57 protein-coding genes (2 of these 57 only partly in view) are annotated in these 56,953 nt (G+C 62.6%); 38 read left to right on the top strand and 19 right to left on the bottom strand.

The features are described from left to right. The 3 genes from fliT to OH764_RS16705 all read right to left on the bottom strand — a co-directional run. Positions 1–81: the 5' portion of a flagellar protein FliT gene (gene fliT, locus OH764_RS16715; protein WP_498847505.1), read on the bottom strand. 219 nt of this gene lie to the left of the window's left edge; the window shows 81 of its 300 coding nt (coding positions 1–81); it begins with the start codon at positions 79–81; its stop codon lies off the left edge, out of view. An 18-nt stretch (positions 82–99) separates the two neighbouring features. After that, a complete protein-coding gene (fliD, locus tag OH764_RS16710) occupies positions 100–1,626 on the bottom strand; it encodes a flagellar filament capping protein FliD (RefSeq protein ID WP_498847504.1) in 1,527 nt (508 codons plus the stop codon). Positions 1,627–1,762: 136 nt separating this feature from the next. Further along, the gene (locus OH764_RS16705) at positions 1,763–2,935 is read right to left on the bottom strand and encodes a flagellin (RefSeq protein ID WP_027776943.1); all 1,173 of its coding nucleotides are present in this window, start codon (positions 2,933–2,935) and stop codon (positions 1,763–1,765) included. A gap of 267 nt (positions 2,936–3,202) precedes the next feature. On the opposite strand from OH764_RS16705, the gene OH764_RS16700 reads away from it, so the two are divergent. Both OH764_RS16700 and rpsU read left to right on the top strand, forming a co-directional pair. Next, a complete protein-coding gene (locus tag OH764_RS16700; protein WP_498847503.1) occupies positions 3,203–4,144 on the top strand; it encodes an aldo/keto reductase in 942 nt (313 codons plus the stop codon). Between the two features lie 358 nt (positions 4,145–4,502). Next, positions 4,503–4,715, top strand: coding sequence for a 30S ribosomal protein S21 (rpsU, locus tag OH764_RS16695; protein ID WP_006050883.1), 213 nt, complete (start codon positions 4,503–4,505; stop codon positions 4,713–4,715). A 155-nt stretch (positions 4,716–4,870) separates the two neighbouring features. On the opposite strand, the gene OH764_RS16690 is transcribed toward rpsU, so the two are convergent. Further along, positions 4,871–5,296: a hypothetical protein gene (locus OH764_RS16690; RefSeq protein ID WP_498847502.1), complete on the bottom strand. Its 426-nt coding sequence runs from the start codon at positions 5,294–5,296 to the stop codon at positions 4,871–4,873. A gap of 365 nt (positions 5,297–5,661) precedes the next feature. Continuing rightward, positions 5,662–6,258 carry a DNA-3-methyladenine glycosylase I gene (locus OH764_RS16685; RefSeq protein WP_498847501.1) on the bottom strand — a complete coding sequence of 199 codons (597 nt, stop codon included), beginning with the start codon at positions 6,256–6,258 and terminating at the stop codon, positions 5,662–5,664. Positions 6,259–6,394: 136 nt separating this feature from the next. On the opposite strand from OH764_RS16685, the gene OH764_RS16680 reads away from it, so the two are divergent. Both OH764_RS16680 and OH764_RS16675 read left to right on the top strand, forming a co-directional pair. Then, a complete protein-coding gene (locus tag OH764_RS16680) occupies positions 6,395–7,285 on the top strand; it encodes a glucosamine kinase nucleotide-binding domain-containing protein (protein ID WP_498847500.1) in 891 nt (296 codons plus the stop codon). Positions 7,286–7,411: 126 nt separating this feature from the next. After that, positions 7,412–8,233 carry a Cof-type HAD-IIB family hydrolase gene (locus OH764_RS16675; RefSeq protein WP_498847499.1) on the top strand — a complete coding sequence of 274 codons (822 nt, stop codon included), beginning with the start codon at positions 7,412–7,414 and terminating at the stop codon, positions 8,231–8,233. 116 nt (positions 8,234–8,349) lie between these two features. On the opposite strand, the gene OH764_RS16670 is transcribed toward OH764_RS16675, so the two are convergent. Continuing rightward, positions 8,350–8,661 (bottom strand): PXPV repeat protein, encoded by a 312-nt coding sequence (locus OH764_RS16670; RefSeq protein ID WP_498847498.1) that lies wholly within the window; start codon positions 8,659–8,661, stop codon positions 8,350–8,352. A 463-nt stretch (positions 8,662–9,124) separates the two neighbouring features. Further along, positions 9,125–9,865, bottom strand: a complete 741-nt coding sequence (gene aqpZ, locus OH764_RS16665; RefSeq protein ID WP_498847497.1) for an aquaporin Z — start codon at positions 9,863–9,865, stop codon at positions 9,125–9,127. A 294-nt stretch (positions 9,866–10,159) separates the two neighbouring features. Between aqpZ and OH764_RS16660 the strand changes: the two genes are divergently transcribed. Beyond that, entirely contained in the window at positions 10,160–10,462 is a 303-nt protein-coding gene (locus tag OH764_RS16660; protein WP_006050891.1) for an H-NS histone family protein, read from the top strand. A 313-nt stretch (positions 10,463–10,775) separates the two neighbouring features. On the opposite strand, the gene OH764_RS16655 is transcribed toward OH764_RS16660, so the two are convergent. After that, positions 10,776–11,840: a glycosyltransferase family 4 protein gene (locus OH764_RS16655; protein WP_020070722.1), complete on the bottom strand. Its 1,065-nt coding sequence runs from the start codon at positions 11,838–11,840 to the stop codon at positions 10,776–10,778. Positions 11,841–12,542: 702 nt separating this feature from the next. Here OH764_RS16655 and flhD point away from each other — a divergent pair. From flhD to OH764_RS16555, 20 genes are all read left to right on the top strand, one after another. Further along, the gene (flhD, locus tag OH764_RS16650) at positions 12,543–12,863 is read left to right on the top strand and encodes a flagellar transcriptional regulator FlhD (RefSeq protein WP_006050893.1); all 321 of its coding nucleotides are present in this window, start codon (positions 12,543–12,545) and stop codon (positions 12,861–12,863) included. A 46-nt stretch (positions 12,864–12,909) separates the two neighbouring features. Beyond that, a complete protein-coding gene (gene flhC / locus OH764_RS16645) occupies positions 12,910–13,470 on the top strand; it encodes a flagellar transcriptional regulator FlhC (protein WP_020070723.1) in 561 nt (186 codons plus the stop codon). Positions 13,471–13,696: 226 nt separating this feature from the next. Then, the gene (gene motA / locus OH764_RS16640; protein ID WP_006050895.1) at positions 13,697–14,557 is read left to right on the top strand and encodes a flagellar motor stator protein MotA; all 861 of its coding nucleotides are present in this window, start codon (positions 13,697–13,699) and stop codon (positions 14,555–14,557) included. Between the two features lie 19 nt (positions 14,558–14,576). Continuing rightward, on the top strand, positions 14,577–15,584 hold the full coding sequence (gene motB, locus OH764_RS16635; RefSeq protein ID WP_498847496.1) for a flagellar motor protein MotB: 1,008 nt from the start codon (positions 14,577–14,579) through the stop codon (positions 15,582–15,584). A gap of 84 nt (positions 15,585–15,668) precedes the next feature. Beyond that, a complete protein-coding gene (locus OH764_RS16630) occupies positions 15,669–16,046 on the top strand; it encodes a response regulator (protein ID WP_498847495.1) in 378 nt (125 codons plus the stop codon). An 87-nt stretch (positions 16,047–16,133) separates the two neighbouring features. Next, positions 16,134–18,416: a chemotaxis protein CheA gene (gene cheA / locus OH764_RS16625; RefSeq protein ID WP_498847494.1), complete on the top strand. Its 2,283-nt coding sequence runs from the start codon at positions 16,134–16,136 to the stop codon at positions 18,414–18,416. A 63-nt stretch (positions 18,417–18,479) separates the two neighbouring features. Continuing rightward, a complete protein-coding gene (locus OH764_RS16620; protein ID WP_020070727.1) occupies positions 18,480–19,010 on the top strand; it encodes a chemotaxis protein CheW in 531 nt (176 codons plus the stop codon). A gap of 42 nt (positions 19,011–19,052) precedes the next feature. Further along, on the top strand, positions 19,053–20,939 hold the full coding sequence (locus OH764_RS16615) for a methyl-accepting chemotaxis protein (RefSeq protein ID WP_498847493.1): 1,887 nt from the start codon (positions 19,053–19,055) through the stop codon (positions 20,937–20,939). 201 nt (positions 20,940–21,140) lie between these two features. Next, a complete protein-coding gene (locus OH764_RS16610; RefSeq protein WP_020070729.1) occupies positions 21,141–22,073 on the top strand; it encodes a CheR family methyltransferase in 933 nt (310 codons plus the stop codon). After that, on the top strand, positions 22,070–22,867 hold the full coding sequence (cheD, locus tag OH764_RS16605) for a chemoreceptor glutamine deamidase CheD (RefSeq protein WP_020070730.1): 798 nt from the start codon (positions 22,070–22,072) through the stop codon (positions 22,865–22,867). Before OH764_RS16610 ends, cheD begins: the two co-directional genes overlap by 4 nt. A 5-nt stretch (positions 22,868–22,872) precedes the next feature. Continuing rightward, positions 22,873–23,961 carry a protein-glutamate methylesterase/protein-glutamine glutaminase gene (locus OH764_RS16600; RefSeq protein WP_027776958.1) on the top strand — a complete coding sequence of 363 codons (1,089 nt, stop codon included), beginning with the start codon at positions 22,873–22,875 and terminating at the stop codon, positions 23,959–23,961. Positions 23,962–24,020: 59 nt separating this feature from the next. Then, a complete protein-coding gene (gene cheY, locus OH764_RS16595) occupies positions 24,021–24,416 on the top strand; it encodes a chemotaxis response regulator CheY (protein WP_498847492.1) in 396 nt (131 codons plus the stop codon). Between the two features lies 1 nt (position 24,417). Further along, positions 24,418–25,128: a protein phosphatase CheZ gene (gene cheZ / locus OH764_RS16590; protein ID WP_020070733.1), complete on the top strand. Its 711-nt coding sequence runs from the start codon at positions 24,418–24,420 to the stop codon at positions 25,126–25,128. A gap of 261 nt (positions 25,129–25,389) precedes the next feature. Beyond that, positions 25,390–25,926 (top strand): DUF2844 domain-containing protein, encoded by a 537-nt coding sequence (locus OH764_RS16585; RefSeq protein ID WP_498847491.1) that lies wholly within the window; start codon positions 25,390–25,392, stop codon positions 25,924–25,926. A 15-nt stretch (positions 25,927–25,941) separates the two neighbouring features. Next, a complete protein-coding gene (locus OH764_RS16580; RefSeq protein ID WP_498847490.1) occupies positions 25,942–27,258 on the top strand; it encodes a DUF3443 domain-containing protein in 1,317 nt (438 codons plus the stop codon). A 217-nt stretch (positions 27,259–27,475) separates the two neighbouring features. Beyond that, a complete protein-coding gene (gene flhB, locus OH764_RS16575; protein ID WP_498847489.1) occupies positions 27,476–28,681 on the top strand; it encodes a flagellar type III secretion system protein FlhB in 1,206 nt (401 codons plus the stop codon). After that, positions 28,678–30,780 (top strand): flagellar biosynthesis protein FlhA, encoded by a 2,103-nt coding sequence (gene flhA, locus OH764_RS16570; RefSeq protein ID WP_498847488.1) that lies wholly within the window; start codon positions 28,678–28,680, stop codon positions 30,778–30,780. The genes flhB and flhA overlap by 4 nt, the downstream gene beginning before the upstream one ends. 361 nt (positions 30,781–31,141) lie before the next feature. After that, positions 31,142–33,133, top strand: a complete 1,992-nt coding sequence (gene flhF, locus OH764_RS16565; protein ID WP_498847487.1) for a flagellar biosynthesis protein FlhF — start codon at positions 31,142–31,144, stop codon at positions 33,131–33,133. After that, positions 33,126–33,995, top strand: coding sequence for a MinD/ParA family ATP-binding protein (locus OH764_RS16560; protein WP_498847486.1), 870 nt, complete (start codon positions 33,126–33,128; stop codon positions 33,993–33,995). The genes flhF and OH764_RS16560 overlap by 8 nt, the downstream gene beginning before the upstream one ends. 28 nt (positions 33,996–34,023) lie before the next feature. Further along, positions 34,024–34,758, top strand: a complete 735-nt coding sequence (locus OH764_RS16555) for an RNA polymerase sigma factor FliA (protein ID WP_498847485.1) — start codon at positions 34,024–34,026, stop codon at positions 34,756–34,758. Positions 34,759–34,830: 72 nt separating this feature from the next. Here OH764_RS16555 and OH764_RS16550 read toward each other — a convergent pair whose 3' ends face one another. From OH764_RS16550 to flgA, 5 genes are all read right to left on the bottom strand, one after another. Beyond that, positions 34,831–35,241 carry a type II toxin-antitoxin system HicB family antitoxin gene (locus tag OH764_RS16550; RefSeq protein ID WP_498847484.1) on the bottom strand — a complete coding sequence of 137 codons (411 nt, stop codon included), beginning with the start codon at positions 35,239–35,241 and terminating at the stop codon, positions 34,831–34,833. Next, a complete protein-coding gene (locus OH764_RS16545; protein WP_498847483.1) occupies positions 35,238–35,420 on the bottom strand; it encodes a type II toxin-antitoxin system HicA family toxin in 183 nt (60 codons plus the stop codon). Before OH764_RS16545 ends, OH764_RS16550 begins: the two co-directional genes overlap by 4 nt. Positions 35,421–35,838: 418 nt before the next feature. Continuing rightward, positions 35,839–36,285, bottom strand: a complete 447-nt coding sequence (locus tag OH764_RS16540; RefSeq protein ID WP_027776969.1) for a flagella synthesis protein FlgN — start codon at positions 36,283–36,285, stop codon at positions 35,839–35,841. Positions 36,286–36,378: 93 nt separating this feature from the next. After that, positions 36,379–36,732, bottom strand: a complete 354-nt coding sequence (gene flgM / locus OH764_RS16535; RefSeq protein ID WP_498847482.1) for a flagellar biosynthesis anti-sigma factor FlgM — start codon at positions 36,730–36,732, stop codon at positions 36,379–36,381. Between the two features lie 153 nt (positions 36,733–36,885). Then, a complete protein-coding gene (gene flgA / locus OH764_RS16530; protein ID WP_498847481.1) occupies positions 36,886–38,457 on the bottom strand; it encodes a flagella basal body P-ring formation protein FlgA in 1,572 nt (523 codons plus the stop codon). Positions 38,458–38,673: 216 nt separating this feature from the next. Here flgA and flgB point away from each other — a divergent pair, with 216 nt between their 5' ends. The 13 genes from flgB to ltrA all read left to right on the top strand — a co-directional run bounded on the left by flgB (position 38,674) and on the right by ltrA (position 53,364). Next, positions 38,674–39,165, top strand: a complete 492-nt coding sequence (gene flgB / locus OH764_RS16525; protein WP_214877965.1) for a flagellar basal body rod protein FlgB — start codon at positions 38,674–38,676, stop codon at positions 39,163–39,165. A gap of 102 nt (positions 39,166–39,267) precedes the next feature. Further along, on the top strand, positions 39,268–39,693 hold the full coding sequence (gene flgC, locus OH764_RS16520; RefSeq protein WP_498847480.1) for a flagellar basal body rod protein FlgC: 426 nt from the start codon (positions 39,268–39,270) through the stop codon (positions 39,691–39,693). A 10-nt stretch (positions 39,694–39,703) separates the two neighbouring features. Beyond that, positions 39,704–40,435: a flagellar hook assembly protein FlgD gene (gene flgD, locus OH764_RS16515; RefSeq protein ID WP_027776974.1), complete on the top strand. Its 732-nt coding sequence runs from the start codon at positions 39,704–39,706 to the stop codon at positions 40,433–40,435. Between the two features lie 41 nt (positions 40,436–40,476). Then, positions 40,477–41,985, top strand: coding sequence for a flagellar hook protein FlgE (locus OH764_RS16510; protein ID WP_498847479.1), 1,509 nt, complete (start codon positions 40,477–40,479; stop codon positions 41,983–41,985). Positions 41,986–42,005: 20 nt separating this feature from the next. Further along, on the top strand, positions 42,006–42,764 hold the full coding sequence (gene flgF / locus OH764_RS16505) for a flagellar basal body rod protein FlgF (RefSeq protein WP_498847478.1): 759 nt from the start codon (positions 42,006–42,008) through the stop codon (positions 42,762–42,764). A gap of 141 nt (positions 42,765–42,905) precedes the next feature. Continuing rightward, complete coding sequence (gene flgG, locus OH764_RS16500; protein ID WP_020070751.1) at positions 42,906–43,694, top strand: flagellar basal-body rod protein FlgG; 789 nt, start codon at positions 42,906–42,908, stop codon at positions 43,692–43,694. A gap of 49 nt (positions 43,695–43,743) precedes the next feature. Further along, positions 43,744–44,442, top strand: a complete 699-nt coding sequence (gene flgH / locus OH764_RS16495) for a flagellar basal body L-ring protein FlgH (protein WP_498847477.1) — start codon at positions 43,744–43,746, stop codon at positions 44,440–44,442. A gap of 2 nt (positions 44,443–44,444) precedes the next feature. After that, positions 44,445–45,626, top strand: a complete 1,182-nt coding sequence (locus OH764_RS16490) for a flagellar basal body P-ring protein FlgI (RefSeq protein WP_498847476.1) — start codon at positions 44,445–44,447, stop codon at positions 45,624–45,626. 12 nt (positions 45,627–45,638) lie between these two features. Beyond that, a complete protein-coding gene (flgJ, locus tag OH764_RS16485; protein ID WP_020070754.1) occupies positions 45,639–46,643 on the top strand; it encodes a flagellar assembly peptidoglycan hydrolase FlgJ in 1,005 nt (334 codons plus the stop codon). 351 nt (positions 46,644–46,994) lie between these two features. Then, positions 46,995–47,765 (top strand): flagellar brake protein, encoded by a 771-nt coding sequence (locus OH764_RS16480; protein ID WP_498847475.1) that lies wholly within the window; start codon positions 46,995–46,997, stop codon positions 47,763–47,765. Between the two features lie 175 nt (positions 47,766–47,940). Beyond that, positions 47,941–49,914 (top strand): flagellar hook-associated protein FlgK, encoded by a 1,974-nt coding sequence (gene flgK, locus OH764_RS16475; RefSeq protein ID WP_498847474.1) that lies wholly within the window; start codon positions 47,941–47,943, stop codon positions 49,912–49,914. Positions 49,915–49,924: 10 nt separating this feature from the next. Further along, positions 49,925–51,148, top strand: a complete 1,224-nt coding sequence (flgL, locus tag OH764_RS16470; protein WP_498847473.1) for a flagellar hook-associated protein FlgL — start codon at positions 49,925–49,927, stop codon at positions 51,146–51,148. A gap of 446 nt (positions 51,149–51,594) precedes the next feature. Then, the gene (gene ltrA / locus OH764_RS16465) at positions 51,595–53,364 is read left to right on the top strand and encodes a group II intron reverse transcriptase/maturase (RefSeq protein WP_498847472.1); all 1,770 of its coding nucleotides are present in this window, start codon (positions 51,595–51,597) and stop codon (positions 53,362–53,364) included. Between the two features lie 209 nt (positions 53,365–53,573). Here ltrA and fliR read toward each other — a convergent pair whose 3' ends face one another. The 6 genes in view from fliR to fliM are tightly spaced (at most 58 nt apart) and all read right to left on the bottom strand, a layout consistent with a single transcriptional unit that may run on beyond the window. Beyond that, positions 53,574–54,356, bottom strand: coding sequence for a flagellar biosynthetic protein FliR (gene fliR / locus OH764_RS16460; protein WP_020070758.1), 783 nt, complete (start codon positions 54,354–54,356; stop codon positions 53,574–53,576). Positions 54,357–54,396: 40 nt separating this feature from the next. Continuing rightward, entirely contained in the window at positions 54,397–54,666 is a 270-nt protein-coding gene (gene fliQ, locus OH764_RS16455; protein ID WP_011490196.1) for a flagellar biosynthesis protein FliQ, read from the bottom strand. Positions 54,667–54,724: 58 nt separating this feature from the next. Continuing rightward, positions 54,725–55,558 carry a flagellar type III secretion system pore protein FliP gene (fliP, locus tag OH764_RS16450; protein ID WP_408162143.1) on the bottom strand — a complete coding sequence of 278 codons (834 nt, stop codon included), beginning with the start codon at positions 55,556–55,558 and terminating at the stop codon, positions 54,725–54,727. Continuing rightward, entirely contained in the window at positions 55,558–56,169 is a 612-nt protein-coding gene (gene fliO, locus OH764_RS16445) for a FliO/MopB family protein (RefSeq protein WP_498847471.1), read from the bottom strand. The genes fliP and fliO overlap by 1 nt, the downstream gene beginning before the upstream one ends. Then, entirely contained in the window at positions 56,166–56,633 is a 468-nt protein-coding gene (fliN, locus tag OH764_RS16440) for a flagellar motor switch protein FliN (protein WP_087752476.1), read from the bottom strand. Before fliN ends, fliO begins: the two co-directional genes overlap by 4 nt. Next, positions 56,626–56,953, bottom strand: partial view of a flagellar motor switch protein FliM gene (fliM, locus tag OH764_RS16435; protein ID WP_006050937.1) — the final stretch only. Its footprint extends 671 nt past the window's final position; the window shows 328 of its 999 coding nt (coding positions 672–999); its start codon lies off the right edge, out of view; it ends in the stop codon at positions 56,626–56,628. The genes fliN and fliM overlap by 8 nt, the downstream gene beginning before the upstream one ends.

Genomic DNA, 56,953 nt, shown 5'->3' with positions numbered 1-56,953 from the left:
GGGCCAGTCGGCCAGCGCGGCCGCATGCTCGATTTCGCCGGTCAGTGCCAGCACTTTCTCGATCAGGGCAGATTGCTCCATTCGCGGTTCTCCGTACTGTTACTTGTTGGTCGCGAGCGCGCCGGCGCTGTTCGTGCCGCCGAAGAGCTGCGTCAGGTAAGCCGAGTTGTTGCTCGTCGTGGCCATCAGCGTGTTGAGCGCCGTGAACTGCGCCGAGTACTGGCTCGTCAATTGCGCGATGTAATCGTTCAGGCTCGACTGCTGCGTCGTGAGACTTTTCAGGTCGGAGTTCAGCGCGCTGGTTCGCGCGTCAATCATGCCGCCCGTCTGCGTGAAGTTCGTGATGCTGCTGCTGAGCTTCGCGCCGATACCGTTGGTCGAGTTGAAAATCGACGCTACGGTTGTCGAGTTGTTCGTCAACGCGTTGTTGAGCGCCGTGCTATCGACCTGCAGCGTGCCGTCGGCCTGCAGCGAGATGCCGATCGAGCCGAGGCTGTTGGTCGTGCTGCCGTCTTTCACACCGCCTGCAATGATCGAAGCCAGCGTGTTCTTGATCGTGTTGAGCGTAGAGTCGCCGAGCAACGGGCCTTGCGTGGTCGCGCCAGACGTGTACTGCGCGAGGGTGCCCATCGTCGTCACGACGGTGTTGTAGAGCGACACGAAGTTGTTGATCGTGCTGGCCTGCGTCGCGGTGTCGGTTGCCACGGTCAGCGTCTGCGTGGTCGCCGGAGTCGTAACCGCTGCGGAAGTCAGGTTCAGTGTGACACCCGCGATCGCGCTGGTCACCGCGTTCGTCGAACTGGATGCCGCCACGCTGTTGATGGTGAATTCAGCGTCCTGCGCGGCAGAGCTTTGCGTCCACGCGTTCGAGCTGTTCGCCGACACAATAGACGACTGGCCGCCCGTCGTGCTGGCAGTGGACGTCACGCCGAGGCTCGACAGACCGTTATCGCCGGTCACGTTGTTGACTGCGACGCTGATCGTACTCGCGGCACCGGTCCCGGAAGACGCTAGCACGAGGTGGGCGCCGTCGGTGCCGTTGACGACCGTCGCGGTAACGCCAGGATTGTCGGTCGCGCCGTTGATCGCTGCGGCGATGCCGGCCACGGTGTTATTGCTGCTGTCGATCGATACATTGAACGACTTGCTGCCAAGTGAAATGGCGAGCGTTCCGGAGCCAAGTGTCTGGCTCGCGGTGAATTTGGAAGACGTCAGCGCCTGCGCCGTTGCGATTTGCGAGACGGCGACGCTATAGCTGCCCGCGACCGCGCCTGTTTTGGCCGTCGCGGTGATGCCGTTGCCACCGGTCATGGTGGCGGTGAAAGTGGATGCAAGCCCGCCGTTGGACAGCGAGCTGAGGCCGGTCTCCAGCGCGCCAAGCGCGGCCGAGAGCGTGCCGAATGCGGAAATCTGGGTGTTGTCGCTGCTTTGCTTGGCTGCCAATGCTGCAACCTGGCCAGCAGTTTTGGAATTCACGAGCGCCGTGACGAGCGAGTTGACATCCAGCGAGCTGTTGCCGGTCGCGCCGCTGATGACCGACTGCATGGCCTGCTGCAGGGCTGCGTTGTCGGCTGCGACTGTCGCCGAGGCTGCGCTTGCCGCCGATGAACTCGTAATCGTTGACATGGAAATGCTCCGTGCGTCCGTTTTGATGCGTGATTGACGTGACAGAAATGCAGGATGGAAGGCGAACCTTCCATCGGATAGCTAAAAACCGGACAACGCGCTTTACGCGCGAAGCCCGGTCAAACTTCAGAAGCTATTACTGGAGCAGCTTCAGAACTTGCTGCGGCTGCGAGTTGGCTTGCGCCAGAACCGAGATACCGGCTTGTTGCAGCACTTGAGCCTTCGAGAGGTTAGCAGTTTCCTGCGCGAAGTTTGCGTCGGTGATCTGCGATTGTGCCGACGACAGGTCGGTTGCTTCTGCTTGCTGCGACGTTGCAATCGCAGTGAAGCGGTTCTGAGCCGCACCGAGACTTGCCTGCAGGTTGCTCACAGCGGTCAGTGCGTTGTCAATTGCGACCATTGCCACGTTCGCGCCGCTAACGGTGCTGATGTTGAGGCTCGAAACCGTGGTGTTGGATGCGTTGACTGCACCGATTTGCGCCGTTGCGGCGAGGACCGACGAGTCCAGAGCAGCGTTCGTCTGGTCGTAGGCAGCCGTGTTCATCGTCAGCGTCGTGACCGGCGCACCCGTCGTGGCGTTCGTCTGGGCACCTGCCGAGAAGATCGTGCCAGCAACCGTCGAGCTGATCGCCGAGCCGTTCTGATCGGTGAAGCTGAAGCCACCGTGACCATCCGACAACACGTTGATCGACGTGATGATGTTTGCGCTCGGCGTGGTGGTTGCTGCTGCGCCGGTTGCCTTGTCGATGTCGAGACCGCTGATCGTGCCAGCCAGTTGGCCGGTTGCCAGGGAACCGCTACCCAGGCTAGCTGCCGACATGCTCTTCGACAGGTCGAGGTTGATCGTCTGACCGACGTTCGCGCCAACCTGGAAGCCCACGATACCAGCCGAGCCGTCCAGAATGTTCGTGCCGTTGTACGTCGTTTGCGACGCGATACGGTTCACTTCCTGGATTTGCTGCGCAACTTCTTTCTGCAGTGCTGCCTGGTCCGACGAGGACATCGTGCCCGTCGAAGCTTGCACAGCCAGCGTACGGATACGCTGCAGGCTGGACGTCAGCGAGGACAGCGCGCTCGACGCCGTCTGAATCAGCGAAACGCCGTCGTTCGCGTTCGACACGCCTTGGCCCAGACCGTTGATCTGGGTTTGCATACGCGTCGAGATCGCCAGACCTGCTGCATCGTCAGCCGCGCTGTTGATGCGCTTGCCCGACGACAGGCGGGTGATAGCTTGCGACAGGGCGCTTTGCGAGCCGTTGAGGTTTTGCTGTGCAACCAGCGAGTTGATATTGCTATTGATTCCGAGCATGGAAAATCTCCTAAATAAGCCTGAGCCCAATACGCCACGTTGGCATCGGCGGAAGCACTCGTTCATTGCTGGCCGCCTCAGTGAAGGTTGACGGCCCCCCTAAAAAAAACTTGAGGGACTTTCTTTTACCGCGCTCCAATCGCTATCGCGGATGAGGCTTGCGCGCCCCGCCCGACAAGGGTTTGCGGTGCGACGCATGGGTGCGCTGCACGATTTGAAAAGGCGGCGTATTCTCTTTTTCTCTTGTGAATAAAGCTGGAAGAAATCATGCAAAGACGCCGCATTGGACGCTCGGAATTGCAAGTGGCACCGCTTATGTTCGGTGGCAATGTATTCGGCTGGACCGCCGATGAAGCGACGTCGTTTTCGATTCTGGATGCCTTCGTCGACGCTGGCCTGGACTTTATCGATACGGCCGACGTCTATTCCGCCTGGGCGCCCGGCAATCAGGGCGGCGAGTCGGAAACCGTCATCGGAAAGTGGTTCCGGCAGAGCGGCAAGCGCGACAGGATCGTGCTGGCGACGAAAGTGGCGAAGCATCCCCAGCGTAAGGGACTGTCGGCGGCGAACATTCAGGCGGCGGTCGAAGACTCGCTGCGCCGCTTGCAGACCGATTACATCGACGTGTACTTTTCCCACGAAGACGATACCGAAACGCCGCTTGCCGAGACGCTCGGCGCGTACCAGCGGCTGATCGAAGCCGGCAAGGTGCGAGTGATTGGCGCATCAAACTACAGCGGTGCGCGCGTCGAGGAGGCGCTCGCCGTGTCCCGCCAGCACGGGCTGCCCGAGTATCAGGTGTTGCAACCGGAATACAATCTGTACGACCGGGCCGAATATGAGACCGACATCGAGCCGGTCGCGGTGGCCCATCAGTTGGGGGTGGTCGTGTATTGGAGCCTCGCGAGCGGATTCCTCTCGGGAAAGTACCGTTCGCAGGAGGATCTCGCCAATAAGGCGCGAGGTAGCCGCGTCGAAAAGTATCTGAACCCACGTGGTTTGCAGATTCTTGCGGCGCTCGACCGTGTTGCGGCGCGGCACGGTAGCACGCCGGCCAGCGTCGCGCTGGCATGGTTGATCGCGCGCCCGAGCGTGACGGCGCCGATTGCGAGCGCGACGTCGCTGCAGCAGCTGGAAAGCCTTGTCGCCGCGGTTCATCTGACGCTCACGAGTACCGACATCCGCGAACTGGACGATGCGAGCGCATGAATCGCCCGGATGGCCTGGCGTAATCCCTAAACCCCTGGTAGCATGGAGAGTTTCCTGATATCATCGGGAGTGAATTGAGATCTTTGCCTGTTTCGTCATCGGTTTTCCGTTGGTGAAAGGTTGGCGAAACGGCAGCAGACGCGGCTTTGCAGTACGTCTGTCCGCGTTCCGCGGTGAGCTCCGCACCTCTCTTTTCCGGCCTCCGTGGCCGCTTTGCCTCTCGTTTCATTCGTGGTTTGGCCGGGTTCTTCCCGCGTTTGCCTGTTACTGGCCATGAATCGAAACGACCGGAGGGCCGGCGCGTGAGCGGTCTCCGCCACGCAATCAACCCATATCAAGTGATTGAGTTAGGAATTACATGACGACGATTCTTCTGAAGGAAAACGAGCCGTTCGAAGTGGCGATTCGCCGCTTTCGTCGCGCAATCGAAAAGAACGGCCTGATCGCAGAACTGCGTGAGCGCCAATCGTACGAAAAGCCGACCACGGCACGTAAGCGCAAGAAGGCTGCTGCTGTGAAGCGCCTGCACAAGCGCCTGCGCAGCCAGATGCTGCCGAAGAAGCTGCACTAAGCAAGCTTCTCAGCTCGTCAGAACGGCGGTGTGAGCTTCGGAAGAAGCCACACCGCCGTTTTGCTTTGTGGCCGCGGTTGACGCGGCTTTACCGTGTCGGAGCAGTCAAGCACGGCGCCGTGCTTAGGCGTCGCCCAATGACGCCTCGCGCGTGGTTACGCCGCGCTCTGCAACTTGTGCACGGAGAGCCCGAATTGACGCGCGATCGAGTTCAGGCGCTCGTCCCATTCCCACGTGCCAAACACGTCGTGCACGTTTTGCAGGCAACTGAGCAGATCGACGGTGGCCTGATCGTACACATTGATGCGCGATCGCAGCAGCGCCTTCCTCAGTGCCGCCACGCCGACGTCCATATACGCGGGCGCCGCGGCGGGCGTCTTGCCGATATAGCGCACGGGCACGCCTTCCATAGCCGTCATATAGTCGCGCAGCTTGATGAAGTTGCCGACAGGGCAGCCGCCACAATAGCCACGATAGGCGCCACCTCCGCGTGGCAGCAGTGCTGCCCGCTTCTGGCCGAAAAGGTGGCTCACGGCCCGGTCGAAAATGTCCTGATGGGTGAGGAAGGTTACGGTTTTCATGGTTGGTCTCGCGATGCTGCGCGGTGGTTACTCGTTGATGAGCGTCTGATATCAGTATCCAGCCTGCGTTCGTTGGCCAAGCCCCGACTAGCATGGCGAAAAGCCTTCAATTCCGGGCTTTGCCCCGCGACTTTGCCGCGTGCCTCAGGCGGCGCCCAAGCACAGCACGAGCAGCCTTAAGCAGGCTCCAATCGCGACTGGCTGCGGCAAACGCAGCGGCGCTCATAACCGTATAACGACCGGGATCCGTGATAAGCGCAGCAGGGCTTTACCGGATAGCGGTTTCGACCGATGCGTAAGGACCGTGTAGGCAGGCGAGCGCTGACTCTCACGCGCCCGGCACCGTCACCGTATAGTCCCTGCGGCTAACCGGCCTTGCGAGCCCGTCCCTTCTTGCCGAGGGCGGCGCAGCGCGCGCGGCACATGCAAGTCACCTCGTGATCGTTCACCATGCCGACTGCCTGCATGAACGCATAACAGATGGTCGATCCGACGAACTTGCAGCCGTAGCGCTTCAGCGCTTTGCTAAGTGCATCGGAAACCTCCGTCGATGCCGGCGCGTGCTTGTACGACGCCCACTCGTTCTGAATCGGCGTGTTGTCGACGAAAGACCAGATGAAGTCGGCGAGCGATCCGTGTTCCGCCCGGATCTGCTGCACGACGCGCGCATTGGTGATGGCGGACTCGATTTTGCCGCGATGGCGCACGATGCCTTCGTCCGCCACGAGCGTGTCGACGTACTGCGGCGTGAAGCGCGCGACCTTGTCGATATCGAAGTCGGCAAACGCGCGCCGGTAGCCCGCTCGCTTGTTGAGAATCGTCGACCACGATAGTCCGGCTTGCGCGCCTTCCAGCACGAGCATTTCGAAGAGATGCTGATCCTCGCGCGACGGCACGCCCCATTCGGTGTCGTGATACTGTGCGAGCGCTTCGCTCGATACCCAATTGCATCGTTGTGTCATGTGGCGCTCCCGGTAGTCATGTCGCTCGCCAGCATAGCGGAACGCCTGGGCGTCGCAAGCTAGCCGTTCGGCCAATTGCCGGATTGAAACAGACCTGCCACGCTATGCACATTTCCCACGAAACGCACCTCTCCCAATGAACGAAGACCTATTTCTGATCGGCGTTGACGGCGGCGGCACCGGCACACGTATCGTGCTGGCCGACGCGCACGGGCGCGAGTTGGCGCAGGCGGCAAGTGGGCCGTCGGGTCTTGGCTTGGGCGTCGAACGTGCGTGGCAAGCAATCGCGGCCGCCTGTGTCGATGCATTCGCGCGGGCGGGCGCCGCGCTCGACTGGTCACGCTGCGTACTGGGTTGCGGTCTCGCGGGCGTAAACAATCGCGACTGGCTGGCGGCATTTCTCGCGCAGGCGCCAGCTTTGGCCGGGCTCGCCGTAGAAAGCGACGCCTACACAACATTGCTCGGCGCGCACGGCGGCGCGTATGGCGTGATTGTCGCGCTCGGCACGGGCAGCGTTGCGGCGGCGGCCGACCGGGACGACGGCGAATACCGGACCGTCAGCGGTTATGGTTTTCCGTCGGGTGATGAAGCGAGTGGCGCCTGGCTCGGAGTGCGAGCCATTGTTCACGCACAGCACGCGCTCGACGGACGCGGCCCGAACGACGACCTCGCGCAGGCGCTCCTCGCCCATGTCGGTGCGCGTGATCGCGACGAACTCGTCGTGTGGCTTTGCGAGGCCAATCAGACCGCGTATGCGAGCCTCGCGCGAATCGTGATCGCGCACCGCGCGCATCCATTCGCCGCGCGGCTGCTGGGCGAAGCGGGTGTTCAGATCGGCAAGATGATTGCCGCGCTCGATCCATCTGGGGCATTGCCCATAGCCTTGTGCGGCGGCCTCGGGGCGCCGCTGCGCGAGTATGTGCCGCAGATCTATCAGGCACGGCTGCGCGAACCGTTGTCTGACTCCGCACATGGCGGTTTGCAGTTGGCGCAACGTCAAGCCGCGCGGCTTGTGGGCGACGCGTGAGCCAGTGTCTGACCCGCGTCCGATATGGGCGCGGGCGCCGCACGTTCAATGCCGGCGGGAAGCGTTCGGGGCCCCTCTCGTCATCGACGGTAAAATAGCGCCTTCCACGCTGCTCGCCTGCTTACTATGTATAAAGTCATCGCCACGGATCTCGACGGCACGCTGCTCAATGCCGACCATCAGGTCGACCCGTTCACGGTCGCCACCGTGCGCAAGCTGGAAAGCGACGGCGTGCAATTCGTGATCGCAACGGGCCGCCATTTCTGCGACGTCGCGGGTATTCGCGACATTCTCGGCATCAAGCCCTACCTGATCACGTCGAACGGCGCGCGCATCCATGCGCCCGACAACACTGTGATCCACGCCGACGACCTGCAACCCGCCATCGTGCAACGTCTCGTGCAGCCCGGAATTGTCGGCGAGCACGGTCGCGTCATTGTGAACCTGTTCGCCGACCAGGCATGGCTGATCGACCGGGACGCGCCGGAACTGCTGAAGTTTCATCAGGATTCTGGCTTCACCTACGAAGTCGCCGAACTGCTCGCGCACGACGGCGTCGATATCGCCAAGGTTCTTTATATCGGCGATCCGGCAGATTTGGCCAGAGTGGCCGACAATCTCGCACGCGAGTTCGGCGACGCCCTCTATGTGACGTATTCGCTGCCGGACTGCCTGGAGGTGATGACGTCGAATGTCTCGAAGGGACGCGCGTTGCAAATCGTGCTCGAGCGCGTAGGCGTGGACGCCGCGCATTGCGTGGCTTTCGGCGACAACATGAACGATATCGACCTGCTCGAAACGGCCGGCCATCCTTTCATGATGAACAACGCGAATCCCGATCTGATCACACGGCTACCGAACGTGCCGCGTATAGGCAACAATTTCGAGGCGGGCGTCGCGCATCACTTGCGCAAGCTGTTTTCACTCGACGACGAACTGACGGCCTGACGACCGAAGTCCTGAATGCGACCGGCCCGCAGCGCACGGTGGCAGATGCGGGCCGGTTGACTACATGCCGGAGTCTCTCCGGCTCTCGTTGCCGACTTAACTACTAGTCGTAACCATTAGTCGCGCCATCCGCCACGGCGGTCGCCGTGATCGCGCCGGTCGTCGTGGCCCCAACGGCGGTCGTCCCGATTCCAACCGTGCTCGTAACGGTGGTCGCCGCGATAATAGTCGCCGCGATCGTAGCGACGGCCCCAGCCGCTATTGCCGTAGTACACCGGTTGCGGTGCTGCGTAGACCGGCGCGGGGCGAGTGTAGACCGGGGCGCCGAGCGACAGTCCGACGTTCAGATCCGTGTGTGCCTGGGCCACACCGCATGCGCCCGCTGCAAGACCTGCGGCAACCAGCAATTGAGTGACGATGCGTTTCATGTTGTTCTCCATGCAAGAGCCTGCTTTGAAGCGACGAGTGTTTGTCGCACAGGTTCAATCTACGCATTGCGCCTCATGAGTACTGCGACCAGATGTTACGGACTGCAAGCATCGTCGCAGGGCTCGAAAGCATCCAGTCGCGCCTGCTGTGGGTCGGATCGGCGCCACTCATTGAACGGAAAGCCTGTCGCAGCGGGGCGTTGGGGCAGGCGAGCGGCGCGCGCATCGAATTAGCGGCAACTGAGACAGGCGTTTGCCGGCATGGCGCGTAATGGCGGCTTACATCTGTATAACGGATTAATCTGGTCCTTTCGAATCCGCTGAGATGGCCGGGCGTGAAACGGCCGCGAAGACCCACTCTATAAATACTGCGAAAGCTGCTACTCGACCTCTCCGGCACGCGGCCTTCATAAAAAAACGGGCGCCGTAGCGCCCGTTCGAACCGGCAGCCAACCTGTTCCGGCTAGTCCAGTGCCAGCTTCCCCGCTTTACCGCCGCGGCTTTCCGCGACCAGCGGATACAGCACGCCGGCAATGACGGCGCCCATGATCGGCGCGATCCAGAACAGCCACAACTGATCCACCGCAGCCCCGCCGACGAAAAGCGCCGGCCCGGTCGAGCGCGCCGGGTTCACCGAGGTGTTGGTCACCGGAATCGAGACAAGGTGAATCAGCGTCAGACACAAGCCGATGGCAATAGGCGCAAAACCGGCCGGCGCGCGTTTGTCAGTCGCTCCGAGGATGACGAAAAGGAAGAAGCCTGTCATTACCGCCTCGCAGACGAATGCCGCGGCGAGCGAATAATGGCCGGGCGAGCGCTCGCCATATCCGTTGCTCGCGAAACCGCTCGCGACGAGTTCGAAACCAGGCTTTCCCGAGGCGATCAATGCCAGCACCGCCGCACCCAGCACGGCGCCGATCACCTGCGCGACGATGTACGGAAGCAGGTCGCGAGCCGGGAAGCGGCCGGCCACCGCCAGGCCGACGCTGACTGCCGGGTTTAGATGGCAGCCGGAAATGTGGCCGATGGCATACGCCATGGTCAGCACCGTCAGCCCGAACGCGAGCGATACGCCGACGAAGCCGATGCCGAGGCCATGCACTGGACCGGCGAAGTTGGCGGCGAGGACAGCGCTGCCGCAGCCTCCCAGCACGAGCCAGAAGGTGCCGAACACTTCGGCAGCAAGGCGCTTTGACAACTGCATGATTGGTAATCCTAAAATAGTTGATGCTCTGAAAGCACGGAGTCTTCTCGCACGCTCCGCGCGGGCGCGTGCCTTTGAGCGCCCAATTCTAGGGAAAGACTCGCCAATCGGGTGTCAAGAATTGTCAATGCCGGGCGGCATTACCGATTATTCCGGGATAAAGCCGTTTTGCAATTCATCAACCTTAATAATTATCAGAAGATACCGTCCTAAATCAGTAATGTTATCCATTGCGAATTTTTATAATTACAGTTAGTCTGCGAAGCGAATGAGATCTAAAAGGGGAGAACCGGAATGTCTCAATATGCAGACCTCAAGGCGCAGATCGCCAAATTGCAGGCACAAGCAGAAGAAGCCCGCCGCACGGAAATCGACAATGTGATAGCCGACATCCGCCAAAAAATCGCCGAATACGGCCTGACTGCACAGGACCTCGGCTTTGCAGTAGCCGCCAAGCGGGGACGCCCGCCCAAGAAGGCGCCGCTGCCGGCTAAATATCAAGATCCGAAAACGGGAAATACCTGGAGCGGCCGCGGAAAGCCGCCCAAGTGGATCGTCGGCAAGAACCGTGAACGCTTTTTGATTGGTGCAAGCTGAGTCGTTCGCGAGTGAACGAAAGCGGATTGAAGGATCGGCGCGAGTCCGGGTTTAGTGGGCTGTTCTAATCGGACATGGAAGCGTATCCACGTCGCCATTAAAAAAGCCGCCTTTGAGAGGCGGCTTTTCTGTAAATGAAGCGGGATAAGTCCGAGTTACCGTTTGCGCAAACGATTCACCTGGAAAAAATACCTGCATTCCGTGCGTCAATCGAAAAGCGCTTGAGGCATGTGAGCGTGGATGGCGACAGAGTACTGGCCCGTTTAAAGCACCAGTATCCCGCTGGCGCCGCCATCTGCAGGCTCGCCACGCTTTAGCCCACCGCAACCTGGCGCAGCATCGGCCGACGCGAAGCCTCGATCAGCGCCGAATACGCGTCAACGTAGTTGCGTGCCATCGTCTTCGAACTGAAACGGCGTTCGAACTGTGCGCGGATTTCGCTGCGTGACAACTCGTCGAGACGTTGAAGCGCCGCTACCGCGCCCTGCACGTCTTCTACGATATAGCCGGTCACGCCATGGTCGATCACTTCCGGCACCGAACCGCGGTTAAACGCGATCACCGGAGTGCCGCACGCCATCGACTCGATCATGACGAGCCCGAACGGCTCGGACCAGTCGATCGGAAACAGCAGCGCCTTGGCACCCGACAGGAACTCGGGCTTTTGCGCCTCGTTGATCTCGCCGACGAACTCCACATGCGCCTGCGACAACAGCGGCTCGATCTCGCGCTTGAAGTAGTCCTGATCGGCCTTGTCGACCTTGGCGGCGATCTTCAGCGGCAAACCGCTTTGCGCCGCGATCTTGATGGCTGTGTCGACACGCTTTTCCGGACAGATCCGGCCCAGGAACGCGAGATATTCCGGCTTCTTGTGCGCCTGCGGCGTGAGCAACTGCTCGGGCAGGCCGTGGTAAATCGTGCTCAACCAGTTTGCTTGCGGCAGCGGCAGGCGCTGCGAATCGGAAATAGAAACGACCGGCGCGCCCGAGAACGCGTCGAACACCGGCTGCAATTCAGGCAGGTCGAGGCGGCCGTGCAGCGTGGTCACGAACGGCGTGTCCATCGTCGAAAACAGCGGGAACGGCATGTAGTCGAGGTGGAAATGCAGCACGTCGAACTCGTGTGCGACCCGGCGCACCTTTTCCATCATCAGGATATGGGGGGCCAGCGCGTCGCGAATCGTCGGATCGAGGCGCAGCGCACGAGGCCAGCACGCGTCGAGCTTCGCGGAAGTCGCCGAGTCGCCGCTCGCAAACAGCGTGACGTCGTGACCGTCGTCCACCAGTGCCTCGGTGAGGTACGACACGACACGTTCGGTGCCACCGTACAATTTCGGCGGGACTGCTTCATACAGCGGCGCAATTTGTGCGATTCGCATGCGTTTCTCCTGTTGAGTACGGCTTCGCACAGCGGCGCTCGGGCGGAGCGAGGAGCGAATGCCTGACGGACGGTTGGGCGCGGTAGCCGCCGCCCGGGGGTGCTCCGAATCTGCATCGGGTTATCCCTTAGGCTCATTATCGGGATCGGCCGCGCCAATTCGAGTTATTTTTCAAACGCTTAACCTTGTTACAGCGCGAAACACGAGACGTTACACACGCTCAGGCAGGCTTTCGGCGCTTTTAAACTGGTTCTGGCGGGGGATGACGAACGTTCCTCGAACCGCCGTGCTTCGATATAGCAAGCGCCGAGCCTGCCACCGAAAAGTCGGAAAATTACATGGTGGTGAAAAGGTCTTATAATTTGACTCACCGTTGGGCGGTGCAGCTCGACCTCTTAATCTGCTCACCGCATTGTCTGTTCCCCGGGGAATTTGATATTCCCCGCGCATAGCGGCCCGGAATTCCACGTCCGTCAATCTGCTTAAAACGCCCCAAAATCACAGCGCTGTAGGAAAAACTCCTACACGAATGACGGACTAATCCGTCAAACAAGCTGGGTGTCTGTCCGATTTCGTTTCGCCCCCCCTTTCGAGACAATGCTTGCAAGACTACAAACGAGCCGACCGGCGTGGTTTGACTGCGCGCGTTCGAGCAAACGTTTCCGTAACGGCCTGACCAGCCAGATACACCCCGGGGGAATCATGAGCGCGACAAGCGAAATGCTCAATGAGATCAGAGAAGTCAACCTGTCTTATCTCCTGCTCGCGCAGCGCCTGCTCCGCGAAGACAAGCCGATGGGCATGTTCCGCATGGGGATTTCGGACCAGTTGGCCGACGTGCTCGCCAACCTTTCGTTGGCGCAGACCGTGAAGCTGGCGGCGTCCAATCAGGTGCTGTGCCGCTTCCGTTTCGACGATCACGCCGTGCTGTCCGCGCTCGCGGACAAGGGCAAATCAAGCGCCGTTGCGCAGGCGCACTCCGCGATCCTGATGGCAAGCCAGCCTGTCGAGCAACTCGGCTGATGGCGGTCCGCACAAGGCAAGCAATCGGGACGGGAACGTAAAGCGGATGGCCTATAAAAGTGTGGTGCTCGAAGTCAGGGAAATCACCCTGGCCATCGAACTGATCGAACTCGGCGCGCGTCTGCAACTGCTCGAGGCGGAAACCAGCCTGTCGCGCGATCGGCTCATCAAGCTGTACAAGGAACTGAAAGGGGTCTCGCCGCCCAAGGGCATGCTGCCGTTCTCGACCGACTGGTTCATGACGTGGCAGCCGAACTTTCACTCCTCGCTGTTCTACAACATCTACCGCTTCATGGCCGACCATGGCGGCTGCGCGACGATCCAGTCGATCGTCAAGAGCTACCGGCTTTATCTCGAGCACGTGCAGTTGCACGAAGACGAACCCGTGCTCAGCCTCACGCGCGCATGGACGCTCGTGCGTTTCTTCGATTCGGGGATGCTGCAAATTACGCCCTGCTGCCGCTGCGGCGGGCATTTTGTCGCACACGCTCACGACCCGAAACACGGCTTTATCTGCGGGCTGTGCCAGCCGCCTTCGCGCGCCGGTAAGACAAAGAAAGTTGCCGACGCCCGCGCCCGCGAGAGCCTCGCTGCGCTCGCCGCCTGACCGCCAGCGGGCCGCCGCCGTGCGGCCCTCGTCCAACTCCCCGCCCACTGTGCGCTGCCGCCCGGCTGATTACCGCGCCGGGCCTCGCGCATCGCGTCTCTCACCGGCCGCGCCCGCCTCTGGTTTACACCGGCGCGGCTAGCCGCTTTTCCGTCAAAGTTTTCTGGTGCGTTGCCGTAAACCAGTTTAACGACGGTCACCGTCGCTTCTTTGTGAGGGCTCCGCAGTGCTGATTTTCGTGGGAACACTCGTGACGCTTTTGTCCGTCTTCGGCGGTTACGCGCTGGAAGGCGGCCATCTCGGCGCGCTGTTGCAGCCCGTTGAAGTGCTGATGATCGTCGGCGCCGGCGTAGGCGCGTTCATCCTCGGAAACGGGATGAAGACGATCAAGGCAACGCTGCGCGTCATTCCGACCCTGTTCAAGGGCGCGAAGTACAACAAGGACGTCTATATGGAGCTGATGGCGCTCCTTTACGTCCTGCTTGCCAAAGCGCGCAAGGAAGGCACGCTGACGCTGGAAGCGGACATCGACGATCCGTCGAAGAGTCCGATCTTCACGCAGTACCCGAAGATTCTCGCTGACCATCACATCATCGAGTTTCTGACCGACTACCTGCGCCTGATGGTGGGCGGCAACATGAATGCGTTCGAAATCGAAAGCCTCATGGACGAGGAGATCGAGACGCATCACCAGGAAGGCGAAGCGCCCGCTCATGCGCTGAACAAGGTGGGCGACGCAATGCCGGCGTTCGGTATCGTGGCCGCGGTGATGGGCGTGGTGCACACCATGGCGTCCGCCGACAAACCGCCGGCAGTACTCGGCGAAATGATTGCGCAGGCGCTGGTTGGTACGTTCCTCGGCATTCTGCTTTCGTACGGGCTGATCGGGCCGCTTGCGAGCGTCGCGGAACAGCGCGTGACCGAGTCGACCAAGATGTTCCAGTGCATCAAGGTGACGATTCTCGCGAGCCTGAATGGCTATGCACCCGCGATCGCCGTCGAGTTCGGCCGCAAGGTGCTCTTCTCGACCGAGCGTCCGTCGTTCGCCGAGCTCGAAGAGCACGTGCGCCGCGTGAAGGCCAAGTAAGAGCGCCGGGAACGAACCGATGAGCAAGGACAAAGACCGCGCCATTGTCGTCAAGCGCGCTGCGCCGAAGAAGGCCGGCCACCATGGCGGCGCCTGGAAGCTCGCGTATGCGGACTTCATGACCGCGATGATGGCGTTCTTCCTGCTGATGTGGCTGCTGAGCTCGGCATCCACGGTGCAGTTGAAAGGCATCGCGGAGTACTTCAACCAGCCGTTGAAGATCACGCTGTGGGGCGGCGACCGCAGCGCGGAAGACTCGAGCATTCTGAAGGGCGGCGGCCGCGATATCTCGACGGACGCGCAAGGCGTGACGCGCGCAACGGACGGTACGAATAATCGCGCCGAGCGCACCGTCTCGCACAGCAGCGAAGACTCGATGAAGCAGTTGCAAGGTGAACTGGAGCGACGCGAGCAGGTCCGGCTGCACGATCTGCAAGTGAAGCTGATGGCCGCGATCGAAGCGAATCCCGTGCTGCGCCAGTTCAAGCAGCAGATACGAATCGATTCGACGCTGACCGGCTTGCGCATCGAAATTGTCGACTCGCAAAAGCGGCCGATGTTCGCGACCGCGAGAGATCAGGTCGAGCCGTACATGCGCGACATTCTGCGCGAGATCGGCCACACCCTGAACGATGTGCCGAACCGCATCATCGTGCAAGGACACACCGACGCCGCGCAGTACGCGGGCGGCGAGAAGGGCTACAGCAACTGGGAACTGTCCGCGGACCGCGCGAATGCGTCGCGCCGCGAGCTGATTGCCGGGGGCATGGACGAAGCAAAGGTAATGCGTGTACTCGGCCTCGCGTCGACGCAGAACCTGAACAAGGCGGACGCGATGGATCCGGAAAACCGCCGCATCAGCATCATCGTTCTGAACAGGAAGTCAGAGGAGGCGCTCGACCACGACGACTCCACTACGACGACCTTGTCGGACGATGCAGCCGGCTCGAAGCCGCTGCTGCAAAAACTGGCGCAGCCGGCGACGGCCGCGCCCAAGGTACCGGCGATAGCGCCGGCGGCACAGTAACAGAAGGCGGTCGTCCCGCTGCTCCATGCGCCTCACTGGCGCGGACAGCGAGGCGACACATAGCGTAAGTGCAGCGAGGTTTTCATGATCAGGCATATCCTGGCAATCGACGATTCGGCATCGATGCGGCAGATTCTTTCCGCGACGCTGACGGCGGCCGGCTATGAGGTGACGCTCGCCGCGGACGGCGCGGAAGGGCTCGAAAACGCGCTCGCCGTGCCGTTCGACCTGGTGTTGACCGATCAGCACATGCCGGGCAAGACCGGCCTCGATCTGATCTCCGAACTGCGCGGCAATCCGGCTTACGCGGCGACGCCCATCCTCGTCCTGACGACGGAATCGGGCGAGTCGTTCAAAGCCGCGGCGCGCGAAGCAGGTGCGACCGGCTGGATCGAAAAGCCGCTCGACCCCGACATGCTCACCGAGCTGGTGGCGGCGCTGGCCGAGCCAGATCAGGCATAAGCATCAACCTTAGACAAGTTATAGAAGCTCTCGACGCTGCGGCACGGTAGCCCAAGCCTAGACAGGAACTCTCGCGGTGACCCAGGCATGACACTCGACATCACTCAGTTCTATCAGACGTTCTTCGACGAAGCGGACGAACTGCTCGCGCAGATGGAGCAGTTGCTGCTCAATCTGGACATCGCGCACCCAGACCCCGAAGACCTCGCGGCAATTTTCCGCGCGGCACATTCGATCAAGGGCGGCGCGGCGACATTCGGCTTTACAGCCTTGACGGAGACGACCCACATCCTCGAATCGCTGCTCGACCGTGCGCGCAACAACGAACTCGTGCTGCGCAAGGACATGATCGACACGTTCCTCGAAACCAAGGACGTGTTGTCGGGCCAGCTCGCCGACTACCGCGCGAGCGCAGAGCCCGACGCGGCGGTTGCGAAGGCGATCTGCGCAAAGCTCGAACAGTTGCACGCGGAAAGCCGCGGCGTGGCTGCGCCGGCTGCTGCAGCGCCGGTCGAAGTCGCGGTGACCGCGCCGATCGAGGAATTCGCAACAGTAGAAGAAGGCAGTCCGCCGGAACACGTCGTCGAACAGGCGGTGCAGGCGGCGGGCGAATGGAATGACGGCGAACCGGCACAGACCGGGCAAGCCGAAGGAACCGGCGACGCGGACGACGCCGCCGGTCCGCACCTGAAAATTACGCTACGGGGCGTTGATGAGAAGGACCAGGAACTCCTTGCCGAAGAGCTGGGTAACCTGGGCAATATCGTCGGGCAGGTCAAGAGCGGCGGCGATTTGACGCTGTGGCTTCAGACCGATGTTACGTCCGACGACATCATCGCCGTGTGCTGTTTCGTGATCGACGAAAGTCAGATCTCGATCGGCCGCGGAATCGCACCGGCGGACGGTGCTCAGCAAGGCGAACCTGGAACGCCCGACGCTGAGCCTTCGTCTCCGGCGCAAGCAGCACCGGCGGCTTCGGCCGCCACTAATACCGCAGCACCCGTGGCGCCTGCCGCGACGGTCGCGCAGCCTGCTCCGGCGCCGGCCGCCGAGCCCGCCAAGGCAGCTCAGGCTCAAGCGCCTGCGGCCAGCGCATCGGCAGCAGCTTCGGCGTCCGCTGGCGCGGCAGCCGGCGAGCAGGACCGCAAGGCCGCACGTCCGGCAGCGGCGGCAGGCGGCGCGGAAGGCAGCTCGATTCGCGTGGGCGTCGAGAAGGTCGATCAGCTGATCAACCTGGTCGGCGAACTGGTTATCACGCAGGCGATGCTTGCGGAAACCACCAGCACGTTCGATCCGGCGCTGCACGATCGCCTGTTCAACGGCATGGCGCAGCTCGAGCGCAACGCGCGCGATCTGCAGGAAGCCGTCATGTCGATCCGCATGATGCCGATGGACTACGTATTCAGCCGCTTCCCGCGTCTCGTGCGCGATCTCGCGGCCAAACTCGGTAAGGAAGTAGAACTCGTCACCTTCGGCCAAGCCACCGAACTCGACAAGAGCCTGATCGAGCGAATCATCGACCCGTTGACCCACCTCGTGCGCAACAGTCTCGACCACGGCATCGAAACCGTGGACGCGCGGCGCGCAGCGGGCAAGGCTTCGACCGGTCAGCTCGTGCTGTCGGCGGCGCATCACGGCGGCAACATCGTGATCGAAGTCAGCGACGACGGCGCCGGCCTGCGCCGCGACAAGATTCTCGCGAAGGCCGCGAAGCAGGGCATGCAGGTCAGCGAAACGATGACCGACGAGGAAGTCTGGAACCTGATCTTCCTCCCGGGCTTCTCGACGGCGGAGCAGGTCACGGACGTGTCGGGTCGCGGCGTCGGTATGGATGTGGTGAAGCGAAACATCCAGTCGATGGGCGGTCACGTGGAAATCAAATCGCATGCCGGCAAGGGCAGCACCACGCGCATCGTTTTGCCGCTCACGCTAGCGATTCTCGACGGCATGTCCGTCAAGGTCGGCGACGAGATCTTCATTCTGCCGCTGAACTTCGTGATGGAGTCGCTGCAGCCGCAAGCCGAGGACATTTACACGGTCGCCAACGGCGAGCGCGTGGTGCGCGTGCGCGGTGAATATCTGCCGCTCGTCGCATTGCACGAAGTGTTCAACGTCGACGGAGCAAAGCAGGAGCCGACCCAAGGCATCGTCACCATCATGCAAACCGAAGGGCGTCGCTTTGCGATGCTGATCGACGAGCTGGTGGGGCAGCAGCAAGTGGTCGTGAAGAACCTCGAAACGAACTACCGCAAGGTACGCGGCATTTCCGCAGCGACCATTCTCGGCGACGGCCGCGTCGCACTGATCGTGGACGTGGCGGCGCTGAACCGCGAGTCGCGCAACGCGCATGGCGCAATGAGTCTCGCATGATGTCCGTCAAATCCGTCGTAACACTCACTCAACTTAACTTATCCCAACCGTTTGGGGGCTAACGTGGCAGAAGTTCAATCCATCAATTCGAGCGTCGCGAACGCGACGAATGGTCGCCGCGATGCGCAGCAGGCCGACGCCGGCGGTCAGGAATTCCTCGTCTTTACGCTCGGCGCCGAAGAGTACGGCATCGACATTCTGAAGGTGCAGGAAATCCGCGGCTACGACAACGTGACGCGCATCGCGAATGCGCCCGAGTTCATCAAGGGCGTCATCAATCTGCGCGGCATCATCGTGCCGATCGTCGACATGCGCATCAAGTTCCATCTGGGCCGCGTCGAGTACGACCACCAGACCGTCGTGATCATCCTGAACGTCGCGCATCGCGTGGTCGGCATGGTGGTGGACGGCGTGTCCGACGTGTTGACGCTTGCCATCGACCAGATCATGCCGGCGCCGGAATTCGGCGCGACGCTGACGACTGAGTACCTCACGGGTCTCGGCACCGTCGACGGCCGCATGCTGATTCTGATGGACATCGAAAAGCTGATGACGAGCCGCGAGATGGCGCTCATCGAAACGCTCGGCGTCTAACAGCCGCGGCGTTCAGAACAGTTAGTGACAGGGAGCATTGAGATGCTAAGCAGGTGGTCGATTCGCACATCGCTCACGCTAGTGGGGATCATTCTCGTCGCGCTGACCATGGTGGTCGGCGTACTTGGGTTGACGGCGCTCGGCAGCGCGAGCAAGTCGCTCGACCGCATCGCGCGCGGCGATCTGGTGGCGATTCATGCGCTCGACGACGCTTCGGCATACCTGCTGCGCTCGCGTGTCTCGCTGGACCGCTTCACCGCGCTGACAGCCGCTGGCGATACTGAAACGGCCAAGAAGGTCCTGGACCGTGCGGTGGAACTGTACGGCTTCAGCAACAAGAACTGGCAGACCTACGTCGACGCGCCGAAGACCGGCGTCGACCAGGCACAGATGGACGAACTGCTCGCGCGCCGCACGGCGCTCGTGCGCGACGGCATGGAGCCGGAGTTCGCGGCGCTGCGCGCAAACGATATGGCCGCGTACCACGCGATCGCCGATACGAAGATCAGCCCGATGTTCGTCTCGTACGACAACGCGGCGTCGCTCGTCGTCAAGAGCTTGCAGCAACAGGCAGTGGACCAGCAGGCAGACGCGCAGTCGAACATCTCGCTGATGACGACGTTGATCATCGCGTTTGCCATACTCGCGCTGCTGCTCGTGATCGGTCTGCGTTTCGCGCTGCGTGGCCTCATCGTTCAGCCGCTTCAGGACGCAACCGAATGCTTCGAGCGGATCGCCGCGGGCGATCTGTCGGAGGCGATCGAAGTAAAAAGCCGCAACGAAATCGGCCGCCTCTTTGCCGGCATCAAACAGATGCAGGAAAGCATGGCGTCGATGGTCACCGCGGTTCGCAGCAGCACCGAGTCGATCGACACCGGCGCGCGCGAAATCGCGATGGGCAACACCGATCTGTCGCAGCGTACCGAACAGCAAGCCGCCTCGTTGCAGGAAACCGCATCGAGCATGGAGCAACTCACGGGGACCGTGCGCCAGAACGCCGAGAATGCGCGCCAGGCAAGCCAGCTCGCTGTGAACGCGTCCGACATCGCGACGCGCGGCGGCGAGGTGGTAAGCCAGGTCGTCACGACGATGCAGGACATCGCGAGCAGTTCGAGCAAGGTTGTCGACATCATCGGCGTGATTGAAGGCATTGCATTCCAGACCAACATTCTGGCGCTGAACGCGGCGGTGGAAGCGGCGCGTGCAGGCGAACAGGGCCGCGGCTTTGCGGTCGTGGCCGGCGAAGTGCGCAGCCTTGCCCAACGCAGCGCGAGTGCCGCGAAGGAAATCAAGGAACTGATCGGCGACTCGACCGACAAGGTGCAAAGCGGCTCGGCACTCGTCGGACGTGCCGGTACGACGATGGACGAGATCGTGCAGGCCGTGCGCCGCGTGACCGACATCATGGGTGAAATCAGCGCGGCGTCCGAGGAGCAATCGGGCGGCATCGAGCAGGTGAATCGCGCGGTCGTGCAGATGGACGAGGTGACGCAGCAGAACGCCGCGCTCGTCGAAGAAGCGGCGGCAGCGGCAGGGTCGCTCGAAGATCAGACGCGTCAGTTGCAAGCGGTGCTGAGCGGCTGGAAAGTCGCGAGCAGCCCGGCTCGCAGTTTCGCCGCGCAGGCCGTGCCGCAGGTTAAGGCGCGGGCGGTGGAGGGCAAGAGCAAGACGGTGGCGAAAAGCGCACCGCGACCGGCGCAGCCCGCAGCAAATGCAGCAGCAGGCGCGGCAGCAAGCGCAGCAGCAACGGCAAATGCAGCAACGGCAGGCGGCAACGCTTCTGCTTCAGGCAGTCACGAAGCAGGCGCGGCGCGCGTCGAACCGGCGCTCAAGCCGAAGACGCCGCCTGCGGCATCCGTACCCGCACCACGGCCGGCTGCCGCCAGCGTAGCCTCGGCGGGCTCGGACGCGGACTGGGAAACGTTTTAAGAAATGACGAAGAAACATGCAGTCATTCGATATCTCGCTCCATATGGCGCGAATCATCGGAGCACGCTCTTACAGCGTGTCGCGGGCCGACTGCATGGTGGTGGAACTTGCGGGCGGGCGCGACCCCGCAAAAACAATCCCTTGCTCGCCGGCAGTTCCGTCGCGCAAGCGTGATGGCTCGTATCGCAGGCAGGAACTTTCATGATGGCAACGCGCGCACAGCAACGCACCGACCGGGCAGAACCGGTCAGATCCGGCGAACAGGGACGTGATTTCGATTTCACTTCGGCGGACTTCACACGCATCCGCGAACTGATTCACCGCAGCGCCGGCATCTCGCTCTCCGATCACAAGCGCGATATGGCGTATAGCCGTCTCGCCCGGAGGCTGCGCGCCCGCGGCCTCGACTCGTTCAAGCAATACCTCGATCTGCTCGAAGCGGAAAACGATCCCGCCGAGTGGGAAGCATTCACGAATGCGCTCACGACGAACCTGACCGCGTTTTTCCGCGAGGCACATCACTTTCCGATCCTGGCGGATTTTGTGCCGCGCCGCGCGCAGCCCGTTTCGGTGTGGTGCTCGGCGGCATCGACCGGTGAGGAGCCGTATTCGATCGCCATGACGCTCATCGAAGCGCTCGGCGAGACCGGCGCGCGTCAGGCAACAGTGCTCGCGACCGACATCGACACGCAAGTGCTCGCGAAAGCCGAAGCCGGTATGTACCAGTTCGATCAGGTGAAGCACCTTTCGCCCGAGCGGCTCAAGCGCTTTTTCCTGAAGGGCACGGGCGCGCATGCGGGCATGGTCAAGGTGCGTCCGCAAGTGCGTGCGATGGTGCGCTTCGAGCAATTGAACCTCACCGACCGCGATTATCAGTTGCGCACGCAGTTCGACGCGATCTTCTGCCGCAACGTGATGATCTATTTCGACAAGCCGACGCAAGCTCAGGTGCTGAGCCGCTTCGAGCCGTTGATGAAATCGGGCGGCCTGCTGTTCGCGGGCCACTCGGAAAACTTCACCTACGTCACGCAGGCTTTCAAGCTGCGCGGTCAGACCGTCTATGAACTGACGCGCGATGCTGCCGGCGCGCGCGCACCGGCACGCACGCCGGCGACGAGCGGGGTGACGGTATGAGCAGCGCCTTGCCTATCGCGACCAATCTCTATTACGACAACCACTTCCAACGCCCAGGCGTGAAGCTGCTGCCGAACGAGTTCTACACCACGCATGACGACATGGTGCTCGTCACCGTGCTCGGTTCGTGCGTCGCGGCCTGCATTCAGGACCGCACGGCCGGCATCGGCGGCATGAATCACTTCATGTTGCCCGACGACGGCGCGGAAGTCGGTCAGGCCGCGTCCGATTCGATGCGCTACGGCGCTTACGCGATGGAAGTGCTGATCAACGAACTGATCAAGGCCGGCGGCCGGCGCGACCGTTTTGAAGCGAAGGTGTTCGGCGGCGGCGCGGTGCTCGCGGGCATGACGACGATCAACATCGGCGATCGCAATTCGGAATTCGTGCGCCGCTATCTCGCGCTCGAAAAGATCCGCATCGTCGCAGAGGATTTGCAAGGCTCGCATCCGCGCAAGGTGGCATTCATGCCGCGCACCGGCCAGGTCATGGTGAAGAAGCTGCGTCTGCAGCAGGACCCGGGTGTGGCCGAGCGCGAACAGGCGCTCGTGCGGCAAACCGCCGAAGCGCGCGCCGAGCGGCTTGCCGCCGCGAGAAAGCGGGTCGAACTGTTTTCAGCGCCAGCCGCCACGAAGCCGAAGATCGAACTGTTTGGCTCAAGCGGTGGCTCGGGCAACGGCTCAGGCAGCACAACAGCGAATGGCGCGGGCGCGCCGAGATCGCGCATCGAACTGTTCGGCTCGACCCCGCGCCCGACTAATTCAACAAACGCCAGAACCGCAGAGGAGGCGTGAGCGCTGTGCAAAAGATCAAAGTATTGTGCGTCGACGATTCGGCGCTGATCCGCAGCTTGATGACGGAAATCATCAATAGCCAGCCGGACATGACCGTCGTTGCAACCGCTCCCGACCCGCTGGTCGCGCGCGAACTCATCAAGCAGCACAATCCCGATGTGTTGACGCTCGACGTCGAAATGCCGCGCATGGACGGTCTGGACTTCCTCGAGAAGCTGATGCGTTTGCGTCCGATGCCGGTCGTGATGGTGTCCTCGCTGACGGAGCGCGGCAATGAAATCACGCTGCGCGCGCTGGAACTCGGCGCGGTCGATTTCGTGACGAAGCCGAAGGTCGGCATTCGCGACGGCATGCTCGACTATTCGGAAAAGCTCGCCGACAAGATCCGCGCCGCGGCGCGCGCTCGTGTGCGCCAGGCCGCGCCGGTGCATCATGCGCCGGCAGCCGCCGGACACGCGCCTGTCGGCGCCGCGCCGCTTTTCAACAATCCGCTGCTGAGTACCGAGAAGCTGATCATTGTCGGCGCGTCGACGGGCGGCACGGAAGCCATCCGCGAAGTGCTCGTGCCGCTGCCGCCGGATGCACCCGCGGTGCTGATTGCACAGCATATGCCGCCGGGTTTCACAAAATCTTTTGCGCAACGCCTCAATGGTTTGTGCCGGATTACCGTTAAAGAGGCAGAGCATGGAGAACGTGTGCTGCCGGGACATGCGTATATCGCCCCAGGCCACGCTCACCTGCTGCTTGCCCGTAGCGGTGCGAACTACATCGCGCATCTGTCGGATGATCCGCCGGTGAACCGGCATCGTCCTTCGGTGGATGTGCTCTTCCGATCCGCCGCGCAGCACGCGGGCAAGAATGCGGTCGGAGTGATCCTGACAGGAATGGGGCGCGATGGCGCCGCAGGTCTGCTGGATATGAAAAAGGCAGGGGCTTACACCCTTGCGCAGGACGAGGCGAGCTGCATTGTGTTCGGCATGCCGCGCGAAGCGATTGCGCTGGGCGCGGCCGACGAAATCGCGTCGCTGCCGGACATGTGCCGGCGCGTAATGGCGCGGCTTGCGTCGATGGGCGATCGCGTTCAGCGGGTATGATGCGCCGTTCGAATTGAGGCGGTCATACGCCGCACCGTGAATCAAGTAAAGGGAATCAAATGGATAAGGCAATGAAGTTTCTGGTTGTTGACGATTTTCCGACGATGCGCCGGATCGTTCGCAACCTCCTGAAAGAGCTGGGCTACGGCAACGTGGACGAAGCCGAAGACGGCCAGGCCGGTCTCGCCCGTTTGCGCGGCGCCACGTACGACTTCGTGATCTCCGACTGGAACATGCCGAACCTCGACGGTCTCGCCATGCTCAAGGAGATCCGCGCCGATGCAAACCTCAAGCACCTGCCGGTGCTGATGGTGACGGCCGAGTCGAAGAAGGAAAACATCATCGCGGCGGCCCAGGCCGGCGCGAGCGGTTATGTCGTAAAGCCGTTCACGGCCGCGACGCTGGACGAGAAGCTCAACAAGATTCTCGAAAAGATGGCCAAGACCGGGAGCTGATGTGAACCTGCCGACCAATGCACAAGGCGCTGAAGCGGTCAACGAGAGCGGCGACTTCGCGTCAGACCGCATTCTTGCCCGCATTGGACAACTGACACGTACGCTGCGTGATTCGATGCGCGAGCTGGGGCTCGACAAGCATGTCGAGCGCGCGGCCGAAGCCGTACCCGACGCACGCGACCGTCTGAAGTACATCGCGAACATGACCGAGCAGGCCGCCGAGCGCGTGCTGGGCTCGATCGATGTTGCGAAGCCGATCCAGGAGCAGTTGCAGAAAGACGCCGGCGAACTCGACGCGCGTTGGGAGCAATGGTACGCGGCGCCGATCGAACGCGCGGAAGTGCGCGCGCTGATGAACGATACGCGCGAATTCCTGCGCGGCGTGCCCGCAGCAACCACGGCGACCAATTCGCAGCTCATGGAGATCATGCTGGCGCAGGATTTCCAGGATCTGACCGGTCAGGTGATCAAGAAGATCACTGACGTCGTGTACCTGATCGAGCAGCAGTTGCTCGGCGTGCTCGTCGAAAACATCGCGCTCGAGCGGCGTGAACAGTTCGCGGCGCATGCTGCCGCGCTGGTAGCCGAAGTATCTCCGACCGGCAGCCCGGAGCATCTGCTGAACGGTCCGCAGATCAATCCGGAAGGCAAGACCGACGTCGTGCAGGACCAGTCACAGGTCGACGATCTGCTCGCCAGCCTCGGTTTCTGAGCGGCCCGCGCCCTTGCGGCGCGAGGCCAGCCAGTATGAATAGCAAGGCGCGCTCCCGCGCGCGAGTGCTGTCTATCGACACAAACCGCAGGCATACTACTAGGTCAAGCAGCGGCGCGGCCGAAGGTGAACGCTATCACCCGCGGCCTGCACGACGAGGTATTCCTCGGCAATGCGGCCCCGTCCGCGCCCTATGATTTGCCTATTTGCGGCCGGTTGGCATGAGCTTGCGCCGGCTAGCAGCCAGGGAGGAGTCTCGTTATGTGGAGTCGTGTACGTCGCGCCGGTGTGGTTACGGCGCTTGTTTTGCCCTGTTCGTTGTCGGCCGTGCAGTCCGCTCACGCGGCGCTCGGCGGCGCCCCAATGTCGCCTCCGGCAGATGCGTCGGTTTCGTCCCGTAAGTTCCAGCCTGCCGACACCGCGGCGAACGCCGTGATGCGCTCGGCATCCGGTGCGGCTTCTTCCACTTCGGCTTCCGCGTCCTATACCGTTCGTGAAACCACGCTCGGCAACGGCACGGTGGTGCGCGAATATCTGTCCGCTGACGGCACCGTGTTCGGCATTGCGTGGAGCGGTCCGCAAATGCCCGATCTGAATGAAATGCTCGGCAGTTACTTTCCGCAGTACGTCGCGGGTGTGAAGGCGGCGCGCGCGGCGCGCGGCGGCGCTCGTGGGCCGGTCGCGGTGGATCAGAGCACGCTCGTCGTGCAGTCCGGCGGTCATATGGGCGCTTTTAGCGGCCGTGCATGGCTGCCGCCCGCGCTGCCGGCCGGCGTCAGCGGCTCAGACATCCAGTAACGGCGAGGACGAACGATGCGAACCATGCATATTGCGATGAAACTCAAGAACTGGATGCAGGTTGTGGCGACCGTCGCGCTGGTGTCGGCGCTCGCCGCGTGCGGTGGCGGCGGCGACAGCGGCGGCAGTTCCAACTCCAGTGGCGGCTCGTCAGGCAGTCAGATCAGCGGCTCCTTGCCAGCCAGCCCAACCCAGCAGCCGATCGCCGCGACAGCCGCGAACACCGTGCCGATTACGGTCGCCCACGGCGCCACGGGTGTGATCAACATACCCACGATCAGCGTGACGCTGTGCGCGCCCGGCACCACGACCTGCCAGACCATCAACAACATTCAGGTCGACACGGGCTCGTTCGGCCTGCGCATCGTCGGCGGGGCGCTGAATGCGGCGATGCAAGCCGCATTGCCGGTCACCGCGACCTCGGGCGGCGCTCAGCTTGCCGAATGCGCGACGTTCGCCGACGGCTTCACGTGGGGCACCGTGCGTACGGCTGCCGTCACCATCGGCGGCGAAACCACGACATCGGCGGTTCCAATCCAGGTGATCGGCGATAAAGACGCGAGCACCGTGCCGTCAGCCGGTTGCGGCAGCGGCTCGGCGGAAAACACGGCGAGCGACCTGGGCGCGAACGGCATCATCGGCATCGGCACCGCGCTCTATGATTGCGGCTCCACGTGCGTTGACCCGTCCCTTGCGTCGACTTACAGCAATTATTTCGCGTGTCCGAACGGCACGTCTTGCGCTCGTACCGCGGTTACGCTGGCGAATCAGGTGGCCAATCCGGTCGCCAAATTCCCGGTCGACAACAACGGCGTGATCGTGCAGATGCCGCCCATCTCGAACAGCGGCGCGCCGTCGGCCACCGGCACGCTGGTGTTCGGCATCGGCACGCAGTCGAACAATGCGCTCGGATCGGCACAGACCTTCACGACCGATAACTTCGGCGATCTGACCAACAGCGTGTTCAACGGCAACACGGTGACGGCGTTCCTGGATTCGGGCTCGAACGGCTATTTCTTCACCGATAGCTCGCTCACCTTGTGCGGCAGCAACTTCTCGGGCTTCTACTGCCCGTCCACCGCGCAAACCCGTTCCATCACGCTGGCCGGCCTGAACAACGTGAAGGCGACGGCGAATATCGGCATCGTCAGTGCGTCGACGCTGTTCGGCAACGGCAACAACTACGCATTCAACGATCTGGCGGGTCAGGTCGGCGGTCTCGCGGCATTTGACCTCGGCTTGCCGTTCTTCTACGGACGCCACGTGTATCACGGCTTCGACCTGCGGCCGATCGGCGGGACCCAGGCGCCTTTCGTGGCTTACGCAAGCTAACCTGCCGCCACGCAAAGCCTGACGGCTGTCCACAACGCCTGCGCGACCGCGCGCGGGCGTTTCTTTTTTCGGCCTCGCGCGGGTTCACACCGCGCTTGCCCATCCCTCGAAAAGCCCCCGTTTCCCCTTCCTTATCCGCCGATCGGTGCTTGCGCCGAGCGGGAATAATCGCTCTCACTGGAAAGAGGCGTTGTGCCTCGGCCGACTGGAGAGCTTTGTGGCAGAGGAAAGCGACCTCGAAAAAACCGAATCAGCCACTCCCCGGCGCTTGCAGAAAGCGCGCGAGGAAGGGCAGATCGTGCGTTCGCGGGAGCTGTCGACGTTCGCGCTGCTCGCGGCGGGCTTTTTCGGCGTGTGGGGCATGTCCGGCAGCATCGGCGAACATTTGCAGGGCATGCTGCGCGCGGCCTTCACTTTCGATCACGCGTCCGCTTTCGAGACCCGTCGCATGTTGATCGGCGCAGGCGCCGCCAGCCGCGAAGGACTCGCCGCATTGCTGCCGATCCTCGCGATCACGGGCGCCGCGGCCTTGCTCGCGCCAATGGCGCTGGGCGGCTGGCAACTGTCGACGAAAGGGCTCGAGCCCAAGTTCGACCGTCTCAATCCGATTGCCGGCCTCGGCAAGATCTTTTCGATCAACGGACCTATCCAGCTTGTCATGTCGCTCGCGAAGACGCTGGTGGTGGGCGTGATCGGCGGCACCGCGATCTGGAATCGACGCGAGGAAATTCTCGCGTTGGCCACGCAGCCGCTGCAACTCGCGCTGGCGAACACCGTGCATCTGATCGCCGTGTGCTGCGGTATGACGGTGGCCGGCATGTTCGTCGTGGCCGCCATGGATGTGCCGTATCAACTATGGCAGTTCCACAAGAAGCTGCGCATGAGCAAGGAAGAAGTGAAGCGCGAGCATCGCGAAAGCGAAGGCGATCCGCACGTAAAAGGCCGGATTCGCCAGCAGCAGCGCGCAATTGCCCGCCGCCGCATGATGACGCAAGTGCCGAAGGCCGACGTCGTGGTCACGAACCCGACGCACTTTGCGGTCGCGCTGCAATACACGGACGGCGAGATGCGCGCACCGAAGGTGGTCGCCAAGGGCGTGAACCTGGTGGCCGCGCGGATTCGCGAGCTGGCCGCCGAAAACAATGTGCCGCTGCTGGAAGCGCCGCCGCTTGCCCGCGCGCTGTATCACAACGTCGAACTGAACCGCGAGATTCCCGGCCAGCTCTATGGCGCGGTCGCCGAAGTGCTCGCGTGGGTGTACCAGTTGCGGCGCTTCAAAACCGACGGCGGCGACGTGCCGGTCGCACCGACCGAGCTCGACGTGCCCGCTGAACTCGACAAGGGCGGTGTATCGGATGAAGAAGCCGATCAGGAAGCCGCCGATACGCTTAACCCCGCTAACGATAACGGAGCCTCCGCATGAACGCTCGCGCCGGTTTCCTCGCTCGACGGCCCGATGCCTTGAGCGGCACCAATTTACGCGCCCTGGCCGGCCCGGTGCTGATCTGCATGATCCTCGGCATGATGATTCTGCCGTTGCCGTCGTTCCTGCTGGATCTGCTGTTCACCTTCAATATCGCGCTTTCCGTGATGGTGCTGCTCGTCAGCATGTACACGATGAAACCGCTCGACTTCGCCGCTTTCCCAAGCGTGCTCTTGTTCTCGACCTTGCTGCGGCTGTCACTGAACGTTGCGTCGACGCGAGTCGTGCTGCTCGAAGGCCACACCGGTCCTGACGCGGCCGGCCAGGTGATCGAGTCGTTCGGCCACTTCCTCGTGGGCGGCAACTTCGCGGTCGGTATCGTCGTCTTCATTATTTTGATGGTCATCAACTTCATGGTGATCACGAAGGGCGCGGGGCGTATCGCGGAAGTGTCCGCGCGCTTCACGCTCGACGCGATGCCCGGCAAGCAGATGGCGATCGACGCCGATCTGAACGCCGGGCTCATCAACGAAGAACAGGCACGCAAGCGTCGCGCGGAAGTCTCGCAGGAAGCCGAGTTCTACGGTTCCATGGACGGCGCGAGCAAGTTCGTGCGCGGCGATGCGATTGCCGGCCTGCTGATCATGGTGATCAACATCTTCGGCGGGTTGATCGTCGGGATGGTTCAGCACGGCATGGACTTCGCGTCGGCGGGCAAGAACTACACGCTGCTGACCATCGGTGACGGCCTGGTCGCGCAGATTCCGTCGCTCGTGATTTCGACCGCTGCCGGTGTGATCGTGTCGCGTGTCGCGACGAACGAAGACATTGGCACACAGCTCACGGGGCAGCTTTTCACGAACCCGCGCGTGCTGGCAATCACAGGTTGCATTCTCGTGCTGATGGGCCTGATTCCGGGCATGCCGCATTTCGCGTTTCTGATTCTCGGCGGCGGTTTGATCCAGCTCGGCCGCACGATGAAAAAGCGCGCCGAAGAACGCAAGAACACGACTGCGCTCGTGGATGTCGCACCGGCAGCCGTAACGCCGATCGAAAACGCGGAAGCAAGCTGGGACGACGTGACGATGATCGACACGCTCGGCCTCGAAGTGGGCTACCGGCTGATTCCGCTCGTCGACAAGAATTCCGACGGCGAGTTGCTCAAGCGGATCAAAAGCATCCGCAAGAAGTTTGCGCAGGAAATCGGCTTCTTGCCGCCTGTCATTCATATTCGCGACAATCTGGAATTGCGTCCGAATGGTTATCGGATCGCGCTCAAGGGCGTGGAAGTGGGCGTCGGCGAGGCGTATCCGGGTCAATGGCTCGCAATCAACCCCGGCCAGGTTTCCGCTGCGCTGCCGGGCACGCCGACACAGGATCCGGCATTCGGTCTGCCAGCCATCTGGATCGATACCAATCTGCGCGAACAGGCGCAGGTGTACGGCTACACGGTGGTCGATTCGAGCACGGTCGTCGCGACGCACCTGAATCACCTGGTGGTCACGCATGCGTCGGAACTGCTCGGTCGCCGGGAAGTGCAGGCGCTGCTCGAGCGGATGCAGAAAGACACGCCGTCGCTCGTCGACGATCTGGTGCCGAAGACGCTGCCGCTCACCACGCTGCAAAAGGTGCTGCAAAACCTGCTGGAAGAAGGCGTGCCGATCCGCGACATGCGCACGATTCTCGAAGCATTGTCAGAACACACGCCGAAGATCACCGATGCACACGATCTCACCGCCGCCGTGCGCCTTGCGCTTGGCCGCGCGATCACGCAGCAGTGGTTCCCAGGCACCGGCGACATGCAGGTGATGGGCCTCGACTCGAATCTCGAACGCGTGCTCTCGCAGGCGCTTTCGACCGGCTCCAACCCGGGTCTGGAACCTGGCCTCGCGCATACGCTGATGAACGAAACGCAGAAGGCGATGAATCGCCAGCAGAACCTTGGGCTCGCGCCGGTGTTGCTCGTGCAACATGCATTGCGGCCGATGCTCGCGCGCTTCCTGCGCCGCAGCCTGCCGCAACTGAAGGTGCTGTCGTATGCGGAAGTGCCCGACACGCGCAACATCAAGGTCGTGAATCTGATCGGCGCGCACGGTTAGAGCGCGTTCTACGAGCGCGACTGCGATCGGGCAAGTGCGTTTGCTTATCGACTCGACTATGACCTTTATATTGACCGGCGCCCCAAGGCGCCGGTTTTCATTTCCGCGCCTGACTTTTCGTGCCGCCCACGTATTGGCTCGTCCATGCTTCGCCTGCGGGACCCGGAAGCAATCGTCCGGCGCGCGGGTCATTCGATAGGTGCAGGAGCTGCGAATCGCGGCATCCGTCCATCGTTCGAATTACCCACGTTTAACAGCCCTTATCCACCGATCGTCGGTCGTCACGTTTCGCAATAATGATCTCAATGGGAAGCGGTGTGTTGCCGGTCCGTCAGTCCGTATACCTCATCGGGGGTCCAGCTTGAACATTCGTAAATTTATCGGTGCTACCAGTCGCGACGCACTGCGTCTCGTGCGCGAAGCGCTGGGTGCCGACGCGGTCGTCCTGTCCAATCGAACGATGGACGACGGGAGCGTCGAGATCGTCGCCCTGGCCGACAGCGACCTCGCGGCGATCACGCCGAAGGCTCCGCGCGCAGACGCGAGCGCAGCGCAATTCGCATCGACGAATGCAGCGGCTGCACAGCCCGCGCCGAGTGCGCTGAATGCGCCGCGCGCAATGTCCGCCGCGCAGCCGATGCAGGCCAATCCGTACGCGAGCGGCATGCCGGACGTGTTCTCGTCGGTGTTCGGCGCGAGCCCGGAAGCCGGCATTGAAACGACGGGCAGCTTCGCCGACTCAGCGCTGGCCGCCAGTCACGATGCACAGCCCGCCGCGAAGGTCGTTCCGAGCGCGGCCATGAGTGCCGCGATGAATGCAGCTAAGGCGTCGGCCGGGCAGGCCGACGCGCGCAAGACTGCATTGCCGGGCGCCCCGGCCACGGCCACTAAGCCCGCGTCGGCGCCGCAATCGCAACAGATTCACGTTGGCCAGCCGAGCGCGCGCGCAGCAGCCGCTCGTTTGAACGAAGACATTCGCGCGGATCTGCTGAAGGCCGCCGGGGTGTCGTCCGGCTCTGCAGCACCGGCCTCTGATCTCCACGCACCGCGTACGATGGCCGAATCGAATCCCTGGCTGATCGATCACGCTCGACGCATCGCCGCCGACCACGAGCCGCAAAGCGAATACAACACACGTCCGGGCGCGATGACGCCGGCCGCCGCGATGGCCAAGGGTCTTGGCGCTGCTGTGGAACCGGGCAAGGCCGCTGCGTCGCAGGAGGACAACACGCCTGATTGGGCCCGCGAAGCCGCGCAGGTCGCCGCACGGCGCGCCGCGCAGAAGGCCGCACCGACCACGCTGTCGCCGACCGACGACTCGCGCACGCCTGCTGCTGTCGCCGAAGCGATCAAGGCGCGCATGGAGCAGGTCGTCAAAGAAACCGTGATGAACGAGCTTTCTTCGATGCGCGGCATGATGGAAGAACAGTTCGCCGGTCTCATGTGGGGCGATCGTCAGCGCCGGAACCCGGCGCACGCGTCGCTCACCAAACATCTCTTCGCCGCGGGTTTTTCCGCGCAGCTCGTGCAGATGATGGTCGCAAACCTGCCCGACGAAGTCGACAACATGGACGACGGCATGGACTGGGTGCGCTCGGTGCTCGCATCGAACCTGCCGGTCATGGAAGATGAAGACACGCTGATGGAGCGCGGCGGCGTCTTTGCGCTGATGGGCCCGACGGGCGTCGGCAAGACGACGACCACGGCAAAACTCGCGGCGCGCTGCGTGATGCGTTTCGGCGCCAGCAAAGTGGCGCTGCTCACCACCGACAGTTACCGGATCGGCGGCCACGAGCAACTGCGCATCTTCGGCAAGATTCTCGGCGTGTCGGTTCACGCGGTGAAAGACAGCGCCGACCTGCAGCTCGCACTCTCCGAATTGCGCAACAAGCACATTGTGCTGATCGACACGATCGGTATGAGCCAACGCGATCGCCTTGTCTCCGAGCAGATCGCGATGCTGAGCCGCGCGGGCCAGCCCGTGCAGCGCCTGTTGCTGCTCAACGCAACGAGCCACGGCGACACGCTCAATGAAGTCGTGCAGGCCTATCAGCGCGGACCGGATCAACAGCCGCTCGCCGGCTGCATTCTGACCAAGCTCGACGAGGCGACCAACCTGGGCGGCGTGCTCGATACGGTGATCCGCTACAAGCTGCCGGTGCACTACGTGTCGACCGGTCAGAAAGTGCCGGAGAACCTGTACGTCGCGACCAAGCGTTTTCTGATCAAGAGCGCGTTCTGCATTCCGCGCGATCACTCTCCATTCGTGCCGCATGACGAAGATGTTCCGGCATTGCTGTCCGCGCTGTCCGCGCGCTCGACGGCCGAATTGCACGAGGTCCGCTTTGGATAAGCTCGTCTCCGATCAGGCAGAAGGACTGCGGCGCCTTCTCGCGCGGAGCGGCTCGCGCGTGATTGCGGTGACGGGCGGTTCGCTGGGCGCCGGCTGTACGGCGACAGTGATGAACCTTGCGGTGGCGCTCGCGCAGCAGGGAAAGGATGTGCTCGTGATCGACGAGTGCGTGGGCGATAAGTCAGTGAGCGCGATGCTCGGCAGCGTGCGCGGTGCAGGCAACTTTGCCGCCGTGATGCGCGGCGAGATGACCCTCGACGAAGCCGCTTTGCGTCACGCGCTCGGCTTCTCGGTGCTCGCAGCCTCACGTGCGCATCGCGAAGGTTATGGCGCGGCGCAGTTCAGCGCGGTGCTGCACGGTTCGGCCGACATCGTGCTGATCGACGCGCAACTGGATCAGCAAGGGCACCTGTCGGCGCTCGCGACGCAGGCCCATGACGTGATGATCGTCACGCGCATGGCGGCACAGGCGATCACCGACGCGTATGCGTGCATGAAGCGTCTGCACTACGCGCACGCCATCGCGCAGTTTCGCGTACTGGTGAATCACGTGCAGAGCGTGGAAGACGCGCGCGCTGCTTTTGCAAACCTGGCCGGCGTGGCCGGGCGTTACCTCGCGGTAGCGCTGGAAGACGCCGGTTGCATTGCCGCGGATGCGCGGATGGCGCGAGCCGAGGAGTTGTCGCGTTGTGTCGTCGACGCATTTCCGTCGACACCGGCAGCGCGCGACTTCCGTCACCTCGCAGCCGAATTGCAGTACTGGCCGATGCGGCCAGCGATGTCGTCGCAAACGCCATGGATGGCGCCTGCGGCAGTTACAGCGGCGCAACACGCCGACCAACCGTCTGCGCAGCACGCCTGAGAGGCGGCACAAGGACAAGGGGAGCACGATGTATAACGCTCAGGGAAAGATTTCCCAAGCCGAGGTTTTGACGAAGTACGCACCGCTGGTGCGTCGACTCGGCTTGCAGCTCGTTGCAAAAATGCCGGCCAGCGTCGATCTCGACGATCTGATTCAGGCGGGCATGATTGGCTTGCTGGATGCCGCGAGTCGCTACAAGGAAGATCAGGGCGCGCAGTTCGAAACCTACGCGAGCCAGCGGATTCGCGGCGCGATGCTGGACGAACTGCGCAGCAACGACTGGTTGCCGCGTAGCTTGCGACGCACGTCGCGAGAAGTGGAGACGGCCGTGCACAAGGTGGAGCAGAATCTGGGCCGCTCGGCGAGCGAAACCGAGATTGCCGAACACCTGGACATGCCACTCGACGAGTATCAGTCGATGTTGCAGGATCTGCACGGAAGCCAGTTGATCTACTACGAAGACTTCGACCGTTCCGCGGACGACGAGCCGTTTCTCGACCGCTACTGCGTCGATCACTCGGACCCGCTTTCCGCCTTGCTCGACGACAGTCTGCGCTCGGCGCTGGTCGAGGCGATCGACCGCTTGCCGGAACGCGAGAAGTTGCTGATGTCGCTCTACTACGAGCGCGGCATGAACCTGCGTGAAATCGGCGCGGTGATGGAAGTCAGCGAGTCGCGCGTGTGTCAGTTGCACAGTCAGGCGGTAGCGCGTTTGCGCACGCGCTTGCGCGAGATGGCGTGGGCGAACGCCGAGGCAACCTGAGCGGCTTGCCTCGTGAGTTGGCGCTCAGCGGGGCAATGAGTTGTGAAGCGAGGGCGTTACCCGCGCCTTCAGTCATGCGTCCGCCATTTCATGCTCGGCCGCGAGCGCCAGAAAAGCGGAACGCGACATGCCACGCGCCTGCGCGTATTCGTCGATTTCATGCACCAGCGCTTCGGGCAACGAAATGTTGATGCGTACCGCCTTCTTCAGCGCGGGAATATTCCGGGTTGTCACGAAACCCCACGTGAGACCCGCGTAGTCAGGATTACGCCGATGCTCGTCTAGCGTCAGCCTTTCGGGAATCGGCAAGCCTTCGTCGAGCAGCGTATCCAGATGCGCCTCGATCGCTTCTTTTGCGTTCGCGTAAGCTTCTTCCAGTGAATCCCCCGCCGAGTGACAGCCCGGAATATCCGGCACGACGACGCCGAACGCGTGCTGTGCGTCGCCCGCCTCGATTGCGATCGGGAAGATCAGATTTTTCATTTCAGCCCTGCCTGTTTCAAGATGCTGTTCAGCGTGCCGGCCGGCAGATCCTTCCTGGGATGGGGGATGGTCACGAGCCCGGCTTTGAATGCGTGCCGACAATGATGGTGGCTGCCCGATATGCGGACGAGCCGCCAGCCGTTCGCCAGAATCAGTTTGACGACTTCGGCACTGTTCATATTGCACTCCTCGAATCATACACACGATTACACACTCTCGCTAGATGAAGTTAGCTTCCGTTCACCGCGACGCGTGGACACCCGCTAGCACGGAACAACTTCGTTAGGGAAAAGAGGAGATTTGATCGTGCGCGACGGATTCGCGCCACCTGGCCGAATGGCTGCGGCATGCGGGGAGCGAAGGGCGAGGAGATAGAAAACAAAAAGGGCTCGTCGAGACGACGAACCCTTCTGTTCATGCGAGGCTGCTTCAGTTGGCTGCGTTGCTGCGGCGACGCTGGCCACACGTCACGAAGTTGCGGGCGAGTCAGGCGTTGGTGTCAAACACCGCAAAGCAATGCGAGGCCCGCATCGCGATAAGCAGCATTCACAGTAGCGAACAGGCGACGCTGAAGCTGAGCGCCAGCGTCACCCGGCATCACACCGCTGCGCGCGCCGGAATGCGTCCGTCCGGGCCATAGAAGTTGGCCTTTTGCGGCAACGCCACCTGCAACGCCGTGAGCGCCCGCTGGTTGTAATCCATGCGCACGCGAATCAGTTCGCCGTTGCTCGTGTTGAAGCGGCGCGCTCGCTCGGCGGCTTTTTGCAGCAGCGACCATTGTGCGGCGAGCCGCTCGTCGGTGCTGGCCGCGAGTTCCATGCCGGCCCAACCGCCCGGAAAACCCATGCCGGCGAGCAGTTCGTCGCGGCGGGTTTCGAGCTGCGCGAGCTCGCCGATCAGTTCGGTTTTCTTGTCGATGACCGGCGGCAGCAGTTCGACCGGCGACAAGGCGGTCAATGCCTTGGTCTCCAGCGTCAAAACGGAGGCGAATGCCTCGACGGCGGAATACTCTTCGATGAGGGTGGCAAGCAGGGCGTCTTTCATCTCAACAACTCGCTGAAAACGACGGCTCGCAGATGATCCGCGAGTCGGGTTTGTCGAACGCCGCCGGCCATTCACCGTACTTCGATGCGCCGATTAATTGCCGGTCGACGGGGTTTTGCTTTGCAACAGTTCGCGTGCGGTGCTCAGCACGCCGTCGGCGATCTTGCCCGAGTCGATTTGCAGCGTGCCGTCCTTGATGGCCTGCTTGATCGACTCGACATGCGCCGTATCGATGTCGGCCGAGCCGGACGCCGCGAGGCTGCGCAGATGCTGCGACAGACCCGACAGGCTGACGCTGGCGTCGCCCGAACTGCTGGGAGTGGCTTGCGAGGCGGTGCTCGCGGTCTGCGCGCCGGGGTTGGCCGTCGCCGCGTCGCTTTGTTGCGAGCGGGACACGCCATCTTTCAACGTCGGCAGATTCGAATTGGTTTTGGAATCGACTTTCACGATTGGCTTCCTGAACGATTTGATCCTGATAACGGCAGGCGTCCATCAAAACTTTAGCGCAATCGCTGCTGCTTTTCCCTTGTCTGTCAATACGATCCGGCCCTGACACGGCGGACGCATGCGGATCGGCCGCCAGCCCGGAAAGCCCGCGGCTCACAGTTGAATCTCCACGGTCGCGCCGTCCTTGACGATGCCCGAGATAACCTGACCATTGGGCGTCTTTACGCGGACCTGCTGACCCGGTGACGCATTGTTCATCGCGCTGCCTTCCGACGAAATCGCGAATCCATCACCGGCGGCGACCACGCGCACCGTTTGTCCGATCGACACAGCCGACGCGCTCTTGAGCATATCGCGGCGCAGCGGCATGCCTGCGGCAACGCGCGTCAACGTGACAGAACCGACCGCTTGCGACGGGTCCGTCACGATGGCCTGCGGCAAGCCCGTCAGATCGCCCTCGCGCGCGACGAGGTCGGCGGCCGTCAGCACCTCGCCCGGCGACATCGCGCGGCCGGCGAGATAGTAGGTGGCATGCAGCGAGATGCGCGCCTGCAGATAGATGGTCCAGGGACGCTGGCCCGCGCAACGCACGCCGACGGTTACGCGGCCCCACAGTCGGGCGCCGCTCGGCATGAACGGCTCCAGCACCATGCAGGCCGCGAGACCGCGTGGAAACGCGGGTGCGACGGTGATGTCCACTTTCCCCGGCAATCCCGCCGACTGCTGCTGCAGGAACGCGAGCGCGGTCGTGCGGATTGCTTCAGGGTCTTGCTGGCCCGGCAGCGGCTCGGGCTGGGCCGGCGCTGCCGCACGCTGATTCTGCTGTGCGGGTGCCGGCGCTGCCGCGATGGGCCGCGTCGCGGCCACGCGCGCCGTCGGCGACGCCGCGGCGGCACGAGTTGAATTGGCGAGGGCGTTCGAACGCGCCGGGACCGGCTTGCCGTCCGCGCCGAGCTGCGGCGGCTCGCCGCGCGAAGCGAGCGTGTCGAACGAGTCGGTTGCCGATGCTCCCAACGCTTGCGACGCCGCAGCCGCGGCGCGACCCGTCACGCTGGCCGGCGCGTTGGCCGCCACCGGCTGAACGCCGGCGGCCTGACGCACGCCGTTCGCTTGCGGCGCCGGTGTCACGACGACCGGAACGACACGGCGCGGGGCCGGCATCTCATTGAGGCGGGCGGCGTCGGCCGGATTCAGGTTGCTGGCGCTTGTCGCGGCAGAACCGGCACGGCCTGGCGCAGGAATGGTCACCACGCCGTTCGCGTCGGGCTTGAAACTGGTGCGGATCATTTGCGGCGCGGCCGGCGCTTCGCCCGAGCCCGCGATGACGATCGAGCCGCTTGCATTGGCGGCGCGGCTGAAAGGATCGGCGTCGCGCGAGGCCGAACCGCGCGTCAGCGATTGCGCGGTGGCGGCGGCGAGCGTCGCCGAAGAGCCGGCGCGTTTCGCCGGCGTCGCCTGCATATGCTCGGCAAGCTCGGTGAGTGCCGCCGGATCCTTTTCGTTCGGACCGGCAATCACGATGGGACCGTCCGCCTCGCCCGCGTGCGCGGCATTGGCGATCAACATGGCGGCGGCAGGCGCGCATAGCGCGGCGGCGCCGACACCCGGCACGCCCAGCGACGAACTCAACAGGAGCCGCGCGGCGACGCGCAGCGCAGCCGCACACAGGCGATGCGCCGCCGCGCGTTGCGCGCGGTGCGTCGGATCGAAAGTGTGCTGGTCCATTGCGGTTCTCCATCGAATGCATTTGGTACGCCTTGCATTCTATTGAGAGCCCCCTTCGCGCAAACGTTGAATAGAAGCCCCCTTTCCCGGTTATTCGTCCGATTGCTGCTTGCACTCGGCCCATAAGATGCACCTCATGCAAAAAGGTCTTCCCGTCTGATGCAGTCCTCACGCGAGGCGCACGGGAAGCCTCGGGACCGTTCTCCGGAGATTCTTATGCTGGACAAACTCGATGCCGAATTCGCCTTTGGACGTGAAGCGCTCGACGTGCGCGCTTATCGCCAGGAGCTCCTGTCGTCGAATATCGCCAATGCCGACACGCCCGGCTACAAGGCGCGCGACGTCGACTTCGCTTCGTCGCTCGCGGGCGCACTGAAAAAGACCGGTGTGGCCGCGCATACGGCGTCGAACACCGCGACGCTTCCGATGGCGCAGCCGGCCGGCGTGACGAGCGGAATGTCGATGGCGTCGACCACGTCGGGCCACATGTCCGGCAAATCGACGCTGAGCCCGGCGGGCGGCAGGCCCGACGACTACGGCAACCTGCAATACCGCGTTCCGACGCAGCCCGCGCTCGACGGCAACACGGTCGACATCGACACCGAGCGCGTTCAGTTCGCGGACAACACGCTGCACTTCGAATCGGGCATGACGATGCTGTCGAGCCAGATCAAGGCGATGTTGTCGGCGATCCAGTCGGGCTCGTAACCGGGTAACGGTCTGCACGCAAAGAAACACGCAGTACGCAAGAACAATCGCTACGGGAACTAACTTGAAGCCGGCTCGAACCGGCGGGAAAGGTCAGCAAACATGCCTTCTTTGATGAACATATTTGGTGTTGCAGGCTCCGCGATGTCCGCGCAGTCGCAACGGCTCAACGTGACGGCGTCGAATCTCGCCAACGCGGACAGCACCACCGGTCCGGACGGCCAGCCGTACAAGGCCAAGCAGGTCGTGTTCGGCGTTGCGCCGCTCGGCGGCGCGCGCAGCGGCTCCGGCCAGCAGGTTGGCGGCGTGCAGGTCACCGGCGTGATCGACGACCCGACGCCGATGAAGACCGCCTACGACCCCGGCAACCCGGCGGCCAACGCTGACGGCTATGTGACGCTGCCCAACGTCGACCCGGTGCAGGAAATGGTGAACATGATTTCGGCGTCGCGCTCGTACCAGGCCAACGTCGAAACCCTGAACACCGCCAAGACCCTGATGCTGAAAACGCTCACGATCGGAACCTGAGGAGAGCCCCTTGACTACTGGCACCACCATCGGCAACAACGGCACGACCGTGTCGCAAACGCTGCTCGATACGATGAACGGCACGAACAGTGCCTCGGGCTCGAGCAGTTCGACGGGCGGCACGTCCGGCACGTCGGGCACTTCGGCGACCGATCTGCAAAACACCTTTTTGAGCCTGCTCGTCGCGCAGTTGAAGAACCAGGATCCGACCAATCCGATGGACAGCTCGCAGATGACCTCGCAGCTCGCCCAGATCAACACCGTGTCAGGCATCAGCCAGTTGAACACGACGTTGAGCTCGCTCGCGACGCAGATGTCGGCGGGTCAGCAGTCGCAAGCGGCGCTGCTGATCGGCTCGACCGTGCTCGCGCCGGGCAACTCGGTGTCGGTCGCGAGCGGCAAGGCCGGCGCGTTCGGCGTGCAACTCGCGAACTCGGTGAGCGACCTGCAGGTCGTCGTGAAGAACTCGGCAGGCCAGATCGTCAACACGATCGATCTCGGCAAGCAGTCGGCGGGCACGATTCCGGTGGGCTGGACGCCGACCGACTCGGCCGGCAACGCGCTGCCCGACGGCACGTACACGATCAGCGCGGTCGGCACGATCAACGGCCAGCAAGCCACGGCCACCACGCTCGCAGGCGCAACGGTGCAAAGCGTCGTCATGCAGAACAACGGTACGCCGGGCCTCGTGCTCTCGAACGGCTCGACTGTCGGGCTGACCAGCGTGGCCGCGATCCTCTAATTCGATTCAGTCAGTACGACTTTCCAGACACGGAGACCGTCATGGGTTACCAACAAGGTTTGAGTGGTTTGTCCGCATCGTCGAGCGATCTCGACGTGATCGGCAACAACATTGCCAACGCGAATACGGTTGGCTTCAAGAGCGGCGCAGCGCAATTCGCCGACATGTACGCCAATTCGGTGGCGACGGCTGTCGGCAACCAGGTCGGTATCGGCACCAAGCTCGCACAGGTGCAGCAGCAGTTCTCGCAAGGCACGATCACCAGCACGAACCAGGCGCTCGACGTCGCCATCAACGGCAACGGCTTTTTCCAGTTGTCGAACAACGGTTCGCTCGTGTACTCGCGCAACGGCGTATTCCAGCTCGACAAGAACGGCTTCATCACGAACTCGCAAGGCCTGCAACTGATGGGCTATGCGGCGAACAGCTCGGGCATCGTCAATACCGCGCAGACCGTGCCGCTTAGCGTGCCGACCGCGAACATCGCGCCGAAGGCGACGACCAACATCGCAGCCGGCCTGAACCTGAATGCGCAAGATCCGCTGATGCTCGGCACGCCGAAGGTGACGGCAGGAGGCACCAATTCCGGCACGCTGAGCACGACCGGCGCGACGATCACCAACACGGCGTCGGGAACGAACAACGACAACTACACCGTCTCGTTCACCAGCGCGACGGGATACACGGTGACCGACACCACGCTCGGCACCTCGACGACCGGCACGTACACGGCCGGCTCGCCGATTTCGCTCGGCAACGGCCAGACGATCACGTTCAACGGCGTGCCGGCGACGGGCGACAGCTATAGCGTCACACCGACCCCGGTGGCGTTCAACCAGAACAGTTCGACGACGTACAACTACTCGACGAGCACCACGGTGTACGACACGCTCGGCGGCTCGCAGACGGTCAACATGTATTTTGCCAAGACGGCCGCCGGCACGTGGGACGTGTATGCCGGCGTCTCCACCGGCACCGCGGCGCTCGTCGGCCATGCGAACTTCAACTCGTCGGGCACGCTGCTCGGCACGACCGACGCTTCCGGCGCGGCGACTGCCACGCCGTTCGTCTTCAACTTCTCGGTGCCGACCACCGACGGTTCGGCGACGCCTCAGAAACTGACGCTGAATATTGGCGGCACCACGCAGTACGGCGGCAAGGACGGCGTGAATTCGCTGCAGCCCGACGGCTATCCGGCCGGCACGCTGACGAGCTTCAGCATCGGCGCCGACGGCATGCTGACCGGCAACTATTCGAACCAGCAGACAGCCGCGCTCGGCCAGATCGCGCTCGCGAACTTCGCGAACCAGAACGGTCTCGTGAACCTGGGCAATAACGAGTTCCAGCAGACCGACGCATCGGGCGCCGCGCAGATTTCGGCACCGGGCTCCACGAATCACGGCGTGCTGCAAGGCGGCGCCGTCGAAAACTCGAACGTCGATCTGACGAGCCAGCTCGTGGACCTGATCACCGCGCAACGCAACTATCAGGCGAACGCGCAGACGATCAAGACGCAGCAGACCGTCGACCAGACGCTCATCAACCTGTAAGCGAGCAGGACGGACCCATCATGGATCGGCTGATCTACACCGCGATGTCGGGCAGCGCGCAAGCGCTCGAACAGCAGGCAATCGTTGCGAACAATCTCGCGAACGCATCGACCACTGGTTTTCGCGCCCAGTTGGCGACTTTCCGCGCCGTGCCGATGGCGTTCGGCGACGGCAGTTCGATCAACGACAACACCACGCGCACTTTCGTGCTGTCGTCGACGCCGGGTGCGGACTACACGCCCGGCCCGATCCAGCAGACGGGCAATCCTCTCGATGTCGCTATCGAAGGTCCGGGCTGGCTGTCGGTGCAGACCACTGACGGCGGCGAGGCATACACGCGCGCCGGCAATCTGCATATCGACCAGAACGGCCAGCTGGTGAACGCCACGAATCAGGTGGTGCTCGGCAACGGCGGGCCGGTCTCGGTGCCGCCGGGTGCGCAGATCACCATCGGCCGAGACGGCACCGTGTCGGCGCTCACACCGGGTGATCCGCCGACCGCGGTGGTGACGGTCGATCAGCTGAAGCTGGTCAACCCCGATCCGCAAACCATGACGCGCGGCGACGACGGCCTCTTTCGCACCGCTGACGGCAATCCCGCCGACGCCGATCCGGCCGTGACGGTCGCGCCTGCATCGCTCGAAGGGAGCAACGTGAATCCGGTCAGCGCGATGGTCTCGATGATCACGAACGCGCGCCAGTTCCAGATGCAGACCAAGCTGCTGGAAAGCGCCGACAAGAACGATCAGTCGGCTAACCAGTTGCTCAGCTTTAGCTAACGGGCCGCCGGCTCGTGCCGGCTCGCCAACATGTTGCATGGGACCAGAGTAAGTGCCTTGCATGGAACCGGAGTAACGCCTAAGCGCGGACTTCGGGTTCATAGCTGAAGCGCCCACTCCGGTCGACATAGGAGAAGGAATATGAATCGCTCGCTTTATATCGCCGCCACCGGCATGAATGCGCAACAGGCGCAGATGGACGTAATCTCGAACAACCTCGCGAACGTGAGCACCAACGGTTTCAAGGGCTCGCGCGCAGTGTTCGAGGATCTGCTGTATCAGACCGTCCGCCAGCCGGGCGCGAACTCGACGCAGCAAACGGAATTGCCGTCGGGCATCCAGCTCGGCACGGGCGTGCAACAGGTCGCCACCGAGCGCCTCTACACGCAGGGCAATCTGCAGCAGACCGGTAACTCGAAAGACGTCGCCATTAACGGCCAGGGCTTTTTCCAGGTGCAGATGCCCGACGGCACGACCGCCTATACGCGCGACGGCTCGTTCCAGACCAACGCGCAAGGCCAGCTCGTGACGTCGAGCGGCTATCAGGTGATCCCGGCCATCACGGTGCCGAACAACGCGACGTCGCTCACCATCGGCAGCGACGGCGTGGTGTCGATTACCGTCGCCGGCTCGACCAACAGCCAGCAGCTCGGCTCGATGCAGGTCGCGACCTTCATCAACCCGGCCGGTCTGGACGCGAAGGGCGAGAACCTGTTTGCGGAAACGGCGTCGTCGGGTGCGCCTAACGTCGCTCAGCCTGGCCTGAACGGCGCGGGCACGCTCAATCAGGGCTACGTCGAAGCATCGAACGTGAACGTGGTGCAGGAACTGGTGAACATGATCCAGACGCAACGTGCTTACGAAATCAACAGCAAGGCCGTGACGACGTCCGACCAGATGCTGCAGACGCTCAGCCAGATGCAAGTCTGACGCTGAAGTCACTGGTACTTAACAGGCTGTAAATCAGGCGGTAATCAAGATGTCGCACTTCACTCGTAATCCGGTTCATTCGCGTACTGCCGTCGCGCTCGCGCAGCTCACGCTGCTCGTCGCGCTTGGCGGTTGCGGCCTCGTGCCGAAGGAGCCGATCACGCAGCAGCCGATGACGGCGCTGCCGCCGATGCCGCCGCAAGCGCAGTCGCCCGGCTCGATCTACAACCCGGGTTACGCGGGCCGGCCGTTGTTCGAAGATCAGCGTCCGCGCAATGTCGGCGACATCCTGACCATCGTGATCCAGGAAAACGTCAACGCGACGAAGTCCTCGGGTGCCAATTCAAACCGCTCGGGCAGTACCAACCTGACGGTGCCGACAGCGGGCTTCCTTGCCGGACTGTTCGGCAGGGCGAGTCTGAACGCCAAAGGCGCGAACGTGTTCAGCGGCACCGGCGGCGCCAACGCGTCGAACACATTCAACGGCACGATCACCGTGACGGTGACCGGTGTGCTGCCGAACGGCAACCTGATGGTAAGCGGTGAAAAGCAGATGCTCATCAATCAGGGCAACGAGTTCGTGCGTTTCTCGGGCGTGGTGAATCCGAACACGATCTCCAGTCTGAATGCCGTGTACTCCACGCAGGTGGCCGACGCAAAGATCGAGTATTCGGCAAAAGGCTATCTCGACGAGGCCGAAAACATGGGCTGGCTGCAACGCTTCTTCCTCAATGTGTCGCCGTGGTGATCATGGGTACTGTTTCTTTCCGCTTTCTCGCGCGAGCCGGCCGGATCGGCCGGGCGCTGGCTTTCGTCGCGCTCGCCTGCGCGGCGCTGCCGGCGGCGACGCCCGCGCACGCCGAGCGCCTGAAGGATCTCGTGCAGATCCAGGGCGTTCGTGACAATCCGCTGATCGGCTACGGCCTCGTCGTCGGTCTCGACGGCACGGGCGACCAGACCACGCAGACCCCGTTCACCACGCAGACGCTCGCCAACATGCTGGCGAACCTCGGCATCTCGATCAACAACCAGGCCGCCGGTTCGAGCAACTCGCAATCGTCGCTGTCGAACGTTCAGTTGAAGAACGTTGCCGCGGTGATGGTGACGGCGGTGCTGCCGCCGTTCGCACGCCCCGGTGAACAGATCGACGTGACCGTGTCCTCGCTCGGCAATGCAAAGAGCCTGCGAGGCGGCACGCTTCTGCTCACGCCGCTCAAGGGCGCCGACGGTCAGGTGTACGCACTCGGCCAGGGCAATCTCGCAGTTGGCGGCGCTGGCGCGAGCGCCAACGGCAGCAAGGTGCAGGTCAATACGCTTGCTGCCGGCCGTATTGCCGGCGGCGCGATCGTCGAACGCTCAGTGCCGACGTCGGTGTCGCAAGCTGGCACGATGCAGCTCGACCTGAACGAAATGGACTACGACACGACGCAACGCGTGGTGGCGGCAGTGAACAACGCGTTCGGCGGCGGCACAGCCACGGCGCTCGACGGCCGCACGATTCAACTGCGCGCGCCGAGCGATCCCGAACAGCAGGTCGCCTTCATGGCGCAACTGCAGAATCTCGACGTGAAGCCGGCACAGGCCGCAGCGAAGGTGATCCTGAACGCGCGCACCGGCTCGATCGTGATGAACCAGATGGTCACGCTGCAGAACTGCGCGGTCGCACACGGCAACCTGTCGGTCGTGATCAACACGCAGCCGGTGGTGAGTCAGCCGGGCGCGTTCTCGAACGGCCAGACTGTCGTGGCGAAGCAGTCGCAGATTCAGATGAAGCAGGACAACGGCGCGCTGAAGCTCGTAACCGCCGGCGCGAACCTCGCCGACGTGGTGAAGGCGCTCAACGCATTGGGTGCGACGCCCGCGGATCTGATGTCGATCCTGCAGGCCATGAAAGCGGCGGGCTCTTTGCGCGCCGACCTGGAAATCATCTAAGGACGACAGCAGATGAATTCGGATACGACCAATTCCGCCGCCGCGGCGAACGATCTTAGCCAGCGCTTCGCGCTCGACGTGCAGGGTTTCGCGAAGCTGAGCGCGCAGGCGAAGGCGTCGCCGCAAGCCGGCATGAAGGTAGCCGCGCAGCAGTTCGACGCAGTCTTCACGCAGATGATGCTGAAGAGCATGCGCGATGCGACGCCGCAGGACGGCCCGTTCGACTCGCACGACAGCGCGACGTTTACGTCGATGATGGATCAGCAGTTGTCGCAGCAGATGTCGCAGAAAGGCATCGGTGTGGCCGATGCGATGCTCAAGCAGTTGATGCGCAACCAGGGCATGCAAGTGAGCGGCCCGAATGGAGCAGGCGGCGCGGGCGGACTTGCCGGCATGGCCAACGCGCTCGGCGGCGGCAGTGGCGGCGACGAAGGCCAGACCGCGGCGCTCAACGCGCTTGCCAAGGCGTACGGCAATGCGCAAGCGAACGGCCAGCTCGCGATGGGCAAGGGCTACTCGGCCAATAGCGCGCTGACGCCGCCGTTGAAGGGTGACGGCAGCTCGCCGAAGGTCGACGCTTTCGTCGACAAGCTCGCGGCTCCCGCGCAGGCTGCCAGCGCGGCGACCGGCATTCCGGCGCGCTTCATCATCGGCCAGGCGGCGCTGGAATCGGGCTGGGGCAAGAGCGAGATCAAAAAGGCTGACGGCAGCACGAGTCACAACGTATTCGGCATCAAGGCGACCAAGGACTGGACCGGCAAGACGGTGTCCACACTCACCACCGAGTATGTGAACGGCAAGCCGCAGCGCGTGGTCGAGAAATTCCGCGCATACGATTCGTATCAGGAAGCCATGACCGACTACGCGAGCATGCTGAAGGGCAATCCGCGTTACGCGCAGGTCATCAATTCGGCGCACGACGTGAAGGGTTTTGCGACCGGCATGCAGCGCGCCGGTTATGCAACGGATCCGCATTACGCGAAGAAACTAATGTCCATCATGCAAAAGATGGGCTGAGCGGCCGTGATTGCGACCGGTCGGCGCGGATTGGCCGTGAGAGGCGGTTCTGCGGGGCGCGCCGAACAACAAACGTCCAGGCGACAAACACGCGGCGAAAACGGCGGGCGATTTAAAGACGCGTTATCGGCGAGTTACCGGGGCTTTAACGTTTGCGCGAGATTATTCTAAATATATTATTTGTCGCCCCTAAATTTTCGCTCGATACTGCCGCTAATCCGTTAGACCCCATACCGGAAGCGTTCATGTCCGGTTGAATGTGCGTGCCGCGGCCGGGAATGAGAGACCGCGTGAAAGCCCCCGTCAGGAGCTCTGGCACGTACCCGCAAGAACATGCATACCGGCAAGCCCATGGAAACCAATCAGTCGAACGGCCAAACCGACACGCTTCAGCCGCACGTTCCGCTGGACGAGAGTGCACTCGATTTTGGCCGCCGCAATCCGCTCGAAATCGGCGTTCAATTGCGCAATCTCGTCAATCGGGGCGATTTTCTCACCGTTCAATATGCCGGCGGCCAGCTCGTTACGCGCCTGCTCGACGTCGACGTGCGCGGACGCACCTTCACGTTCGACTGGGGCGCGTTGTCCGATCAGAACCGCGGTCTGCTTGCGGCGTCGAGCTGTCAGTTCCACGCGGCGCCCGAGGGCGTGCGCATGGAGTTCGTCACCAGCACGCCGCGCGAAACGCGTTACGAGGGAATGCCGGCATTCGAAGCTGACTTTCCGGAAGTGCTGTACTACGTGCAACGCCGCGAGTATTTCCGCGTCGACGCACCGATTCTCGATCCGTACGTGTGCAGCGGTCGTCTGCCGGAAGGCGATTCGTTCCGTTTCGAAGTGCACGACCTCTCGCTGGGCGGCGTCGGCATGCGCACCTCCGACGAACGCGTCGCCGAACTGCCTATGGGCACGCGTCTCGACGATTGTGAATTGTCGCTCGGCGGCTTGGGCCGCCTCTCGCTCGATCTGCAACTGGTGTCGCATCGCTCGCTCGCGCTGCCCAACGGCACCCAGCGGTATCAGCTCGGTTTCCGCTTTCTGACGCTGCCCGGCAACGCGGAGAACACGCTGCAGCGCCTCATCACGCAACTCGAAATGAAGCGCCGTTCGCTGGTTCGCTGACCGCGCGCGGACCAGACGTGACGCGCCGGCGAAGGCCCGGCGCATCGGCCTCGCAAACGTTGAAACAAACTCTCGCAAGCGTCGTGAATGGCCTCAATTTTCCGTCGCTGAAGCCGTTAAACACTAAGTTCAAGTAACGCGGCGGCATGTGTGGTGTCGCCCTTCAGGATGACGCATGTCCAATCTCATCAATCTCGGCCTCAGCGGACTGAATGCAGCCCAGTGGGGACTCACGACGACCGGCCAGAACATCAGCAACGCGTCGACGCCCGGCTATACCATTGAAACGCCGGTCTTCGCGGAAACGGGTGGGCAGTACACGGGTTCCGGCTATTTGCCGCAAGGGGTCTCGACCGTCACGGTGACTCGCCAATACAGCCAGTATCTGACGACCCAGCTCAATAACGCGCAGTCGTCGAGCAGCTCGCTCTCGACCTACAACACGCTGATCTCGCAACTGAACAATCTGATCGGCAGCCCGACTGCCGGTATTGCCAGCGCGGTCACGAGCTATTTCACCGGCTTGCAGAACGTCTCGAACAACGCTTCGAGCCTCGCCACGCGCCAGACGGCGATGAGCGGCGCGCAGACGCTCGCGAACCAGATCAACGCCGCCGGCCAGCAATATGACGCGCTGCGCCAAAGCGTCAACACGCAACTGACCAACACCGTTTCGCAGATCAACAGCTACACGCAGCAAATCGCGCAGTTGAACGGCCAGATTTCCGCCGCGAGCACGCAAGGCCAGCCGCCGAACCAGTTGCTCGATCAGCGCGATCTCGCCGTGTCGAATCTGTCGCAACTGATCGGCGTGCAGGTGGTGAACAGCAATGGCAGCTATGGCGTCTTCATGAGCAATGGCCAGCCGCTCGTGTCGGGTGGCAACAGCTTCAATCTGGGCACCACGCCTTCAACGGGCGACTCCAGCGAGTTGTCCGTGCAGTATCTCGGGCAGGCGGGCGCAAACCCTGCCGCCGCGCCGCAGGATTTGCCGGACAGCAAGATCGAGGGCGGCACGCTCGGCGGTCTCGTCGCATTCCGCAGCCAGACGCTCGATCCGGCCGAAGCGCAACTCGGCGCGATTGCGGTGAGCTTCGCGTCGCAGGTCAACGCGCAGAACGCGCTCGGTATCACGCTCGCGGGCGTTCAGGGCGGCGCTCTGTTCTCGGTGGGCGGCCCGACCGTCTATGCGAACACGCAGAACACCGGCAATGCGTCGCTCAACGTGTCGTTCGCGAATCCTGCACAGCCGACCACTGGTGACTACACGCTCGCCTTCAACGGCACCACCTATACGTTGACCGACAATTCGACGGGTAGCGTGGTGGGTTCGGCGACGAATCTGAGCCAGCCTATCAACGGCCTGAACTTTTCGACCACGGGCACGATGAACGCCGGTGACTCGTTCACGGTCCAGCCGACCCGCGGCGCGTTGAACAGCTTTGCAACTGCGACGACGGACGCCTCGGCGATCGCGGCCGCAGCGCCCGTTCTCGGCGCGGCAGCGTCGACCAACACCGGTACCGGCGCCATCACGAAGGGCACGGTCGCGGCGGGCTACACGATGCCGAACTCGACGACCACGCTGACGTACGACGGCACTGGTCTCACCGGCTTCCCGGTCGGCTCGACGGTGACCGTGGCGGGCTCGCCGGCGACCACTTATTCGATTACGAGCGCGGCGACCGTCGTGCCGTATTCGTCGGGCAACGGCGCGAGTCTGACGATCAACAACACGACCGCCGGCCAGATGAACAAGGTGTCGGTGACGATCAGCGGCGTGCCCGCTGCCGGCGACAAGTTCACCATCGGGCCGAATACCGGCGCGAACAACGACGGCCGCAACGCGCTTGCACTGTCGAACCTGTCGACCGCGAAATCGATGAATGGCGGCACGGTCACGCTGACGGGCGCGTACGCGAACTACGTGAACGACATCGGCAACCAGACGAATCAGATTCAGACTTCGAGCACGGCGCAGGCTTCGCTGGTGACGCAGATCACCACCGCGCAGCAGTCCGTCTCGGGCGTCAACATCAACGAGGAAGCAGCCAATCTGCTTCAGTATCAGCAGCTCTATCAGGCGAACAGCAAGGTCATTCAGACCGCGCAGACCCTGTTCCAGACGCTGCTCGGCATCTTCCAGTGAGGCGTTGAACATGCGCATCTCCAGCACGCAGTACTTCACCATGAACGTGGCGACGATGAGCGATCAGCAAGCTCAGTTGTCGCAGCTTTACGCGCAAATCTCGAGCGGCGTGAGCCTTGCGACGCCGTCAGACAATCCGCTCGGCGCGGCGCAGGCCGTGCAGTTGAGTTCGACCGCGACGAGCCTCGCGCAGTACACGAGCAACCAGAACACGGCGCTTGCGTCGCTGCAGCTCGAAGACACGACGCTCAGCAGCGTCAACGACGTGCTGCAAAGTATCCACACGCTCGTGCTGCACGCCGGCGACGGTTCGCTCAACAATGGCGACCGCGGCTCCATCGCGACGCAACTGCAGAGCTTGCGCAGCCAGTTGGTAACGCTCGCGAACGCGACGGACCCGCAGGGCAACTACATGTTCGCCGGCTATCAAAGCAGCGCACAGCCGTACACGACGAGTTCGGCCGGTGTGGTCACGTATTCGGGCGATACCGGCACGCCTGCAGTGCAGATCACCGACTCGCACGTAGTGCAGACCGGCGACACGGGCATTTCGATCTTCGGCAGCGTCGCGCCCATCGGCACAAGCGCGGTTCCTGCGGCGACAACGGGCAATACGGGCACGGGTGTCATCAGCACCGTGAGCCTGAACAACCCGACCGATCCGACAAACGCCGACAAATACGCGATCAACTTTACGTCGTCGACGACTTACACCGTGAGCCAGACGGATCCGGCGACCGGCGCGGTGACGACGAGCGCACCGCAAGCCTTCACGGCAGGTACGGCAATCACGCTCGGCGGCCAGTCGGTGACGATCAGCGGCGCGCCGAACGCGGGCGACAGCTTCTCGGTGACTCCCGCGACCCAGGGCAGCATGGATGTGTTCGCGAACCTGAGCCAGTTGATCAGCACGCTGCAATCGCCGATCTCGGGCGGTGCGTCGACGGCGAGCTTCCAGAGCGCGCTCACGACCAGCATGACGCAGCTTGAGAACACGATGAACAACATCACGACCGCGCAAGCGACTGTGGGTGGCCGCTCACAGGAGGTCAAGGCATTGCAGGCGGTCACGCAGACCAATACGCTGCAAACGGCCAGCAACCTGTCGGACCTGACGCAAACAGACATGATCAAGACGGTCGGCAAATACACGCTGGCGCAGAACGCGTTGCAGGCAGCACAACAGGCGTTCGTGAAGATCCAGAATATGTCGCTGTTTCAGTATCTGAACTGATAGATCTGCTGCTGGATCAGTTTCGATAGACAAGCGCGGTAACCGGGGAGACTGGTTACCGCGCTTTTGTTTTTTGGGGCGTGCGAGGTAGGCGAAGCACATGTTCGTGCGACCTGCAAGTCGCTTGAGTTTCTGTTTCAAAGGAGAAGGTATGGCCTGATGAAACCGGCTGTTCCATCAGCCGTTCCCTACCCGGACATGCGGAGCCGGTAACAGCTCGGTGTGAAGCTCTGGGGACAACGTAGCCGCCGGACATCCGGTACGCCAAGCCGCGAGGCAAGGCGGAATCTGCCAGCACGAAGGCGGAGAGGAGCAAGGGATGAGTGGATACGACCAACGTATGTGAACTTCCGTTAAACGTCGTGAGCTTTAACAAGCCAAACGTGCTGACAGGCTTGAACCAAAACGGTACGCGGTGAGGAGTGGTCTTTGAATACTGGGCCACCATGGACAATAAGCCGCCGGCGAAGAGGAAGGGTCCGCCCCGCTCGGAAATTCATGCGGAACAGGGTAAGCCCATAGTGCTGCCGGCAACGGCAAGCGAACCGCAAGGAACGCTGTCGGCGCTGTGGGTAAAGGAATGCGGAAGAAGCGAACGCCCGGCTGTAATGGACGGGATACGGGCTGAAACATCGCTCGACGCGAAAGCGGGCAGACTTCCGTGCGGTCATTCATGGCGAGAGAACTTTGACCAATCGTTATACGAGGAAAGGCAGATGACGGCGATCGGCGCGGAAGCGCCCGAGGCTGGTGCGTCCTCGCGCACTGCGCAGATGTGGGATCAGGCGAACTGGTCGCACATTGAGGCCGATGTGAAACGACTTCAGGTGCGTATCGCCAAGGCAACCCGGGAAAGCCGATGGGGCAAGGTGCAAGCATTGCAACGTCTGCTGACCCGCTCGCATAGCGGCAAGATGCTGGCCGTGAAGCGAGTGACGGAGAATCGAGGTAAGAGAACGCCGGGGGTGGACGGCAAGATATGGTCATCCCCGGCGGCCAGATGGAACGGGATGATGTCGCTTCGACATCGCGGCTATCGCGCGATGCCGCTGAGACGTGTTTACATTCCCAAGAGTAACGGCAAGAAGCGTCCGCTGGGAATTCCCTGTATGCGGTGCCGTGCGATGCAGGCGTTATGGAAGCTCGCTCTGGAACCCGTGGCAGAGACTCTGGCGGACCCGAATTCTTATGGATTCCGGCCCGAACGCTCGACGGCCGACGCCATCGAACAGTGCTTTATCACTCTGGCGAAGCGCGCTTCGCCAGAGTGGATTCTGGAAGGTGACATCCGGGGCTGTTTCGACAACTTCAGTCACTCCTGGTTTCTGAAGCACATACCGATGGCTAAGGATGTCCTGCGCAGGTGGCTTCAGGCCGGATATATCGATGAGGGAACCCTGTTCGCGACTCTAGCGGGTACCCCGCAAGGGGGAATCATCTCGCCGGTGATCGCGAATATGGCGTTGGATGGACTTGAGGCCGCAGTTTATGCGAGCGTGGGATCATCGAAACTCGCGCGCAGCAAGGCCCAACTCAATGTCGTCCGCTATGCCGATGACTTTGTTGTGACCGGCGTATCGAAAGATGTGCTCGAACTCAAAGTGCTTCCGGCGATCAGGCAGTTTATGGCCGCCCGAGGTCTGGAACTCTCGGAAGAGAAGACCCGGATCACGAACATTGCGGAGGGTTTCGATTTCCTTGGCCAGAACGTGCGCAAGTACGACGGCAAGCTGCTGATCAAGCCGGCAAAGAAGAGCGTGAAGTCGCTCCTCGACAAGGTCAGGGAAATCATCAAAGGCAACGCGAGCGTTACGCAGGAGGCGTTGATCCAGAAACTGAACCCGGTTATCCGGGGATGGGCCATGTATCACCGTCACGTCGTGGCGAAAGCGAGCTTCTCATTGATAGACTCGCACATCTGGCAGCTGCTCTGGAAGTGGGCAAGGCGCCGACATCCCATGAAAGGAGCACGGTGGGTGAAGAACCGGTACTTCCGGGCAGATGCAGACCGGTCCTGGGACTTTGCTACGGAGGGCCCCGCTGATGGCAGCACCAGGGGGTTTCGGCTCTTCCGCGCAATGACGATCCCGATTACGAGACACGTCAAGGTCCGGGGACTGGCTAATCCATTTGATCAAGTTTGGACCACGTACTTCGCTCGCCGTCGAACTGCGAAACGTTCCGTCAAGTTGTTCGGTGCCACACCATGGTGCTGAAGAATGGCTTGAGCCGGATGCGGGGTGACCTGCACGTCCGGTTCTCAGGGGGCGGTGGCGCAGTAATGCGCCGCTGCTACCCGACCATCAACAGATTCAACGCGGAGCACCGGTAGCAGCAGTCGCGCATCCAAACGAAAAAAGCCGACATGAACTGTCGGCTTCAAAGTCACGTCTGACGGCAAGCGGGCGGCGGCCCCGATTTGCAGCTACCTGAATCCCAGCGCGACCCGCCCCATCTGGTCGATCCCTACCGCGAAGAGCCGTCCGAAGAACGGAATCATGTTCGGAATCATCAACTGCAAAAGCAGCATGCCGATCAGCATGGTGAGTGGAAAGCCAATCTGAAACACACCGATCTGCGGTGCCGCGCGGTTGAGAATGCCGAGCGCGAGGTTGGTGATCAGCAGGGCGGCGACGACCGGCAGAGAGAGTAGCAGTCCCGCTGAAAAAATCGTGCTGCCGAAATTGGCGAGCGTGCGCCAGCCCGGCGAGCCCAGAATATTTGCCGAGACGGGCAGCGAATTGAACGATGCGAGGAGGGCGCTGACCATCTGAAGATGACCGTCGATCACGAGGAACACGAGCATCGCGATCGTGTTCATGTAGCTCGACAGCACCTGGCTCGAGCTACTCGCCTGCGCGTCGAAGAAAGTGGCAAAGCCGAGGCCCATGCCGAGGCCGACGAAGTCGCCGGTCGCGCTGATCGCCTGGAACACGATCTGCATGGTCATGCCGAGCGCGATGCCGATCAAAAACTGGTTGACGATGATCCACACGCCTTCCGCGGAAAACACCGTGACTTGCGGCAGCGCGCCGAGCGTGGGCGCGACGATGATCGTCACGAAAGCCGCCAGGCCGATCTTCACGCGCAGCGGCAGCGAGCGGTTGCCGAGCACCGGCGCGGTCGCGACGAGCGCGAGAATCCGCACGAACGGCCACAGAAACGCGGTGAGCCAGGCGTTCAATTGCGCGTAGGTGACGGAAAACATGGCGGCGGCGAGGCTCGATGCAGGGAGAAAATCGCGGCGCTCAGTTGACGAGCGTCGGAATGTTGGTAAGCGTCTGGCGCAGGTAGTCGAGCATGGTGGTGAGCATCCACGGACCGGCGATCACCATCGTGACCGCGATAGCGAGCAGCTTCGGAATGAACGACAGCGTCGATTCGTTGATCTGTGTGGCAGCCTGGAAAAGGCTCACCACCAGGCCGACCACCAGCGCCACGAGAAGAAGCGGCGCGGCGAGCAGCAGGCCGACGTACATGGCCTGGTGCGCGAGTGTCATGACGGATTCTTGATTCATGGCGATTCAACCGGAAACTGGCACAACGTTGAAAACACGGACTACCGAGCGAGCACGCTCAGACAAAGCTCTGCGCAAGAGAGCCGAGCAGCAGTTGCCAGCCGTCGACGAGCACGAACAGCATCAGCTTGAACGGCAGCGAAATCGTTGCTGGCGAAACCATCATCATACCCATCGACATCAGCACGCTCGCCACCACCATATCGATGATGAGAAACGGAATGAAGATCGTGAAGCCGATCTGGAAGCCGGTCTTCAGTTCGCTAGTAACGAACGAAGGCACGAGCAGCGACAGCGGCACATCTTCTGGGCCTTGCATCGGCGCGGCGTGCGAGATGCGCGCGAACAGTGCGAGATCGCTTTCGCGCGTCTGACGCAGCATGAACGTCTTGAACGGAGCGAGGCCGCGGCTCACCGCCGTCTCCATCGGAACAGTACCTTCGGAGAAGGGCTTGTAGCCGTCGGTGTAGGCCTTGTCGAGCACCGGCGACATCACGAACAGCGTCAGAAAAAGCGCAAGACCGACGAGCACCTGGTTAGGCGGCGTGGTCGTCGTGCCGAGCGCCTGGCGCAGCAGCGACAACACGATGATGATGCGCGTGAAGCTCGTCATCATCAGCACCATCGCAGGCAGGAACGACAGCATCGTGAGCAGCAGCATCGTCTGCACACTCAGCGAATACGTGGTGCCGCCGTTCGGGCCCGGGCTCGTGTTGAAGGCCGGCAAGCCGGCGGTTTGCGCGAACGAAAGCGTCGGCAGCGCGAGCAATGCCACGGGCACAACCAGCGACGCGACGGGCGCGGCGCGATGCAAACCGCGAAGCACTGCAGAGGCGGCGCGCGAGGTGCGGGTGGAGGGCGCGCCAGGCGCCGATTGAAGACTGAACTGCATTACCGAACCCCGTTGCCTTGCCCGTTGAAACGTTTGCTCACTTCGCCCTTCAAGGCGTCGCGAAAGCGCTGGCCGAAGCTGCCCGGCAATCCGGTGCTGCCTGCTGCGCTGCTACCGCCCGATACGCCAGGTGTGCCCGCCGGGGCATTGCCGACTGTGTCGACGGCGGCCGATCCCGCCGGCATCGTATGAAGCAGACGCACGTTGCCGGGCGCGGCGCCGAGCACGAGCCACGTGTCGCCGATCTCGACCACCGCCACGCGCTCCTTACCGCCGAGCGACGCGCCGCCAATTGTCTTCACGAGCCCGCTGCGGCTGCCCGGCTGCAAGCCGAAGCGGCGCGCGAGCCACGCGCATCCGAACACCAGACCGATCACGACGACGAGGCCGACGATCGTCTGCAATACCGCGCCGACGCCAAGCGCCGGAACCGCAGTCCCCGCGCCGACGCTCGACGCCATCTTCGCTGCGTTATTGACCGCGTTCATGTCGGCTGCGTGTGCAGCGAGCGGTGCGCACAAAGACACCGTTGCCGACAGCGCTGCGCCAATTGCGCGGGAGAAGACGTGACGCGACGCAGAGAACACGGCGCGGCGGACTGCGGTTTTCATCGATTCAACTTCCGGATGCGTTCTGACGGCGTAATGATGTCGGTCAGGCGAATACCGAACTTGTCGTTCACCACCACCACTTCACCCTGGGCGATCAGGCAGCCGTTGACCAGCACGTCCATCGGTTCGCCGGCCATGCCGTCGAGCTCCACCACCGAGCCCTGCGCGAGTTGCAACAGGTTGCGGATCGCGAGCTTGGTGCGGCCGAGTTCGACGGTCATCTGAACTGGAATGTCCAGAATCATTTCGATGTCGTTGCGCGTCGAGGTCGACGCGACTTTCGACAGCGGCTGGAACACGCCGGCCGTGCTGGCGCTGATTTCGCTCGGGTTGTCGTTCTGCTCGGCGAGCGCGCTCGCCCAGTCGGCCAGCGCTGCTTCGTCTTCCGCGCTCGCCGCGTCGGCGGCCACTTGCGCGGCGGCGGCGGTCAGCTCGTCCGCGGGCTTTGCGTTCAGATCACTCATATCCACCTTCCTTCATCGTGTCGGCTGCGCTGATCATCTTTTGCACGCGCAACGCGTATTGACCATTAAAAATTCCGTAGCCGCATTCCATCACCGGCACGCCGTCGACTTTGGCCGTGATGTGCTCGGGAATGTTGATCGGCAGAACATCGCCTTTGCGCATGTTCAGGATTTGTTCGAACGTAATCGGCACCTGCGCGAGGTCGGCCGTCAGTTCCACTTCTGCCGCCTGCACCTGCTGCGACAACACGCGGACCCAGCGGCGGTCGACTTCGAGCGCCTCGCCCTGAATCGGCGACGACAGAATGTCGCGGATCGGC

The sequence above is a fragment of the Burkholderia sp. M6-3 genome, assembly GCF_050858985.1.
Classification (GTDB): Bacteria; Pseudomonadota; Gammaproteobacteria; order Burkholderiales; family Burkholderiaceae; genus Paraburkholderia; species Paraburkholderia caledonica.
The sequence above is the reverse complement of the archived record's forward strand: the minus strand, read 5'-3'. Positions and strand labels throughout refer to the sequence as shown.

Bases quoted from the DNA above. Each gene is read 5' to 3' on its own strand.
- fliD (WP_498847504.1), bottom strand. From the start codon at position 1,626: ATGTCAACGATTACGAGTTCATCGGCGGCAAGCGCAGCCTCGGCGACA.
- OH764_RS16705 (WP_027776943.1), bottom strand. From the start codon at position 2,935: ATGCTCGGAATCAATAGCAATATCAACTCGCTGGTTGCACAGCAAAAC.
- OH764_RS16700 (WP_498847503.1), top strand. From the start codon at position 3,203: ATGCAAAGACGCCGCATTGGACGCTCGGAATTGCAAGTGGCACCGCTT.
- rpsU (WP_006050883.1), top strand. From the start codon at position 4,503: ATGACGACGATTCTTCTGAAGGAAAACGAGCCGTTCGAAGTGGCGATT.
- OH764_RS16690 (WP_498847502.1), bottom strand. From the start codon at position 5,296: ATGAAAACCGTAACCTTCCTCACCCATCAGGACATTTTCGACCGGGCC.
- OH764_RS16685 (WP_498847501.1), bottom strand. From the start codon at position 6,258: ATGACACAACGATGCAATTGGGTATCGAGCGAAGCGCTCGCACAGTAT.
- OH764_RS16680 (WP_498847500.1), top strand. From the start codon at position 6,395: ATGAACGAAGACCTATTTCTGATCGGCGTTGACGGCGGCGGCACCGGC.
- OH764_RS16675 (WP_498847499.1), top strand. From the start codon at position 7,412: ATGTATAAAGTCATCGCCACGGATCTCGACGGCACGCTGCTCAATGCC.
- OH764_RS16670 (WP_498847498.1), bottom strand. From the start codon at position 8,661: ATGAAACGCATCGTCACTCAATTGCTGGTTGCCGCAGGTCTTGCAGCG.
- aqpZ (WP_498847497.1), bottom strand. From the start codon at position 9,865: ATGCAGTTGTCAAAGCGCCTTGCTGCCGAAGTGTTCGGCACCTTCTGG.
- OH764_RS16660 (WP_006050891.1), top strand. From the start codon at position 10,160: ATGTCTCAATATGCAGACCTCAAGGCGCAGATCGCCAAATTGCAGGCA.
- OH764_RS16655 (WP_020070722.1), bottom strand. From the start codon at position 11,840: ATGCGAATCGCACAAATTGCGCCGCTGTATGAAGCAGTCCCGCCGAAA.
- flhD (WP_006050893.1), top strand. From the start codon at position 12,543: ATGAGCGCGACAAGCGAAATGCTCAATGAGATCAGAGAAGTCAACCTG.
- flhC (WP_020070723.1), top strand. From the start codon at position 12,910: ATGGCCTATAAAAGTGTGGTGCTCGAAGTCAGGGAAATCACCCTGGCC.
- motB (WP_498847496.1), top strand. From the start codon at position 14,577: ATGAGCAAGGACAAAGACCGCGCCATTGTCGTCAAGCGCGCTGCGCCG.
- OH764_RS16630 (WP_498847495.1), top strand. From the start codon at position 15,669: ATGATCAGGCATATCCTGGCAATCGACGATTCGGCATCGATGCGGCAG.
- cheA (WP_498847494.1), top strand. From the start codon at position 16,134: ATGACACTCGACATCACTCAGTTCTATCAGACGTTCTTCGACGAAGCG.
- OH764_RS16615 (WP_498847493.1), top strand. From the start codon at position 19,053: ATGCTAAGCAGGTGGTCGATTCGCACATCGCTCACGCTAGTGGGGATC.
- OH764_RS16610 (WP_020070729.1), top strand. From the start codon at position 21,141: ATGATGGCAACGCGCGCACAGCAACGCACCGACCGGGCAGAACCGGTC.
- cheD (WP_020070730.1), top strand. From the start codon at position 22,070: ATGAGCAGCGCCTTGCCTATCGCGACCAATCTCTATTACGACAACCAC.
- cheY (WP_498847492.1), top strand. From the start codon at position 24,021: ATGGATAAGGCAATGAAGTTTCTGGTTGTTGACGATTTTCCGACGATG.
- OH764_RS16585 (WP_498847491.1), top strand. From the start codon at position 25,390: ATGTGGAGTCGTGTACGTCGCGCCGGTGTGGTTACGGCGCTTGTTTTG.
- OH764_RS16580 (WP_498847490.1), top strand. From the start codon at position 25,942: ATGCGAACCATGCATATTGCGATGAAACTCAAGAACTGGATGCAGGTT.
- flhA (WP_498847488.1), top strand. From the start codon at position 28,678: ATGAACGCTCGCGCCGGTTTCCTCGCTCGACGGCCCGATGCCTTGAGC.
- OH764_RS16555 (WP_498847485.1), top strand. From the start codon at position 34,024: ATGTATAACGCTCAGGGAAAGATTTCCCAAGCCGAGGTTTTGACGAAG.
- OH764_RS16550 (WP_498847484.1), bottom strand. From the start codon at position 35,241: ATGAAAAATCTGATCTTCCCGATCGCAATCGAGGCGGGCGACGCACAG.
- OH764_RS16545 (WP_498847483.1), bottom strand. From the start codon at position 35,420: ATGAACAGTGCCGAAGTCGTCAAACTGATTCTGGCGAACGGCTGGCGG.
- OH764_RS16540 (WP_027776969.1), bottom strand. From the start codon at position 36,285: ATGAAAGACGCCCTGCTTGCCACCCTCATCGAAGAGTATTCCGCCGTC.
- flgA (WP_498847481.1), bottom strand. From the start codon at position 38,457: ATGGACCAGCACACTTTCGATCCGACGCACCGCGCGCAACGCGCGGCG.
- flgB (WP_214877965.1), top strand. From the start codon at position 38,674: ATGCTGGACAAACTCGATGCCGAATTCGCCTTTGGACGTGAAGCGCTC.
- flgC (WP_498847480.1), top strand. From the start codon at position 39,268: ATGCCTTCTTTGATGAACATATTTGGTGTTGCAGGCTCCGCGATGTCC.
- OH764_RS16510 (WP_498847479.1), top strand. From the start codon at position 40,477: ATGGGTTACCAACAAGGTTTGAGTGGTTTGTCCGCATCGTCGAGCGAT.
- flgF (WP_498847478.1), top strand. From the start codon at position 42,006: ATGGATCGGCTGATCTACACCGCGATGTCGGGCAGCGCGCAAGCGCTC.
- flgG (WP_020070751.1), top strand. From the start codon at position 42,906: ATGAATCGCTCGCTTTATATCGCCGCCACCGGCATGAATGCGCAACAG.
- flgH (WP_498847477.1), top strand. From the start codon at position 43,744: ATGTCGCACTTCACTCGTAATCCGGTTCATTCGCGTACTGCCGTCGCG.
- OH764_RS16490 (WP_498847476.1), top strand. From the start codon at position 44,445: ATGGGTACTGTTTCTTTCCGCTTTCTCGCGCGAGCCGGCCGGATCGGC.
- flgJ (WP_020070754.1), top strand. From the start codon at position 45,639: ATGAATTCGGATACGACCAATTCCGCCGCCGCGGCGAACGATCTTAGC.
- OH764_RS16480 (WP_498847475.1), top strand. From the start codon at position 46,995: ATGGAAACCAATCAGTCGAACGGCCAAACCGACACGCTTCAGCCGCAC.
- flgK (WP_498847474.1), top strand. From the start codon at position 47,941: ATGTCCAATCTCATCAATCTCGGCCTCAGCGGACTGAATGCAGCCCAG.
- flgL (WP_498847473.1), top strand. From the start codon at position 49,925: ATGCGCATCTCCAGCACGCAGTACTTCACCATGAACGTGGCGACGATG.
- ltrA (WP_498847472.1), top strand. From the start codon at position 51,595: ATGGACAATAAGCCGCCGGCGAAGAGGAAGGGTCCGCCCCGCTCGGAA.
- fliR (WP_020070758.1), bottom strand. From the start codon at position 54,356: ATGTTTTCCGTCACCTACGCGCAATTGAACGCCTGGCTCACCGCGTTT.
- fliQ (WP_011490196.1), bottom strand. From the start codon at position 54,666: ATGAATCAAGAATCCGTCATGACACTCGCGCACCAGGCCATGTACGTC.
- fliP (WP_408162143.1), bottom strand. From the start codon at position 55,558: ATGCAGTTCAGTCTTCAATCGGCGCCTGGCGCGCCCTCCACCCGCACC.
- fliO (WP_498847471.1), bottom strand. From the start codon at position 56,169: ATGAAAACCGCAGTCCGCCGCGCCGTGTTCTCTGCGTCGCGTCACGTC.
- fliN (WP_087752476.1), bottom strand. From the start codon at position 56,633: ATGAGTGATCTGAACGCAAAGCCCGCGGACGAGCTGACCGCCGCCGCC.